The sequence below is a fragment of the Streptomyces sp. CB02959 genome (assembly GCF_002803155.1).
GTDB lineage: Bacteria > Actinomycetota > Actinomycetes > Streptomycetales > Streptomycetaceae > Streptomyces.
On record NZ_NNBP01000034.1, the window covers coordinates 57,672 to 100,340 of the forward strand.

Genomic DNA, 42,669 nt, shown 5'->3' on the forward strand with positions numbered 1-42,669 from the left:
CGTGACGCCCGCTGGCGCCCGTTCCTCACCGCCATCCGTTCTGTCCTCGCCCCCGACGCGGTTATCACCTCAGACAGCGCGCAGTGCTGCTATTACGGCGCGCTGCCTCACCTGCCCGTCGATCCGCCCGGCCGATACCTCCACCCCACCGGCTTCGGCACCCTCGGCTATGCGCTCCCAGCCGCCGTCGGCGCCAAGGCCGCCTTCCCCGACCGGCAGGTTGTCGCTCTCAGCGGCGACGGCGGATTTCAGTTCAGCGTCCAAGAGCTTGCCACGGCTGCCCAGCTCCGGCTCCCGCTGCCCGTCATCGTGTTCGACAACGGCGGTTACGGCGAGATCCGCGACGAGATGGCTGCACGCGGCGACGAACCGACTGGCGTCGACCTGTCCTCCGTGAATCTCGCTGCTCTTGCTCGCGCCTACGGCGGCCACGGCACTCAGGTCACCACCCCGGACCAGCTCGGCAGTGCGCTGCGCGAGGCGCTCGCTGCCCCCGGCCCCACTGTCATCACCGTTCCCGAGGAGGCAGACCATTGACCGGAACACCCTTGATGTCCATCACGTGGACCGACCACGTCACCGGCCGCCGCGGCTATCTCGTCATTGACCGCCTGGTGCGCGGGGTGTCCAGCGGCGGGCTGCGCATGCGCGCGGGCTGCACGCTGGAGGAGGTCACCGGGCTCGCCCGGGGAATGACGATGAAGGAGGCACTTCACTACGACCCGCAGGCGCGCTATATCCCGCTCGGCGGCGCCAAGGGCGGCATCGACTGCGACCCGCAGGACCCCGAGGCGTACGGCGTCCTGGTCCGCTATCTGCGTGCCATGCGTCCGTACATCGAGAACTTCTGGACCACGGGCGAGGATCTCGGTCTGAGCCAGGACATCGTCGACCGGGCCGCCGCCGAGGCGGGCCTGGTGTCGTCCATCCAGGCCGTCTACCCGCTGCTTGACGACGAGGGGGCCGCCCGGCAGCGGCTGGCCGACGCCTTCGCCGTCGACGTGGATGGCATCGGACTGGACGAACTGGTCGGCGGCTACGGTGTCGCCGAAGCCGCACTGGCGGCACTCGACCGGGCGGGCGTTCCGTACGCCGGTTCGCGGGTGTCCGTGCAGGGCCTGGGAACCATGGGCGGGGCCACCGCGCGCTTCCTCGCCCAGGCGGGACTGCGGATCGTCGCCGTCGCCGACGTCAAGGGCACCATCGCCAACCCCGACGGTCTCGACATCGAGGCGCTGCTCGCCGCCCGCGACGCGTTCGGCGCGGTGGACCGTACGGCCCTGCGCCCCGGTGACGCCGAACTGCCGGGCGAGGCGTGGTTGGAGGCCGACGCCGAGGTGCTCGTGCCGGCCGCCGTCTCGTACTGCGTGAACACCGTCAACCAGCGGCGCATAACCGCCCGCTGGATCGTAGAAGCGGCCAACATGCCGGTGCTGCCCGAGGCCGAGGAACTGCTGGCGGCGCGCGGTGTCACCGTGCTGCCCGACGTGGTCGTCAACTCCGGTACGAATGCCTGGTGGTGGTGGACACTCTTCGGTGACATCGACCCGGATGCCGACGAAGCGTTCACCCATATCCGCCGCTCGATGCGCTCTCTCATCGGCCAGATGCTCGCCCGCGCCGAGGCCGACGGCAGCACTCCGCGCGCCGCCGCGCACGCCATCGTCGCCGACCGGCTGCCGGAGATCACCGACCGCTTCGGATGGCACCGATGACGCAGACCCCGTCGACACCGACAGCAACGAGGGCCGCGGCATCGGCCGCTGCTCCGGGCGGGCCCGCCGCCCTCGACGTGCTGTTCGATCCACGCTCGGTCGCTGTCGTCGGCGCCTCCGAGAATCCGCAGAAGTGGGGTTATTGGCTGGCCACGGGCGCTCTGACCGGTCGTGGCCGCCGGTCCGTCCACTTGGTCAACCGGCGTGGCGGCCGCCTGCGCGGCGTCCCCTTCCTGCCGAGTCTCGGTGCGCTACCCGGCCCGACCGAGCATGTGGTGGTGGCCGTCCCGCCCGGGCAGGTTCATGGCACCGTCGTCGAAGGGCTGACGGCCGGTGCCCGCTGCTTCACGGTCATCACCTCCGGCGGCGCCACCGCGGACGAGGAACGCGAGCTCGCCGCACTGATCACCGGCCACGGCGCCCGGCTGCTCGGCCCGAACTGCATGGGCGTGGTGGACACCTGCAGTGAACTGCGGCTTTCCTGGGGGGACTTCCCCACCGGTGACGTCGGGCTGGTCTCACAGAGCGGCAACCTCGCTCTGGAGATCGGACGGCTGCTGGCCCGCTCGGGCCAGGGCTTCTCGCGCTTCGTCTCGCTCGGCAACCAGCGCGACATCGACGCCGCCGACGCGATCGAGGCGCTGATCGCCCACGAGCCGACCCGGGTCATCGCCGCCTACGTGGAGGACTTCCGGGACGGCCGGCGCCTCGTCGGCGTCCTCACCGCCGCCCGGCAGGCGGGCAAACCGGTGCTGCTGATGGCCGTCGGCCGCAGCGAAGCGTCCGGACGCGCCGCCGCGTCCCACACCGGCGCCCTGGTCACCGCCCGCGCGACTGTCGCCGCAGCCTGCCGGGAGGCAGGCGCCCTGCTCCTGGACAGTGCGGGCGAACTCGTCGACACCGCCGTCGCCCTGCTCTCCCCGGCCCTGCCCGCGGGCCCCAAGGTGGCCGTCGCGGGCGACAGCGGCGGCCAGGGTGCACTCGCGGCCGACGCGCTCGCCGTACACGGCCTCACCGTCCCGCCCCTGCCTCCGGCGGTCTCCGACATCCTGGCCGCGTGTCTCCCGCCAGGATCCGTACCCGGCAACCCAGTGGATCTGGCCGGTGCGGGCGAGGCCGACCTCGCGAACTACGCCCGCGTCGCCGACGCCCTGCTCTTCGGCAGCGGCGCCGACGCCGTGCTCCTGACCGGCTACTTCGGGGACTATGCCACCGCCAATCCGGCGCAAGTGGAACACGAATGCGCCGTGGCCCGCCGGATGGCCGAGTCGGCCCGTGCTTCTGGCGCGACGCTTGTCGTGCACACCATGGCCCGCGACACCCCCGCCCTGGCAGTCCTGCGCGAGCAGGGAATCCCCGTCCTCGAACGCATCGAGCACGCCTCTGCCGCCCTGGCCAACGCCCTGCGGTGGACGACACTGGTGCCACGCCCCGCCATCGAACTCCCCAACCCGGCCGGGGACGCCATCCCAGATGGCGGTTACGAGACGATGCGGGCGCTGCTGCGCTCGTACGGCCTGACCTTCCCCAAGGCGGCCTTCGTCACCACCGCCGACGAGGCCGCCCGGTCCGCCCGGCGAATCGGATATCCCCTCGTCCTCAAAGCGATGGGCCTCGCCCACAAGACCGAGGCAGGCGGTGTCGCCCTGGACCTGCGGGACGAGGGCGCGCTACGGACAGCGTTCGCCCGGATGCGGTCGGCAACCGGCGCGGCCGGATACGCCGTCGAGGCCATGACCCGGCCGCCCCATGCGGTGGAGCTCATCGCAGGGGTACGGCGCGACCCGGCGTTCGGACTCGTCGCCATGGCCGGCATCGGCGGCACCACCGCCGAACTTCTCGGCGACACCGCCCTCGCCCTGGCCCCCCTCACCGACGACGGGGCCCGCGGACTCCTGCTGTCGCTGCGCCACGCCCCGCTGCTGACCGGCTGGCGCGGTGCTCCTGCCGTCGACCTCGACGCGGCTGCCGCGGCAATAACCGCGCTGGCCCGCTCCGCGGTCGAGCACCCCGAACTGTCCGAGATCGAGATCAATCCGCTGCTCGTACACCCCGGCGGAGCCGTCGCGCTCGACGCCCACGGCGTCCTTGCCGGCTGAAGCACCTCGCCTCACCCTCCACCCACCTCCAGCCCAGCCCAGGCCGGTTCCAGGCCCTCCGAAGGGACATCGCTGTGTTCACCGATCGCACGTTCATCGTCACCGGTGGTGGTAGTGGCATCGGCCGCGCCATCGCCCTCGCGCTGGGCGCCGCCGGCGCCTGCGTAGTCGTCACCGGCCGCACTCCGGAAAAGCTGGACGAGACCGTCGCACTCCTCGGCGAGCAGGGCGCCGACGGCATCGCCGTCCCCACCGACGTCCGCGACCCGGGGGCCGTCGACGCGCTCGTAGACGCCGCAGTCCGCCACTACGGCGCCGTTCACGGCCTCGTCAACAACGCGGCCGGAAACTTCGTCGCCCCCGGTATCGACCTCAGCCCAAACGGCTGGAAGGCCGTCGTCGACATCGTCCTCAACGGTTCCTTCTACTGCACCCGGGCCGTCGCCCGGCAGATGCGCAACCAGGGCACCGGCGGTTCGATCCTCTCCGTCATCGCCAGCTATGCCTGGCACGGCCACCCCGGCACGGTGCACTCCGCCGCCGCGAAGGCGGGCGTGCTGGCCATGACCCGCACTCTGGCCGTCGAACTCGCCCCGCTCGGCATCCGGCTGAACTGCATCGCACCCGGTCCGACGGAGACCAAGGGCGCCGGTGCCGCCTTGTGGGCCGACGACACGGCCCGCGCCCACGTCCTCTCATCTGTCCCGGCAGGCCGCTTCGCCGACCCGACCGAGGTGGCCGACGCCTCGCTCTTCGTACTGGGTGACCGCGCCTCGTACATGACTGGTGAATGCCTCACCCTCGACGGCGGCCAATGGCTGGGCAAGCAGGTCTACGGTCAATAGCGATCGGCCGCCCCGTGCCTGGGCATGGATCCACGTCCAGGCACGGGCGCAGCCACCCGCGCCCCTGGACTCAGCCGGACAGCGCGCCACGCTCCAGTCCGAGTTCGCGGGCGAGGGCATCGTCGACCCACTCCATCATCGACGTGCGCGACAGCGACCCCGGGTAGGCGGTCATCTGCACGGCCAGCCCGTCCAGCAGGGCGGTCAGCCGCCAGGCGGCGCCCTGCGGATCCTCACACGTGTACTCGCCCGCGTCCGCGCCCTGCCGGATCATGTTGGTGAGTGCCGCCTTCCACTGCCGATCCAGGCCCTGGACGACGTCTCGTAGTGCGGGCTCCCGCAGGGACGCCGCCCAGCCCTCGATCCACAGCCTCCAGCCCTTGGCCTGTCCGGTGGGTGCGTACCAGCGCACGGCGGCGTGCAGGCGCTTCACCGCGCTGCCGCCCCGGCCGAGCAGCCGCCGCAGACGGGCGAGATCCGCTTCCGCGGCGTACGTGAAGGCCGCTGCGACAAGCTTCTCTTTCGTCTCGAAATGGTAAATGATCAACGCATTGCTGATGCCGAGGGCTGAGGCGACATCAGCAACCCGGAGCGCCGCAACACCGCGCCGCTCGATCTGATCGACCGCAGCGCGCAGCAGTTCCTCGCGCCGCTCCTCCACGCTCAAACGCACTCTCGCCATGGCGTCACATTATCGGTGCCCCGCACACCTCTTGACACCGCCGTATGGCAGCCCCACAGTGCCTCTACTAACTGCACGTTCAGTCAGTTAAGAGGAGTCAACCGTGACCCAAGCGCCTCCGTCCCCTGGCCCCGACACTCCGGATCTTTCCGAAGGGTGGGGCGAGCAACGCTCCCGGCTTCACAAGGACCTCCGCCGGCGGGATGTGCTCTTCTTCCTCATCTGCACCCTCGTCGGTCTCGACACCATCGGCTCGGTCGCCGCCCAGGGCCCACAGGGCCTGACCTGGATGGCCATCCTGGCCCTCGCCTTCTTTCTCCCCTACGGCCTGCTGGTCGCCGAGCTCGGCTCGGCGTTCCCCGTGCAGGGCGGCCCCTACGTCTGGACCCGGCTCGCCTTCGGCCGGCTGACCGCCGGCCTCAACCAGGTGTTGTACTGGATCTCCAACCCTGTCTGGCTCGGCGGCAGTCTGTGCATCATCGCCCTGACGGCCTGGGAGGAGTTCTTCACCCCGCTGCCTGGCGTGTGGAAGTACGCGGCTGGGCTCGCTTTCATCTGGATCGGCGCACTGGCGGTCGTGCAGTCCGTGCGGATTGGCAAGTGGGTTCCCATCGCGGGCGCTGTCGCCCGTATCGTGCTGCTGAGCTTCTTCCTGATCTCGGTGGTCGTCTTCGCCGTGAAGAACGGCGTGCACGCCCTGCCCGCCGGCCAGTTCACCCCGACCTACGCCGGCTTCGTCGCCCTCGTCCCCGTCCTGATCTTCAACTACGTCGGCTTCGAACTGCCCAGCTCCGCCGCCGAGGAGATACGCAACCCGCAGCGGGACATCCCCCTGTCCATCCTCCGCTCCGGCCTCGCCTCGCTCGTGCTCTACGGAGGGCCCATCCTGGGCATCCTCTTCGTCCTGCCGGGCAAGGAAATCGGCACCCTCGGCGGCTTCATCGACGCCTGCAAGGCCGTCTTCACCGTCTACGGAGGCCACATCGCCGCCGACGGCACGGTAACCCTCAGCGGAGCCGGTTCCGTCCTCGGCGGCGTGGCCGCAGCCGGACTCATCATCGGCCTCCTCACCAGCGGCGTCACCTGGGCCATGGGCGCCCACCGCGCCCAGGCCGTCGCCTGCGCCGACGGCGCCGGACCCGCCTGGATGGGCAAGATCTCCGAACGCTACGGAACCCCCGTCCGGGTCAGTCTGCTGTCCGCCGTCCTCGCCTCCGTCCTCCTCGTGGTCACGCTCAACCTCACCGGTGGCAACGGCGAGAAGTACTTCGCCGCCGGCCTCGGCCTCGCCATCTCCACCACTTTCATCTCCTATGTGATCACCTTCCCGACGCTGGTCGTCCTCCGCCGCAAGTACCCGCAGGCCCCGCGCCCGTATCAAGTACCGGGGGGCAGGGCCGGTGCCTGGGTGGTGACCGTGCTCGCCACCGGCCTGGTCGCCTTCACCGTGGTCGACCTGATCTGGCCCGGCTTCGGCGTCGGCTGGTTCGGCACGGAGGGCTCCGCGGCAGACTCTCTGCCGAAGAGCTTTGCGGGCCAGCGCCTGCAGTACACGCTGAGCCAGGTCGTACCGCTGCTCCTCTTCCTTGGCGTCGGAGCGGTCTTCTACGCACTCGGTGCCCCAGCCCGCCGCCGCTCTGCGGCCTTCGAGGTGCGAGCGGAGTCCTCCCGTGTGCCGGACACCCGTACGCCTCTGATCTCCGACCTCTGACGACGCCCCCGGTGTGATCGACGAACAACGCCCTGGTCCCGGTATCTGCGCACCGAGCATGAGGCCGGGCGAGGGTGAAGCGCACTGCTGTGGCGATGCCGCTGTATCGAGAGGAATCAGACGCACTCCACCGACAGGGCCAAGCTGGTGGCAGACGCACACGGTTACCCGCGTACGGCGACACCAGGCGTCCCGCAGGAAGACCGAGGGGACCCCGTCTCAAAATTCGTGGTTCGACGGTTCAGACCTCATGCCAGGGCTTCAGACGTGTCGGAAACGGCAGCACTGGAGCGTCACGCCATCGGACACAGCACAAGGAGAGGTTTGCAGTGAGCGAGCTGCGTCGTTTCCGCAACCACATCAATGGAGAGTTCCGTGACGCCGCCGACGGGCGTACCACCGAGGTGATCAACCCGGCTACCGGCATGCCATACGCCACCGCTCCGCTGTCCGCCGCCGCGGACGTGGACGCGGCCATGGCCGCAGCCGAGGCCGCCTTCCCCGCATGGCGTGACCTGGTACCGGGCGAACACCAGAAGTACCTGCTGAAGATCGCGGACGCGATCGAGGCGCGCGCCGAGGAACTAGCTTGACTCTGTCGGGGATCTTGGATGGTCGGGCTCAGCTGCCGAGGGTTCGCCAGGACTTGGGCCGGGGGATGTCGTTCTGGTCCAGGAAGGTCTGGAAGGCGGTCGGCGGTCTTGATGAAGGAGTTTCCTCGGTCACTGACTGGCCGCTGAGGCGTTCGATGTTCACGGCGATGGCCGTGAGTACGTGTTGCAGGTGAGTTTTCGGCTGTCCTCGGTAGCGGCAGTGGCGCATGCCGTGTCCGTGGGCGAACTCGTTGATGGTGCCCTCCACTCCGGAGCGGACCGCATAGCGGGCCTTCCACTCGGGTGTCTGTTGCTCGGTGCGGACGCGGACTTGCAGGTCGCGGAGTTCTCGTGGAGGGAAGCCCACGTTCCGGGCGCCCTGGTGGGAGTTGGTGCACCGGGGTCGGTCCGGACACGGCTGACACTGGCTCTTGGTGAAACGTGCCACGATCAGGGGTGCCGCGGTGGGCGAGAAGGTCGGGTAGGGGCCGTGCCAGCCCTGGCTGACCTGGCCCTGGGGACAGGTGACTTGTCGGCGGTCGAAGTCGATGTGGAAGTCGTCCCGGTCGAAACCTTCGTTCCTGCGGTGCTGGCGGGTGGGGTTGCCCGGCAGCGGCCCGCTGACAGTGACCTGATGTTCGCGCTCGGCTCGTTCCAGATGGACCAGAGAGGTGTAGCCGCCGTCGACCAGGTGCTCGGCAGGCAGCAGGCTGCGACGCGCCAGACGGGTGTGGATGCCAGGCAGGGCCTGGGCGTCGTTGGTGGCGGCCGAGGTGGTGGCCACATCCGTGATCACGTTGACGCTGTCGGAGGCGCACGTCTCGGTGACATGCGCGGCGAACCCCTTCCAGCTGATGATGTGCCCATGGCGGACGTAACGCGCCGTGGTGTCGTAGGGCGAGACGATTGCCGAGGAGGAGGGCGGCAGCCCGCCGTCCTCGGAGGTGCGCCAGCGCAGGCGGCCCGCCTCGTCGCGGTAGTAGTTCTGCACGACGATCTGCCGCAGGGCCTCGGCCTGCGGGCCGGGCCGGTATCCCGCCCCGTGCCGGTGGAGGCGTTCCAACAGCCGGCAGGCGTCGTCGCCGGCGGCGAGGATCCTGGTCTTGGGCCGGGTGGGGTTCTTGCCCAGACGGACCGGACGGCCGTAGCGACGCCCCCAGTCCTCATCGACCAGGCCGACCAGCAGATGCCCGGCCGTGCGGGCCACTTCTTCCAGCACGGCACGGACGGCCTCGGTGACCAGTTCCAGCCGGGTCAGGTCGCGCACCGCGGCCAGGACGTGGGTGGAGTCGGTGCGCTGCGTGGTGCGCTCGCGTACGAGTCCGGCCTCCTTCAGGCGCGCGAGCGACAGATCGAGAAGACGGTCGGCGCGGTCGTCCTGGGTGAGACGCTCGCGGAAGTCGGCCAGCACGCTGTGGTGGAAGCCGGGATCGTCTAACTCCATGGCCAGGGCGTATTTGAAATCGATGCGGCAGCGGACCGCTTCTGCTGCCTGACGGTCCGACAGGCCGAGCAGGAACTGCAGCACGCAGACGGTGGCCAATTGGGCGGGCGAGATGCCGGGGCATCCGTCGCGCGGGTACCAGTCGGCGAAGTCCTCGTCGCACCACAGCCCGTCCAGCCGGTCTCTCACCCATATCGCCGTCGTACCGCCCGGGTTGCTCGCCCGCGCGATCTGCGGGGTCAGAGATGGGACTTGCTCACCGGAACGGGGACGGAGCGACAACTGACACCTCGACAACTGCATCGGTCTTCGAAACAGCCCGAGCATGCCCGCTGATCACGCTGGCGCACCGGGAAACTCCAAGATCCCCGACAGAGTCAAGCTAGTCCACAGGATTGGTGGCGTGCTGCTGGAGATACGGCGACTGGGCATGGACCAGTCGATTCACCATGACGGTAGTATCCCAGCCGCACAGCCCGTTGCGGGGAGGGTCCAGCCAACACGCCGAGTCGCCGGACTCCGCCCGCAGCTCTTCCACGAGCACCGGTGTTGACTGAGGCGCACTCTCGTCGCCCTCGCCAACGAGTACGCATCGGTTGGCCAACGCGCGATCTTGTGCCGCTGCCGCCAGCAACACGCACATGCGGTCGACTGCGGTTGCCCGACACCGCCGCCGTACCGCCCGCCGGCCTCCTGGCCCAGCCCGGGTCAGCCGCCTGACCCCGCCCCGGAAACGATGTGAGCCGACTCCAAGTCCTCGGAGCCGATCCACAACCCGTACGTCCAGGCGAAGCGGGTGAAGCGGACCTGGCGGCCCCCGCGCTCGGGCGAGCAGCAGAACGGCCCGGCCGTCGCCGCTGCCCCGGGGACGAGCGGCGCCAGCCGGGCCGTGCGCCACGGCTCGTCCGCGCAGATGGTGACCGCGTCCCGGGTGTGGCTCGCACGGATGGCGACCGTCCACCCCTGCCCGTCCGGGACCGGGGTGAGCGACCAGTCGAAGACGTCCGGGTGACGACCGCGCCCATGTGCGGGACCCGTCGTTCATCTCGACGCCGGCCTTGATCCACGTCTCGGCATCGACCCGGACCATCGGGCTGGCCTGGTCGTGGCGGCGCTCGGGACGCACTGGCACAGCTGCCATACGAGCATGTGTGATGTACTTGTATAACAACCTTGTACAACAACCCGCACGCCCTCCGGAGCACGCCCTCATGCCCCAGCACCCCGCCCTCGCCAACGACGTCCTGCGCAGCCTGCCGAAGGTCTCCCTGCACGACCACCTCGACGGCAGCCTGCGCGCCGAGACCGTCATCGAGCTGTCCCAGGCCCTCGGCCTGCCCCTGCCCACCACCGACCCCGACGCCCTGCGAGCCTGGTTCCTCGGGCAGTCCAACTCCGGCTCCCTCGTCGCCTACCTGGAGTCCTTCGCGCTGACCGGCGCCGTCCTCCAGCACGCCGAGCACCTGCACCGCGTCGCCCGGGAATACGTCCTCGACCTTGCCGCCGACGGCGTCGTGTGCGCCGAGGTCCGCTGGGCGCCGGAGAAGCACACCGAAGCCGGGCTGACCATGGACGAGGCCGTCGACGCCGTCCGCGCGGGCCTGCGCGACGGCATGGCCGAGGCCGCCGCGGCCGGGACGGCCATCGAGGTCCAGCAGCTCATCGCCGGCATGCGCGGCGCCGACCGTACCCCCGAGGTCGCTGAACTCGCCCTGCGCCACCACGGCGACGGCGTCGTGGGCTTCGACCTCGCCGGCCCCGAGGCCGGCTTCCCCACCAGCCGCTACCGCGAGGCCGTCGAGCTGATCGCCCGCCACCACATGCCCGCGACCATCCACGCCGGCGAGGCCGACGGCCTGGGCAGCATCACCTCCGCCCTCCTCGACGGCCGCGCTCTGCGCCTGGGCCACGGCGTCCGGATCATCGAGGACATCGACGAGCAGGGCACGCTCGGCCCGCTGGCCCGCTGGGTCCGCGACCGCGGCATCGTCCTGGAGACCAGCCCCACCTCCAACCTGCACACCGGCGCGTTCACCGCCTGGGGCGAGTCGATGAGCGACCACCCCATCGACACCCTCCACCGCCACAACTTCCGGGTCACCGTCAACACCGACAACCGGCTCATGAGCGGCACCACCCTCACGGATGAACTCGCCCTGCTGCAGCGGACGTTCGACTTCGGCCTCGACGACCTGGAGACCTTCCAGCTCAACGCCGCCCACGGCGCCTTCGTCGACCCCTCCCGCCGCGCCGAGCTCACCAACACCATCCGCGAGGGCTTCGCCCGCGCCCGCGGTTGATCCACGCCCGCACCCGCAGCTGATCTTCGACCGCGTAGCATGCGGCGAGACAGCTGCGGGCGGGCAAGACGGACGCGGCGACCGCAAACACCGTCGGAGAGCACTGTGGACGACCGCCTGACCTTCCTGTCCCGGCCCCTGCCGCGCGACAGCGGAGTCCCGCTGCGCGTACAGGCGCACAGCCGCATCCTCGACGGTATCCGCTCCGGCACGCTGCGTCCCGGCACCATGATCCCGACCGAGACCGAGCTCGGCCGCCTGCTCGGAGTCAGCCGCACCGTCGTCCGCGAAGCCCTCATGCTCCTGGAAGAGGACGGCTTCCTCACCGCCCGGCGAGGTGTCGGCCGCTTCGTCGCCGACACCCCGCCCCAGGCCGGCCTGCACCGACTCGTTCCGATCGAGGAACTCCTCGCCGCCCCTTCCACCCCCCTGCGGCTGCGGCGCAGCGAGGTGACCCGGCAGACCCCGGCCCCCACCTTCGTCACCGAGGAACTCGGCCTCGACGCGGGGAAGTCCACCTGGTTCATCGAGACCGTCCTCCTCCGTGACGACGAACCGATCGCCTTGTGCCAGGAGCACCTAGCAGCCCCCGCGTCGGGCGACCTCGACTGGGGCGATGCGATGCGCCCCGAGGACGCCCCGGCCGACCACACCCTGCTCGCCCTGCTGATCCGCCACCACGGCCCGGCACTCGGCCCGGCCACCGTCCGGATCACCCTCGGCACCCCCGGCCCCACCCGCGCCACCGAGCTGCGCACCGGCCCGGCCGAGCCCGCGATCGTCCTCACCCACACGGCGGCGCTGGATGGCCGGCCGTTCTACCTCGCCAAGCACATCGTCCTCGCCGCCGCCGGGCCGCTCACCCTCACGCAGAACACGCTGTAATCACCCCGCGAGGTAGTCCAGGACCGGCGCAGTGGGGGGCAAGCGTCAGGTCCGTGACGATGTGGCTCGCCAAGATGGCCTCCGACAACGGCGCGGCAAGCTCGCCGACCTGTGATGGGAGGTGCACCAAGCCTGTGTGACAAGCCACAAGCTCACAGCATCGCCTCCTCCCCCACTCCCACCAGTCCCGATTGGTGGCGTGCTGCTGGAGATACGGCGACTGGGCGTGGACCAACCGCGGCCCTACTCGCCCGGCTCAGGGCGAAGTACCCGGGTGCTCGGGAACCCCCGACGTCGCGGTCGGCGCTCTCGGGCAGCCTCTCCATATGGGCCGTGGGGCTACCCAGGGGTCGGCCAAGGGCGAGCCCAAAGGGGGCAGTGGAATGATCTTGACCGGACCCTACTGGGCTTCTTCGTGGCGCAGGCGGCAGGTCACAGCGGCCCACCAGGGGATGAGGAAGAGCGCGATCAGGACGAGGCCGAGCAGGGGCGGCGCCGGTCGTGCCGCGCCCAGCGCGAGGCAGCCGACGGCGGCCGCCGCGCACGTCCGTGACAGCACGCGGTACAGGTCACGCTTGGCGCGCCAGGCTGGGAGGGTAGCGGCCACCAGCATCGTGCTCGTGATGACGACGGCTGCGCCGCCGCACAGGACCCAGGCCGTGGCGCTGGGAGTGCGTGCCGCGTGGCTGTGCTCGACGAGGTCGACCATCGCGGCGCCCATGGCGGCCACCGCGGCCGTGAGCGGCAGATGCGCCAGCTCCCACCGTGCGGTGCCCGTCGCCGTCGGCTACGGCGACCCCAAGTCGGTCGTCCCGCGTGACATGACGGTCGCGATGACGGTGAAGAAGGGGACGGGCAAGAAGGACATCAAGCTGACTATCCCCAACCAGGACATCACACCGCAGAAGGAAGCCGCCCTGAAGAAGCAGCTCAACACCGGCCTCAAAGCCGCTGGCTGCCCGACAGCCTGACGCGCCCCCCACTGGGCGTTGGCCGGTGACGAACACCAGGCCATGGGACTTGCTGCTTCCGGCGGGTCGGCCGGAAGCAGACCGGGTGCCAGGCGGGGGCCGGGCCTACGCCTCCGATGCCGATCCAGGACTCCTTGGCGGAAGGGTGAGGGTGACTTCACCAGCGGAGGTCTTGAGGATCAGCGTCTTGTCCCCGCGGCCGATAGCCCTGTCTGAGCTCGGGCATGGAGGAGGCGGTGGTGTCTGGCCACATCACCGCGTCGGGTACCCGGGCGTGGCCGGCGTGGCCGTGTTCTGCCCGGTGGGCTGCGCGGACACGCTCCAGGAGCGCTCAGAGCAGGGGGCTCGAACGTCGCCCGCGGGCCTTCGGTGAGCTCGTGGATCAGGGTGCTGAGCCCGGCGCACCCCAGGGTGCGGTGGGCGTAGTCGATCGCAGCGAGAACCAGGCGCTGGCAGGCGGCCATGCTGTCAGCCGCCACGGCGCCAAGGGCGCTGCGGGTGAGGTCGTCGTCGAGGCACAGGCGGCCGCAGCCGCAGAACCCCATGCGCTTGACCAGAGCGAGGGACTGTTCCTGGGGAAGGCGGTCGGCGATCGCGTCGATCGCCACGAAACCGAAGTCGATAGCGATCTGGTACCCGTGATGGCACACCTTCGGGTCGACGGCGAATTCGCCGCTCAGTGGGGCGTGGAAGCGAGTGACAGCCGGCGGCCGCGAGGCGCGGCGGCGAGGGCGAGAAGACGGCATGCCGGGCTCAACAGGCCCAGGGCGCGCGTGGTGCCGCAGCGCCCCCACCTGGCGCAGCGGAGCCGGGGTTCGAGGACATCGACGACGACCAAGAACTGGTCCTTGAGGACCTAACCCGAGAGCAGGTCCAGGACGGCCGTGTCCGGTGAATCGTCATTCGTGGAGCCAGAGTCGGACGGCGGCGGCTGCGACCGTGCCGTGGAAGACGTAGGCGCGCTTGTCGTCGCGCGTAGCCACGGCTCGGAAGCCCTTCAGCCTGTTGATCAGTCGCTCGACTTCGTTCAAGTATCTTGCATAGGTGAGGCCGGGTCAGGGTCGGCAGACTCCGTGCTCCCAGGCCCAGGCAGCGATGCCGACCCGGTTGCGCACCCCCAGCTTGCGCTGGACGCTCGCGACGTGGTTCTTCACCGTCCCGGTGGCGATGAAGAGCTGCGCCGCGATCTCGGCGTTGGTGCAGCCGCCGGCCAGCAGTGTCACGATCTCCCGCTCACGGTCGGTCAGCGGTTCCGCTCCTTCGTCCGGGTCCATCGCGGTCGGACCGGCGGTGAGTTCGCGCAGCAGCCGGACCGTGACCTGCGGACTGATCAGGGTGTCCCCGACCGCAGCCGCGCGGACCGCCTCGATCAGCAGGGTCGGACCCGATCGTTTGAGAAGGAAGCCGGCAGCGCCGTTTCGGAGCGCGGCGTGCACGTACTCGTCCAGGTCGAACGTGGTCACCACGACCACCCGGAGGGGGACGGCCACGTCGGGGCCGGCCAGCAGGCGGGTGAGTTCGAGCCCGTCGACGCGTGGCATGCGGATGTCCGCGAGGACCACGTCCGGCCGCAACCGCCGGGCCAGCTCGACCGCTGCGCCGCCATCCGCGGCCTCACCGACGACCTGGATGTCCGGCTGGGCGTCGAGGACCATCCGGAAGGCACTGCGGATGCTCTCCTGGTCGTCGGCGAGCAGGACGCGGATCGGGCCGGTGCCGGTCGGCGCCGTGGTCGTCGGGGCGTTGCTCATCGGGGCTGGGCCTTTCCGGGGCGGAAGGGGATGGGGAAGGAGGGTCGGCGGGCGCCTCGGTCACCTGCGAGCGGCAGCTCGGCCGCCAGGTGCCAGCCGCCGCCGGGGCGGGGCCCGGCGGTCAGCGATCCGCCGAGCGAGGCCACCCGCTCGGCCAGGCCGGGCAGCCCCAGCCCACCGGCCCGGTCGCCGCGCTGCTGCGGCCGTCCGGCCGGGGCGCCGTTGCTGACGTCGACGCTGAGCGCGGACGCCGACCGGTCCAGCGTCACGGTCACGTCCGCGTCCGGCGCGTGGCGACGCACGTTGGTCAGCGCCTCCACCACGATCCGGTACGCCGTGCCGGAGACCTCGCGGGCGACGTGGTCGAGCAGGCCCGGGGCGAGAGCGAGTTCGGTCCGACCCGCGCTCGACTCACGGAAGCGCCGGACCAGTTCGGGCACCTCGTCCAGGCCCTTGACCGACTGCCGGGGGTCGCCGTCCTGCTGGTCGTGGAGCATGTGCACGGTGCGGTCCATCGCGGCCAGAGCCCGGAGCCCAGCCTCTTCGACCCGCCGCAGGGCGTCGAGCGCGACACCCGGATCGTCCGACCCGAGGAACCGCCCGGTCTGCGCCTGCGCGACCATCTCGCTGACGTCATGGGCGACGAAGTCGTGCAGGTCCCGGGCCAGGTCCAGGCGCTGCCGTCGCCGGGCCTCGGCCACCGAGCTGACCCGCCGGGCGTCCAGCACCCGCAGGTACACCCCGCCCGCCGCCGCGCCGGTCGCCAGCAGCGACCAGAAGACGCAGGCGCCGACGATGCCGCGGACCGAGTCGGTGCTCCAGGCGCGCAGCACCCACAGGGTCACCGCGAGGTGGGCCAGCGTTCCGGTCGCGATCGCCTGCGGTGGCGGGGCGTGGCGCGCGGTCGGCACCAGCACGGCGAGCAGGGCGACGGCTTCCAGCGTGCCGATCGTGCCCGGCCCGGGGCCGGCCGCTCCGGACGGATGAGCGACCGTCACGACGAGCGAGGCCGCGGCGGCGGCTCCGGTCGCCCAGGCGATCAGCGGACGCGACCGCGACCGGCCCGCGAAGACGAGCAGCGCCGCCGCGCCGGACAGGACGGCCGGGATCATGATGATCAACACAACCCCGACGGTACGCGTGCGGGCACCGTGCGCGCCTGTGCCTTTCGGCATATCCGCGACCGGCCCGTCCGCGATCTCGATGCCCAACGGCATATGTCCGCGCGGGTGGTGGCCTGACCAGGCTTGAGGCATGACCGCGACCCAGTCGGCCCGACCGACCACCGCCCCGACACCCGAGCGCACGAAGCGGGGCTCCGCGAAGCCGAAGCCCAAGTACGTGCCCGGCACCCCCCGTTGGGCCCAGCTCGCCGCCCATGCAGTCCCGCTGGTGGTGCTGCCCTCCAGCATCTGGCGGCTGCTCATGACCGCCGGAGCAGCCGGGGTCGACCACTCCACGAACCCGGGCTACCGCTCCCAGCTCAGCGACTACCTCTACGTCCTCCTCCTGTCCGCGGTCTGCGAGGGGCTCGCGCTGCTGACCCTCGGTCTCGTCAAGCCCTGGGGCGAGGTCTTCCCGCGCTGGATACCCCTCCTGGGCGGACGCCGCGTGCCGATCAAAGCGGCGGTGATCCCGGCGACCGTCGGCGCGACCCTGCTGGTGCTGCTCGCCGCGTACTTCTTCCTGAACCCCATCCTCTTCCACATCCACTTCACGCCGTCGATCGGCGACAAGGGGACGGCCACCTCGCACCTGGAGGTCAGCGGGTGGTCGCAGGTGCTGTTCGTGGCCTGCTACCTGCCGCTGATGGCCTGGCCGGTGCTGGTCGGCGCCGTCACCCACGCCTACTACCGCCGCCGCGCCACCACGGAAGGACGATGAGATGAGCGAGCTGACACCGAGCGGGCGGCTCCGCGCCGCCTGGACCGCCATCCACACCCCCGCGGCGGGAGTCCCGCGCGGTGCCCGCCTCGCGGCCGCCGTCATCCCGTTCACCGTGCTACCCGCGAGCATCTGGCGGATCGCCGGGATCACCTTCCACCTGCCGCTCGACGGCGGTCTGCACCCGGGACACGGGCAGGTTCCGGTCTGGCTTCCGATGGAGGTCTACGTCCTCCTGATCTCGGTCCTGTCCGAAGTGCTGGCGCTGCTGGCCTTCGGCCTGACCGCGGTCTGGGGCGAGGTCTGGCCGCACTGGATCCCTCGCCTGCGGGGCCGACCGGTCCCGGTGCTCGCGGCCGTGATTCCCGCCGGGCTCGGCGCCACGATCCTGACCACGATGTGGAGCTGGGCCGCCGTCACCGCGGCGTTCGGCAGGACCGCCGAGTGGCGGCCGCTGCCGCCCGACAACCCGATGACCCTGCACGACTGGCACTCGGCACTGCTGGCCGTCGCCTACGCGCCGCTCGTACTGTGGGGCCCGCTGCTCGGCTGGCTGACCGTCGCCTACTGGCGCCGCCGCGCGGGGCACGCCCCCCGGCCCGCCGTGGCGGTGGCCGGCGTGACGCCCCGATGAGACGGCGCCTGATGCTGGTTCCGCCTCCGGCGAATCGCCATGCGTGGAGCCAGAGTCGGACGGCGACGGCTGTGACCGTTCCGTGGAAGACGTAGGCGCGCTTGTCGTAGCGCGTCGCCACGGCTCGGAAGCCCTTCAGCTGTTGATCAGTCGCTCGACTTCGTTGCGGTGCCCGGGGAGTGCTCGGCGCACAACCGGCAACGTCCCCAAGGCCACGGCGGGCTCTCGGAGCCGGTGGCCGCGCCGGCGAGAAGTCGCACCACCTCGCTGACTGGCGCCCCATCAGTTGCCGTCGAGTTTGGCGTCACCCCAGTGCAGCGGCGCCGTTGTCCCGGGCGTGGAATGGACGCAGTTGCTCAAGGACCTCGCCGACACAGTGGCGGTACGAAACGATCAAGTGAACGCTGTGCGCAACACCAGCACGCACGTGGCCGAGCTGACCGCGCGGGCCATCGCCGCCGGCGCTCCGAGCGCGCCCCTCACCCGCATCTTGGCGAAACTGGAACCAGTCGTCGCACCTGACCGGCCGCACACAGGGATGTCCCTCGCCGTCCCGCCGCCGCGCGCAGATATCCTGCCCCCGCCATCCGACCCGCCGCTGACTCCCGAGGACTACCCGGCGATCGTTCGCCAACTCCTGGACGCCTTCGCCGCCCGCGACAACCCCCGGCGGCTGACCATCACACAAATCGCCCACCACCTTGTCGGTGCCGATCAGGCTACCTGGGGCCGGGGGAAAGGGCGACGAGACCGGCTGGCCATGATCGGCCGCACCATCGGGACCGAACTGCGACGAGCCGGCATGAAGGTCCCTCATAGGCGCCTCGACAGTGCAGTTGACCCCCAGCGGCCGACCGTCTACAGACTCGCCGGCATCGAGCGCGCTCTGCAGATGGGCGGCTGGCAGTGCCCAGAAGCAGAGGACGGGCGCCCGCATCGGGTGCGGTTCGCCACCGATGAGGAACATCGGAACGGAAAGCACCGGTAGCGACAGTTCACCTGGCCCGGACCGGCTCACCGCGCAGCCCCCGACACCTCGTCGACCTACCGCCAGTTGTGGCGGCCGTGCCGCCATCCGCGGAAGCCGTCGTGGTCGTGCCGCCATCCCTCGCCCCGGAAACCCTCACCGCCCCGCCGACCCCGCTCGGCCGAGCCGGTCGTCCCGACGAGGTCGCCGCCACCGCCCTCTACCTCGCTGGGGGCCACAGCTCCTTCACCACCGGCGCGGAACTGTTCGTCGACGGCGGCGTCACCCAGCTCTAGGACGAAACCGCCTCTCGCCAGGTGCATTGGATGATCCGACGCGGCGCCGAGCTGTGGCCGCTCGATGAAGTGCACAGTGGTCCAAGGTGACCGTCCGGGGCCGCCTTTCCTTCGGCTGGGCTGGACAGCAGGCCGGCGGCGCGGCGGAATCGATGCGATGCGACAGGCCGTCCCTTCTTCCGACCGTCCTGGCAGCGTTCCGGAGAGGGTTCCATTGTGGGCACCGCAATCATGGTGACTGTCACCGCTGTGCTGTGGGGCTTCGCACTATGGGCTCCCGTCAGGGCATGGTGGCTGAAGTGGAGCGGCCTGCGCGCCGAAGGTCGCGTGGTCGGCCGCGAGGTGGTGGACAGGGACGAAAACCACCACACCAACGTGACCATCTCGTTCACCGACAACAGTGGCCGGCAGCGGGAGATCAACGCCCGTCTCATGGTGACGAAGTCTGCCCCGGACATCGGGACCGGAGTTCCCGTCGCCTACCGTCCCGGACGCCCGGACAAGGCCCGGATGCTGGCATACACCTGGAAGACCAACGTCCGATCGGGTCTGCTCCTTCTGTCTTTGGCGGTGTTCTGACTGGTGGGCCTCATCCCCTATTTCGCAAGGTGACGCGGCAGACACCACCCGGGCGTTGATGATGGCCCCGCTGGTGCGCATCCTGCCCCGGTCACTGCACGGCCGACTCAGGAGTGAGGGCGTTGTCGATGTTGTCCTCGACCCACGAGCGGAGGGCGTTGAGCGGGATCGCGGCGCTCTGTCCGAGGGGGGTGAGCGCGTATTCGACGTGCAGGGGGACGGCGGGATAGATCGTGCGGTCGAGGATGCCGAAGTCCTCCAGGCGGCGGAGCGTCTGGGTGAGCACCTTGGGGCTGACGCCCTGGAGCCTGCGCTGGAGTTCTCCGAAGCGCAGGGGCCCGTCCTCGAGGGCGCCGATGGCCAGCGCGGACCACTTGTTGGCGAGCAGGTCGAGCAGGGCTCGGCAGGGGCACTGGGCGGCGTAGACGTCGTGGTGCGCGTGCTGGCCGCTGGGGCAGGTGGTCGTCATGCTCGCATTCCTCACCAGGACACTTCCCATTGGGAAGTACTAGACCTTGAAGGTAACTATACCCCTGGGGATAGCGTCGCCGACGTCAATAGGAGGACCCGCCGAGGTCCTTCTACACAGTGGCTTTTCAGGAGATGACGCATGTCCGCAGACACGATGCGCGCGGTGGTCCAGGACGGCTTCGGAGGACCGGAGGTGCTGCGGATCCAGCAGGTACCGCGCCCGGCGCCGCTCCCCACCGAGGTGCTGGTTCGGGTGCACGCGGCCGGGATCAACCCAGTGGACTGGAAGACCCGCGGCGGCGCCGGTATGGCCGGCCTGCTGGGTGAGCCGCCGTTCACCCTGGGCTGGGACGTGTCGGGGGTGGTGGAGGAGGTCGGCTTCGGTGTCACCACACTGAAGGCCGGCGACGAGGTGTACGGCATGCCGTGGTTCCCGCGCGTCGCGAACGCCTACGCCGAGTACGTGACCGCCCCGGCCCGGCAGTTCGCCCGCAGGCCCGCCACCCTCGACCACGTGCACGCCGCCGCCGTGCCACTGGCGGCGCTGACCGCCTGGCAGGCCGTGGTCGACACCGCTCACCTGCAGGCCGGCCAGCGCGTCCTGGTCACCGCCGCCGCCGGCGGGGTCGGCCACTTCGCGGTCCAGTTCGCCCGGCACCTGGGCGCCCACGTGATCGCCACCGCCAGCACCGCCCGCCACCCCTGGCTCAAGGAGCTCGGCGCCAACGAGACCATCGACTACACCACCACCCGTTTCGAGGACGCCGTCGTCGACGTCGATGTCGTCATCGACCTGGTGGGCGATGCCCACGACCGGACCAGCACCCGCTCGCTGAAGGTCCTGCGCCCCGGTGGCCTGCTGGTCGCGATCCCCGCCGGTGTCTCCCCGGAGCTGGCCCAGGCCGCCGAGGCGGCCGACGTGCGGGTCACCCCGTTCCTGGTCGAGCCGGACGGTGCCGGGCTGACGATGATCGCGGACCTGATCGATGCGGGCCGTGTCGCCGTGGAGGTGGAGGAGACCTTCCCACTGGAGCAGGCGGGCGTGGCCCACGCTCGCGGCGAGGCCGGCCGCACCCGCGGCAAGCTCGTCCTCACCGTCGTCAACTGACCACCCCGACGCGAACTTTGGAGTCGCACATGTACTACGAGATCCGTCGTTACCAGGCGCAGCCCGGACGCCGCAAGGAGTGGGTGCGCTACATGGAAGACGTGGTCATCCCGTTCCAGGCCACGCTGGGCATGGATGTGACCGGCTCCTTCGTCGATGACGAGGACGAGGACGGCTACGTGTGGATCCGCCGGTTCGAGGACGAGGCCCAGAGCGAGGCCCTGTACGCGGCCGTCTACGACCACGACCGCTGGAAGAACGAGATCGGCCCGGCTGTCTACAGCCTGCTGATCCCTGAGAAGACCGTCGTCACCCGCGTGATCCCCACCCCCGCCTCACCACTGCGGTGACCCGGCCACACCGCTTGCGCCCGGAACGGCGCCACCCGCACAGCACAGCCACAAAGGGACCACCCATGAGCACCGACACACCCGCAATGACCTCCCCCGCCTCCTCGATCACCCAGGCCGCAGCAGGTGCACTGATCGCAGCGGTGCACACGGCCGCCGCCCGGATCGGCTTCACGGCGGCTGTCGCCGTCACCGACCCGGGCGGGCACCTCAAGGCGTTCGACCGCGCCGATGACGCACCCTTCCTCACCACCGAGGTCGCCGTCGACAAAGCCTGGACCGCAGCCTCCTTCCACACCCCCACCCACGCGTGGAACGACTACCTCGCCAATCCGCGCATAGCGCCGCTGGGCGGCCACCCGCGTCTGATGGCGGTTGGCGGCGGCTACCCGATCACCATCAACGGCCAGTGCGTCGGAGGTCTCGGAATCTCCGGCGGCAGCTACGAGCAGGACCAACAGGCCGCCGAAGAGGCCCTGGTCGCCCTCGGGTTCGAGGTTCCCGCCCGCTGACCGCCCGGCCCGCACAACCCGCCACCGCAGCCGTCGAAGGCGGACCGTACGGCTTTCAGCACTCAGAGATCACCCCGCTGCCCCTCGCTTACCTCGACCGGACCTCGTGTGGCCCCCGTCCGCAGATCAGCGTGGTCTACCCGGGGGCGTCAGCGAGGAAGGACATCAGGTCGCGGGGGCGCTCGAAGGTCGCTGCGGCGGCGGGCTGAAGGGCAGCTTCGAGCCCAGCACCGGCGGGTACCGGCGACGGCGACAGCCGGTCAGCGATGGAGATCCGGTCGGCCTCGTGCAAGTACCGGGACGGACCTGAAGGCGGCCTGCTCCCTCCCGACATGCGGGAGTGGCTGCCGCAGGAGCATCTGGCCTGGTTCGTCCTGGATGCTGTGGCCGCGCTCTCGGATGGTTGCCGGGAGAGGTTGCGCTCGTCGTACAGGTTGGGCGGTTCTGGACGGCAGGCGTACGACCCGGAGATGCTGCTGGCCTTGCTGATCTACGCCTATGCAAACGGAGTGCGCTCGTCGCGAAAGATGGAGCGGCTGTGCGCCACCGATGTCGCCTTCAAGGTGATCTGTGGGCTGCACGGGCCGGATCACACCACCATCGCCCGGTTCCGCGCCGATCGGCTTGGACTGGTGGAAGAGCTATCTGGTGAAGTACTGCAGCTGTGCGCACGGGCCGGGCTCGGACGGCTGGGCGAAGTGGCGCTGGACGGCACGAAGATCGCGGCCAACGCTTCACTGCAGGCCACCCACGGGCGCGAGTGGTTCGCTAAGCAGGCACGGGAGTTGCTGGAGCAGGCCGAACGAGCCGATGCCGAGGAAGACGCGCAGTTCGGGTCGGCCAGGGGCGATGAACTGCCCGCCGGGCTGGGACGGCGGGTCGAACGGCTGGCCCGGCTCCGACGTGGGATCGCGGAGATCGAGGCGGAGGAAGCCACTCGCGCCGAGGCTACGCGGCAGGTCGGCGAACGCACCGAGGAACTTTTGCGTGGCGGCCGGTTGGCGGGGCGGGCGGCGCTTCGGGTACGCCGGAACATGGACCGCCGGGTCTGGCTTGAGGTGCGGCTGGAGGCGATCGGAGCACAGATCGAGCGGGCCGGACAACGACTGGATGGCGAACGCCAGGCGTGGGAGCAATCTCGGGCCGAGGGTAGGCCGCTGACTCCGCAAGCGTTCAGGATCGCCGATGCCCGCAAGTACCTGCGTCGCAGACTGGCTGCGTTCGCCGCGGTGTGGCAGGAGCTGGAGGAGCACGCACCCGGTTGCGGGACGGCGCAGACGCTTCCCGAAGTGCCGGACGGCGCGAGCGGGCAGCACCGGCAGGAGACGCAGACGGCAAAGGTAAAGCGCAATGCCACCGACCCCGACAGCCGGGTCATGCCAGTGCGGCACGGCGGCTGGGTGCAGGGATACAACGTGCTGGTGGTCACGCTGGGGGACGGGGTAATCGCCGGAATCGAGGCGACCAACGACCTCCTTGACATTCACCAGTTGGCGCCGATGCTCGCCCGCCTGCGACACATCGCACCACTCATCGTGACAACCGTCCCGCCGCCCCGACGAACCAACCCGTGCGCTGGCCTGCCAGTTCAACACACGGCTTTCTGGTGAACCCCATGCAGTCCTGGCCGGACGATGCCATGTCGATCGTGAAGCCGGACAAGTTCGTCACGCAATGCGCGTCGGGTATGATCAACTCCTGCTCCGTGCTGGCACTGTGGGTTTCGGTGATGCTGATGGAAGCTGGCTACCTCAGCTCGGAGAACCTCACTCTGCCCGGGCCGAACCGGCTTATCGCCACAGGCAAACACCGCTCACTCCAGCAACGCGCCGCCGCCGAGCCAGCCCAAGGTCCGCCCCCGCCCAACGCCGACCCGATCCGCGCCATGGACCACCGGCTGCGTACCCCACAAGGCGCGGCCGCCTACCGTCGCCGCGGCCCGATCGCAGAGACCCCCAACGCCTGGCTCAAGGACATCACCGGGTTGCGACGCTTCGCACGACGAGGCTTGAAGGCCGTCCAGGATGAGTCACTGCTGGCAGCCATGACGCTCAACCTACTGACCATGTTCCGCACCGCACCCGACTCCCTGCAGCACAGGGCCTGGATCGCAGCCGGGTAGCAGGCAGGGCGGGCCACCCTGCCCAGGGGGCCCGGACTCTTCCATGCCCCGCAGGAGCAGGCGAATTCGCAACAGGCCCAGTTGGCCGTTTTATGAACCCAGCACCTTTGGTGGCGAGTTTCCGGGAAGACCTCGTTGATCGCGTTCCAGAACCCGAGGGCTCCGTCACCGACGGCGAGGACGGGAGTGCGCATGCCCCGCCGTCGGCAGTCCCGCAGCAGTCCGGCCCAGGACTCCGACGACTCCCGGTAGCTGTCGGCCATCGCGACGAGCTCTTTGGTGCCGTCCGCACGGACACCCATCACAACCAGGACCGCAGCCTTCGCCTCCTCCAGACGTATGCGCAGGTGAATGCCATCGGCCCACACATAGACGTAGTCCGCGGCAGACAGGTCGCGCTCGCCGAACGCCTTGTGGTCGGCCTGCCACTGGGCGGTCAGCCGGGTCACGGTGGCCGGGGACAGCCCGGCCGAGGAGCCGAGGAACTGTTCAAGCGTGGGCACGAAGTCGCCGGACGACAGGCCATGCAGGTAGAGCAGCGGCAGCACCTCGCTGATCTTCGGGGACTTCCGGGCCCAGGGCGGCAGGATCGCCGAACTGAACCGCTTGCGCTCACCAGTTGCCTCATCGACGCGCTTGTCGTTGACGCGCGGGGCCCTCACCTCGACCGTCCCGGCCGCGGTGGTCACCTTCCCTCGGCTGGTGATAGCCGTTGCGGACTACCAGACGACGCCCGCTCTCGCCTCGCTGGTCGGCCAACTCGAATATGTAGGAGTTGACTTCGACCTCCAGCGCGGCGGCCAGCACCCGCCTCGCACCTTCCCGGACGATCTCGTCGATGAGGGAGGAGCCGTCGGTGGTGGTGCCGTCGGAGTTGACTACGCTGAGCGCACAGGCGTGCCTTCCCGACCCGCGCGCCAACGCGGGCCTCACTCGATACCAGTCGATCGATCACTCGGGAAGGTACGCCCTTCCGAGCCGATCCACAGGATCTGAGCATTGCTCTTCTCATCCCATCCCAACGCGATCCCAGCACGGTAGGGATGAGCAGGGGTGATGACAGGTGGTGAGGGGTCAGCTATCCCAGCACGGGAAAAAAACAAAGGACCCGACTCCGAAGAGCCGGGCCCCTTCTGACCCGCATGTTTGCCAGATCCGCGACGTGGTGATAGGTCAGCCGCTACACATCGAAGCGGAACTCCACCACGTCTGCGTCCTGCATAACGTAGCCCTTACTCTCCATACGGGTCTCGCCCTTGGCTCGGCATCGGCGACCGAGTCGGCCTCGACCAGGCGCCAGCGAAGGAGACTTAATGGAGCCCTTCTGGACATCGGTGCGGATCACGCCAGCCGCCTCGGAGCCGTGGCCACAGGAGACGGCCAAGTTGCACGCGTAAAGGGTCTGCTTCACACCGTTCCGATGCACAAGCGAGCCATACGTCTGCTCCGGGGAACTGCCGACGACCTCCAAGAAGGAGACCGCTGCTCGAACTCTCCTCGGGCTCACGCCTCGGCCGTGAAACCGCCGAAACCCGCCCAACCAGAGGCACACCGTACGGTCTGCAGACCGCCAGCCTTGGCGACATCCGCGACCAATACGCAGAGGCGCACCGGAGCAAGTAATCCGCTACCGGAATCACGGAGGCGAGCTGCCTGCCAACCCGTCCGAGGATGGGTCGGCAGGCAGCTTTTCCGTACCTGACCACTCGTCAGAACGTGCGTCGAACACGCGCCGCGTGCGTCAAACGTGCGTCAAGATATCGCCCGTAACGCCCACAGCGTGCATAACGCACATCACCTAAAACAGCAGGTCAGGAGCCCTTCCCGGCAGACTCAAGGATCGCCACGCACTCCACATGATGCGTCATCGGGGAGGTGTGCAGTTTGACCCTGTCCAGGAAACATGCAGGTCAGACGCGGTTTCGAGGGCGGAATCCAGCTCCTTGGAGAGCCTCGTGCGTCAGACGTGCGTCACCAGGCCGTTGCCGCTGGGAGGAGTCGCGACAGCCGCGCTGCGCCTCGCGCCCGGCTGACCGACACCCCGGCTCGCCCGACACCCGCGCCGCGAATCCCGTGGGTGGCGAGGCCCTGCAGCCAGGGCGGCAGGGCGCCGCGGTCCCCCTGCTCGCGGGCGCGAGTACGCCACGCAGTCAGGAACGTATCGGACGTGATCATGTTCCACGTACTTCACGCCCGCTTCTGGCGCGCGGCGAAAACGGCCGAGAGGAGGTGTCGCGCGGCGGTTCAGTCCGCCTGCAGCGCGAGCATGGGTGACGTCTTCGCCGTGCGGGAGGCCGGCAGGACGGACGCTGCCAGTGCGAGGATCAGCGCGACCGCGACCACGAGGGTGAGCTGGCCGTAGGGGATCGTGGGAATGCTGAGGTCGGGCAGCGCACCGAGGAGCAGGGTGCCGTAGAGCGCGCCCAGGGCGGTGCCCGGGACAGCCGCGTACAGGCCCAGCAGTCCGGCCTCCCAGGCCAGTACGGAGCGCAGCCGCGAACCGCGCATGCCCACAGCGCGCAGTACGCCGTTCTCACGGGTGCGTTCCATAACGGACAGGGTCAGTGTGACCGCGACGCCGACGAGCGAGACCAGAACGGTGATGCCGACCAGGCCCAGGGCCATGATCTGTAGGTCGCCGATCGACTGCCGGGTGGTGATGCGGTCCTCGCCTGTGTAGGTGAGGTGCAGCGCGGGGTCGAGCGGCAGGACACGGTCCAGGGGGCCGCGCAGGGACGCCGGGGCGGCCCGGTCGGTGGCGTTGGCGTACAGGGATCGTACGGGTGCGTGGGGAGCCAGCTTCGCGAAGTCCTGTGGGAGGAGGGCGATATCACCGAGGGCGGGGTTGTTCGCGGGATGGATCCGGGCCGCCTGGGCGCTGATCGTCTTGCCGTCGGCCGTGCGCACGGAGATCCTCTCGCCGGTCTGGACGCCGAGAGCCGCCGCCGTGGTCGTGGACAGGCTGGCCTGTCCGGGCCGCAGCGTTCCCCGGTCAGGGCCGGGGACGGTGCCGGTGAGCAGTTCGGGCACCGCGCTCGGGTCGATGCCGTGGATCTCGTAGTCGCGGTAGTGGCCCCTGGGCCCGGCGGCCGAGCCGTCGGCAACGGTGACGGGTACCACGGCGCCGGTCTCGGGCAGCGCCCGGACGTCTCTCACCACGTCCGCGGTGAGAGCCGACTTCCCCGTCCGCGGAACGTCGATCACCACGTCGGCCGGGTCACGCGCCGCCAGCCGCCGGTCCATGCCGTTCTGCACGGAGGTCAGCGTCACGAGCACCGCGGCGACCATGCTGATGCCCAGCATCAGGACCGCCGCACAGGCCGCGCTGCGGCGTCCGGCGCGGCCGAGGTTGCGCAGCGCCAGCGCGCCGTCCAGCCCGGCCACCGCCCGTACGGGCCGGTGCGCGGCGCGCACCGTGGCGCGCAGCAGCGTGGGCCCGAGGGCGAGGAAGCACCCGAACAGGGCGATTCCCGAGGCGACGGAGCCGATGGCCGCCGCGCCGGAGTCCGCGCCGCCGCCGAACTCGGCCGCCGTGCCGAGCAGCAGCGCAGCGGCCAGGCAGAGCATCCCGGTCAGCGTGCGCACCCGGCCGGTCCGGTCCGGAGCGTTGCGGGTCGCCGCGCTGGACAGCGCGGTCACCGGCGGAATGCGTGCCGCCGCCCAGGCCGCCGGTGTGGCTGCGCCGACGGCGGCCAGCACCGAGACGAGCAAACAGCCGATCAGGGTCGGCACCGGCAGCTGCGGGCCCGGCAGACCGCTGAGTGCGGTGACAGCGGCGGCGCAGCCGACGGCCGCACCGACCCCGAGCACTCCGGCGACCAGCCCGGCGAGCGCCGCCTCCGTCAGCACGGAACACATCACCTGCGCCGGGCGAGCGCCGATGCAGCGCAGGAGGGCCAGCCGCTTCTGGTCTCGGGCGAGCAGCACCCGGAACGTCGTGGAGACGATCACGGTTCCGGCCAGCAGCGCCACCACGACGAAGGCGGTGAGCAGCGTGGACAGTGCGCCGAGGGAGCCCCTCTCACTCCCCTTCGCGCGTATCTCGGCACCGGTCCAGGGGGTGAAGCCCGCGCCCAACTCCTTGCCTGCCATGGCCTTCACCTCGGCGGCGGGGCGGTCGTCGGCGCGCAGCAGCGCCTGCTGCCAGCCTTTGGTGCCCAGCCATGTGCGGGCGTTCGAGGGGGTGGTGAACACCCCGGTCGCCAGGTCCTGGGGCGCCTGCACGACGGCTGTGATCGTCACGGTTCGCGGTGCGCGGTGCCGGGTCACGGAGGTGAGCCAGGATTCCTGCGGCACCAGGGTGATCCGGCTGCCGACGCCCAGCCCCCGGCGCTCGCCCATCGCCTTGGTCACCGCTACTTCTCCGGGCCGCTCGGGCAGGGCGCCGCGCACTGGGCGGACGATGGCCTGCGCCCCTGTCAGCGCCGTACCGATCAGCGGGTACGGGTCACGGCCGGCGCCTTCGACGAGTGCCTCGCCCCTGGCGACCGGCTGGGCCTCGGTCACCCCCGGAAGGCTGGTCAGCCGCGCCAGCCGTGCGTCGTCCAGCAGGTGCTCGCCGTCAGTACCGACGACCACGCTCGTGCCCGCCGCCACGGTCGACAGGGTGTCCCCCAACTGCCGCTCCAGCGTGGCGGTGAAGACTGTGGAAGCGGCGAGGAAGAAGGCCGTCACGATCAGTGTGCAGCCGGTGAGAAGCAGCCTGGACGGCCGCTGCCCGATCCTGCGCACGGTCGCCGAGACCAGTCCCGATGCCGGTGTCGTCATCGTCATCAACCCCTCAGCTTCTGCAGGGCATTGAGGACGGTCTCGGGCGTGGGCGCGTCGAGGCTGCCGCCGACCCGGCCGTCGAGCAGCAGCACGACCCGGTCGGCGTACGCGGCGGCGGTCGGGTCATGGGTCACCATGACGACGGTCTGGCCGAACTCGCGTGTGGAGTAACGCAGGAACTCCAGTACGTCGCGGCCCGACGCGGCGTCCAGATTGCCGGTGGGCTCGTCGGCGAAGACTACGGCCGGCCGGGCCGCCAACGCCCTTGCGATTCCGATGCGCTGCTGCTGGCCACCCGACAACTCCGAGGGCTTACGGTCCAGTTGGTCGCCGATCTGCAGTGCACCCACGACCGTGTCCAGCCAGTCGCGGTCGGGACGGCGACCCGCGATCTCCAACGGCAGCAGGATGTTCTCCGAGCCGTTCAGCTCCGGCAGCAGGTGGTACTGCTGGAAGACGAAGCCGATACGATCGCGCCGCAGGTCCGTACGTTGCCGTTCGGACAGTGCGGTGATCTCGGTGTCCTCGATGGTGATCGTCCCGGAGGTCGGCCGGTCAAGGCCGGCCAGGCAGTGCATCAGGGTGGACTTCCCGGAGCCGGAGGGTCCCATGATCGCCATGAATCGGCCCTGGGCGATCCCCAGATCGATCCCCCGCAGAGCATGCACCGTCGCTGTCGCGCCGCTGCCGGCCGCCCCGGGTCCGTACACCTTGGTGACGCCGGCGGCGCGGATCGTCGTAGGAGTAAGCAGGTTCGCGGTCATCGGATCAGTTCTGAACGCTGACGTTGCACGACAGGTTGCCCTTGGCGTCGGGCTTCTTCTCTTCCTTCAGTTTGCCGTCGACATAGATGCGGCAGACCGTGCCGGGGGCCGCGTGGTTGACCGAGACGCTGTTGAAGCCGTAGCCGACGTTCTGTGTCTTGGTCCAGGGCAGTTGCGCCCCGGTGTCGTGCTTCGGCTCGGTCTCACCGGAGAAGTTGTAGTCGACGCCGGCACTCCCCTTTCCGGTCACCTCCAGCTTGACGTCCCAGCTGTCGCCGAACAGGCCGCACCCGGCGAGCGACAGGGCTGCCACAGCCGAGGCGCCCGCCAGCAGCACGGACTTGACGTAGGCACGAGACGTGCGGGATTTCATGGCATTGGCCTGCACTACAACTCCTTGTGATGGGCCGTCGTTGGGTGTGCCCCAGTCTGGACCGCGGCCCACGGGTCCCGGTGCGGTCGAAAGACGGTATTCGGCAAAGCCGCATCGGCCGAAAGTACGTATGCGGCCGGCTCATATCCGGTCGGGGGCGCTCCGCAGAAGGCGAGGCTAGGTCCATGTGCGGCTCCCTCCAACTGAGGGGTACCGCCTCCGGGCCGAACGGCCGTCTATCCTTCGCGCCATGTTCCCACTGCGCCCGCGCTCCGCCCCGGGGTCCCTCGCCATGGCTGGTCCCTGCGCTCTGCTCCTGCTCCTGGACGGGGCAGTGGTCAGCCGCAGTGGCCTCGGCGCGGCGTTCCTCGCGAGCGGCGCCGTGGTGTCGGGCCTGGCCGCCGGGACGCTGTACGCGTACCGGGCCGGACGGGAATGGCCGGCCGCGGCACTGGCCGCCACCGCCGCGACTGTCTCGCTGCTGATGACCTCGCTGGTGGAACGTACGGTGCTGCAGCGCACCCCCGGTTGGGCCGAACTCCTCGGACTGCTGGTGCTGTTGTGTCTGACCTGCCGGTATGGACGGCGGTTGCCGCTCATCCTGACGGCGGTGGGGCTGTTCGTGGCGGTGGTGCGCATGCAGGGCCGGGCTCCGGCGCTGACGGACCTGCCCGTGCTCGACCGGATCGACGGGCTGTTCACGCTGCTGCCGATCGGCTTCGCGCTGCTGGGCGGCTATCTGCGGGCAGAGGACGGCAGACGCCGGGCCGCCACCGAGCGGGTGCGCCAGTCCGAACGCCTCGATCTCGCTCGCGACCTGCACGACCACGTGGCCCACTACGTCACGGCCATGGTCGTCCAGGCCCAGGCCGGAGAGCACACCGTGGAGCGCGATCCGGGTACGGCGCGGGAGCTGTTCGCGAACATCGAGAGGACTGGCCAGGACGGGCTGGTGGCGATGAGCCGTATGGTCCGGCTGCTGCGGGACACCGGCGACGCGGGGGCGGCACCGGTCGCACCCGCCATGACGACGGTCGAGGCGCTGGTGCACCGCTTCTCCAGCCCCGGGCAGCACGCCTGGCTGAACGTGGCCGACGGGGTGGACAGCTCCACCTGGTCGCCGCAACTCGCCAAATCCGTCGAGCGATTGGTGCAGGAAGGTCTTACCAACATCCGCAAACACGCCCGCACGGCCACCACCGTGCATGTCCTGCTGGCCACCGAGGGGGACCGGCTCGTCGTCCGCGTGCGCGACGACGCGGCCCGGTCACAGCGCGGCCGGATGCGGTTCGGTCCGAGCGGCTTCGGCCTGGTCGGCCTCACCGAGCGGGTGGCCGAACTGGGCGGTGAGCTCACCAGCGGGCCGATGCCCGAGGGCGGCTGGGAACTGGCGGCCTCCATTCCCATGAGGTGACATACTCCGCCACCAGGACCCTTTCGCGTCCAGCATTCCATGGACACCGGCTACCGCACCAGCGGTCCGTTCATCCTTCATGGCGTGGTCGCGCCCTGCCCGGTCGGCGGTCAGGGCGGTCAGGCCCAGGATCGCCGGCCCACAGCCGGCGAGGCGGTGGCCGCACGGCCCGGCATCCGGTTCGGGGCCGATCGACCACACGCTCCTCCCTCCGCGGGATAGCCTGGGGGGGGACGGAGCCGGAGGCGTTCGCCCAGCTCAAGCGGGACCTTGCGGTGGTCGTGAGCGCCGAGGCCCTCTTCACCCTCACCGACCTGTGCGGGCTCGGTCCCGACGACGCCGTCGCCAGCGCCGTGCGGACCGCGAGGACACTGACCGGGGCCGCCCTGCGCTGATCTCAACTCAACAGGCAGAATTCGGCAGAGACCTGCCCCGTGAAGCGACGGAGTGAAGAAAGCGCCGTGAGTGTCTCAGTGGTGATCGCCGACGACCAGGAGATGGTGCGGACGGGCTTCCGTCTCATCCTGGAGAGCCAGCCCGACATCCGAGTGGTCGGGGAAGCCGCCGACGGCGTGGAGGCCGTCGAAGCCGTACGCCGACTGCGGCCGGACGTGTGCCTGATGGACATACGTATGCCGAAGCTCGACGGCCTGGAGGCGACGAAACTGGTGCGCCAGGACGCCGGAGGCGCGACATCCGGGACGAAGATCGTCGTCGTCACCACCTTCGACCTCGACGAGTACGTCTACGGCGCACTGCGGGCCGGCGCCAGCGGCTTCGTGGTCAAGAACTCCGGCCCCCGGCTGCTGACCGAGGCCGTGTACGCCGCTGTCAACGGCGACTCCCTCATCTCTCCCTCCGTCACGGTGCGGTTGCTCGAACACCTCGGCAGTTCATCCCCCGCCGACACCAGGGCCGCGGCCGCGAGGCGGCTGACCGCCCAGGAGCTGAAGGTGGTGACACTTGTCGCCCGTGGCCGCACCAACAACGAGATAGCCGAACAATTGACGCTCGCCCTCAGCACCGTCAAGAGCCACCTCAGCCGCATCCAGGACAAACTCCAGGCCCGCAATCGCGTGGAGATCGCGGCGTGGGCCTGGGAACACGGGATCGTGGGCTGAGACCGGGTCGGCGGCCGCACTACAAGGCCGAGCAGGGCAGGCGCGATCTGCTGCACCGGGAAGCCGGAAGCGGTATGTGGCTCAAGCCGCTTCTCCAGCACATCGTGGTCGACGAGGCACAGGATCTGTCTGCCTCACCCTGGCGGATGCTGCGCGCCATGGTGCCCGAGGGACCCGACGACATCTCCCTCGTCGGCGACGCCCACCAGCGGATCTACTCGCACCAGGTGGTCCTGGGACGCCTCGGAACCCGCACCCCGGGCCGCGCCTCCCGGCGTCTCACGCTCAACTACCGCACCACGCGGCAGATCCTGGGCAGCGCGCACGGCCTGGTGGACGGTGAGTCCTTCGACGACCTGGACGACGAACCCGACACCCTCGACGGATACCCATCGGTGCTGACGGGCCTCACCTCGCAGTTCTGGCGGCCCCCCCGACCGGGAAACCGAGATGCGGGCGCTCGCCACCCTGATCCAGGAGTTCCACGACCGGTACGGCACGCCGTACGCGGCGATGGCGGTGTGCGTCCCGGACGGCGCGTCCGCGACCCAGATGGCCGCCGTACTGGGTTCAGCACCGTTCGGCATCCCCGCCGTGGAGATCGGCCGTGACGGGCCCGGCAAGGGCGAGGGAGTACGGATCGGCACCATGTACCGCTTCAAGGGGCTGGAGTTCCAGCGAGTGTTCCTGGCCTCCGTGGGCGAGGGCCAGGTCCCGCACCAGCGTATCGAGACCTTCCGGCTCACCGATCCTCCGCGTTGCCAGCGGGAGCAGAAGCGCTCACGGCCGCGGACCTTGCAGGTCAGCTCCGACAGCGCGTCGAACCCTTCACCTTGCTGGAAGAAGTGGAACGCCGACTCCGACGCATGACCCACCCCTTCACCGCGGACGAACTTCCCCAGGAAATCCGGTCCACGCGGACGAAGGGCCACCAGTTCCCCCTGGGCCAGTACCGGTTCCTTCTCGCGGATGCGCACTGCTGGGCAAAACTCGACTGGCCCTATGGGCAGCAGGACATGCCCGGCCCCCTCAAAACCGTCGCGGACTACCGCAACGCTCTCGCCCATTGGGCTGTCGACGCACCGGCGGAGGACGCAACCTCGCTCGCCGCGACGCGGCAGTTGTTGAAGCTCCTCAAGGTCATCGATCACGATCCGGGGCCTGGAAACACCAGAGCGTAATGAGCAGGGGCTGACGGCGTTCCGGGTCCTCCGGGACTTCACCCGCCGGAACACCCCCGCAATGTCCGAGCCGACAAGTGGGGCGACGCGCTCCCCGAGAGCACCCTGACGGGTGGAACGGCCGGCGAAGCCGGAGACGGCCCCGCACGAGAGTGGGCGCCTCAGCGCCCACGTGCACTTCTGAAGTCATGGTCATCAGCCATGGAGCCGTTTCCAAGCTGGCGTTGCTGACCGCGAGTTGGACAGTCCTGCGCAAGGGTGAAGCTCCTGGTAGACGGGTTCTCGACCAAGATCACCCGTGTCCGCCAGGAGCTTCGTGTGCTTGCCTATCCGTCCTCGATCGATCTGTCCAGCCGCACTCTGCGGTTCCTGACGGGGCAACCGGCCGTGAGGAGGCAGGAGATCGGGACGCGGTGGCGACGTGTCTCCGCTGCACGCCAGGCCCTGCTCGCCCTGGCTCATCTGCGGTGCGGTGACACCTATGCCCAGCTCGCCGCCGGGTTCGGCATCGGAATCGCAACCGTCTTCCGCTACATACGGGAAACCGTCGAGGTCCTGTCCGCCCCCGCCCCGTCCCTGGCCGAGGCGATGAGGACGATCCGGGCGAAGACGTTCGTCATCCTCGACGGCACCCTGCTGCCGATCGACCGCATCGCCGCCGACACCCCGTACTACTCGGGAAAACACAAACGCCACAGAGTGAACGCCCAGGTCCTCACCGATCCGTTCGGCCGTCCGCTGTGGGCCTCGCCCGCACTGCCCGGCTCGACCCACGACCTCACCGCCGCCAGGCGGCACGGGATCACCGAAGCCCTTGCCGACGCAGGACTCAAATGCTGGGCCGACAAGGCGTATCAAGGCGCCGGCGCGCCCGTCCGGGTTCCGTTCCGAGGCCGCCGTCTCAAGCGATGGAAGCGCCGCCACAACACCACCCACACCAAGAACCGCTGCGTCGGTGAGCAGACCATGGCCACCCTCAAGGACTGACGTCTCCTTCGGAAGCTTCGCTGCAGCACGAACCGCATCACCGACGTCATGAAAGCCGTCCTGGTCCTTCACCACGCATCAGCCTGAGGTTGGAAAACGCTCACTGATCAGCCTGATCGTCGCGGTGGTCATGATGGTCTTGATGGAAAAGCACGCGGGTCCCTTCGCTCCGCCTCCTGAACCCACACCGTGGAACCCACAGTCGCCCGAAGAGCAGCCGTGGCCGTTTCCATCCGCCTCTCCGACGTACGCTCCCAGCTCCTGGGACACAGCGCCATCGGGGCCCTCGCCAACGCACTGAGCCCTTGGTGCCACCGGCAGGAGCATGGGTGAGCAACTGACGAATTCCGCCCTACCGTGCCACGCCGAGGACCACTTCAGCCCAAGAACCGGGCAGCTGACGGATGCTGCGGACCGTGCCTGGCCGACGGACTGCCCGCGGCCAAGCCGGCTCGGGCCGCCAAGGCGGACTACCGGAGGCGCGGATGCGAGAAGGCCGCGGCGGAGGCTTTCAACCGGCGGGGCCGGGAGGTGCGCTGGAGTGCCCAGGTACAGGCCCGCCTGGCGGGCGATGGTCGTGCTGGAGCAGTCCCTGGCCGCATGCTTCCGCAGCGCAGACAGCCGACAGTCCGCGGTTCAGCAGGTGGCGGTTGTGGGCGGGCAGGTACGGTGCCGGACCCAAGCGGCACCGGCAGCGACGGCGCCGATCATTCCGACCAGCGCGACCGGGATGGTGAAGAGGAGCTGGAAGTATCCCACCACGTATGCCCCGAAGATCCCGATCCCGCCGCCCAGCAGGGCCGCCGCCACGAGGATGACCGGGAGGGCCTTGGTGAGGGCCCGCATGGTCGCCTCGCGTGCGGGGTCGCGGGGAAGCCGCAGGCTCTCGTCCACGGCGCGCCGGATGAAGAAGAACGCGGTGAGCAGGCATGCGACCCAGCCCACCCACATCAACGGAACGCCGGCATTGGGGAACTTGCGCACCTCCCGCAGCACATGCCCGTCGAGCGTGGTGACCGCTGATTCGCTGCTGGGGTCGAGGAAGTGGGACCAGGACACCCACCAGAAGAGGAGCGCGGCAAGGGCGGGTATCGCGGCGCCCGTGGCCGCCGCGAGGGCTGTCTCCTTCAGGCGTCGGCGGGTGGGCAGCAGACCGCGTTCGGATGCCCAGGAGGTGGCCAGCGCCTCGATGTCGCCGCCGATGTAGTCGGTGGCCGACCGGCCGTCGAGGGCGGCGGCGGTCAGGTCGGCGGCCAGTTCTTCGGCCATCTCATCGGCCTCGTCCTGTTCGATCCCGAGGCGGTGCCATGTCTCCATGGCCTGGTGTATCGCATCCTCGACCGTCGGCGTCATGATTCCTCCCGTGCAGGCTGGGTGACTATGGAGTCGATGCTCGTAGCGAATTCACTCCAGTCGCGACTCCAAGACCGGAGAAGCCGCATGCCTGCTTCGCTGGGCCTGTAGTAGGTCCGGGCAGGGCCCCCGCCTCCACTGCGGCGTTCGACCTCGACCAGCTCGCGCTTGCGCAGGCGCGCCAGCGCCGGGTAGATCGATCCGTCCGCGACGTCGAGCCCGGCCTCGGCGAGCCGGACCGTCAACTCGTACCCGTAGACCGGGGATTCCGCCATCAGGGCCAGCAGGCACATGTCCAGGACCCCTCGCAGCCACTGGGCACGTGGGGTGGATGTCTCCTCCATGAGCCAGTACCTTACACAGCAAGACTCATGCACTACAAGCTAGTGCAGCGCAAGGTAGTGCAGGCTTCCGCGGGGCCGGTTCCGCGCCGGAGGCGGAGAGTGCGGAGTACGCGGTTCACGGCTCACGGCTCACGGCTTCCTCCCTTGAGCCTCCCTACCCCCAAGGCACCTGACCTGGGCCTTTGCCCGTCAGGCGCCCATGGCTCGGCCATGCCCCGCGGAAGCCGCCCGCCGGCGGCCACGGCACGCCGGGCAGGGCCGACCGCCCCGGCCCTTATCGGCGGGCGGGGTCCGGCTGCGGCGCGCGCCGCTTGGTGGCCTGGTAGCCGATCGTGAGGATCGTGCACCACACGGCCCATACGTACAGTCCGAGGCGGGTGTCGCTGGAGGCGGCCATCAGCACGATCACGAAGGCGAGCGCGGCGAGGGCGATCCAGTTGGTGACCGGGGCGCCGGGCATCCGGAAGTCGACGGCGGGCAGGAGCCCGGCGCGCGCCCTGGACCGGTAGCGCAGGTGCGCGACGAGGATCACGGCCCAGGTCCACAGGCCGGCGCAGGCGCTGACCGAGGTGACGTAGACGAACGCCTTGTCCGGGGAGACGACGTTGACGACGACGCCGATGGCCATGACGAGGGTGGACAGCACCAGTGCGGGCAGCGGGAGGTGGCGGTTGCTGAGGTTCCGCATGACTTTCGGGGCCTCGCCGTTGACGGCCAGTCCGCGGACCATCCTGCTGGCGGAGTACATGCCGGAGTTGCAGGAGGACAGGGCGGCGGTGAGGACGACGAAGTTCATGATGCCGGCGGCTCCGGGGATGCCGACCTGGGCCAGGACCTGGACGAAGGGGCTGACTCCGGGGGTGTACTTGGTCCAGCTGAGGACGGAGAGCAGGATGACCAGCGCACCGATGTAGAAGACGGCGATACGGACCGGAAGGGTGTTGATCGCCTTGCGGAGCGTCTGCTTGGGGTTCTCCGCCTCGCCTGCGGTGAGGCCGATGAGCTCGATGCCCAGGTAGGCGAAGACGACGCCCTGCATGGCAGCCATCGTCTGCCAGGCGCCGTGTGGCGCGAAGCCGCCGTCGGCCCACAGATGCCGGATCGAGGCGCCCTGTCCGAGGGCAGAGAAGCCGAAGGTCAGTACGCCGACGCCGATCACGATCAGGGCGGTGATCGCCACGACCTTGACGGTCGCGAACCAGAACTCCAGCTCGCCGAAGAGCGCGACGGAGACCAGGTTCGCGACGAAGAGCACGATCAGGGCTCCTGCGGCGGTGGCCCAGACCGGGACGGCGGGCCACCAGTAGGCGATGTAGTGGCCGGCCGCGGTCACCTCGGCCATGCACGCGGCGACCCATGCGGCCCAGTACGACCAGCCGGTGACGAAGCCCGCGAACGGGCCGCAGAACTCGCGTGCGTAGTCGGCGAAACTGCCGGACGTGGGACGGTAGGTGAGGAGTTCCCCCAGCGCGCGCATGACGAAGAAGATGACGATGCCGGCAGCGGCGTAGCACGCCAGCAGGCTCGGCCCGACCTTGGCGATGCCGGTGCTGGAACCGTAGAAGAGCCCGGTGCCGATGGCGCCTCCGATGGCCATCATCTGGATCTGGCGGGCGCTGAGTCCACGCCGGTAGCCCTCATCGGGCGTTACCGTGCCGGCGTCCTCGTCGGCACGGGGTTGCGCAGTCTTCGCTGAGGTCATGGTGGTGCCCTTTCGCTCCACGGCTCGATGCTCCACGAGCCGGTCCTGCCGGGTGGGGCCGACTCCGTCGGCCCCTCTCGTGGCCACCGTCCCGCCCGAGGGAGGTGGCCCAACCCCCGCTCGGGGCGGGCGGCTTGTGTGTCCTATGCGGTGCCGACGGTGCGCAGTACCGCGAGGACGAGGGTGCGGGTCACCGCGACGATCTCGGGGAGGGAGACCTGCTCCCGGGGGCTGTGCGCCAGGCGGACGTCGCCGGGGCCGAACTGGAGGGTGGGAATGTCCGCGGCGGCGTACAGGCGCAGGTCGCTTCCGTAGGGCGCGCCGCGCTCGCGCAGCCGGGGCCCGCCGACCGCGTCGGCGTGCGCGTCCCGGACCAGAGCCCCGAGCGGATGGCCGCTCGGCAACCGGCCGCTCGCGAACCAGCCGCCGGGCCAGCTCACGGTCGCCGGGTGGGCGCGCAGCCACGGGTCGTCCGCGCACGCCTCGGCCACGCAGCTCTCGAAGTCGGCCACCGCGGCGGCCGGTTCCTCGCCGAGCCGGATGCCCAGCCTGCCCTCGGCGACGAGGCGGTCCGGCACACTGCTCGCCCAGTCACCGGCGCGGAGCGTGCCGACGGAGAGCGCGTACGGGATGCGTGACTCCGCCATCAGCGGGTCGACCGCCACGTTGCGCCGGGCTTCCAGCCGGGCGAGCGCCCGATGGAGGGACAGGTATGCGTCGATGGCGCTGACGCCCGCGTCGCGGGTGCTCGCGTGGGTGGCCCGGCCCGGGACCTCGATACGGAAGGTCAGCGCCCCGGCGTTCGCGGTCACCAGCGTGCCGCCGGTCGGTTCGGTGATGAGGCAGGCGTCACCGGTGTGTCCGCGCTGGAGGGTGGCGAAGGCGCCGAGCCCGCCGTCCTCCTCACCGACCACGCAGTGGGCGGCCACCCGGCCGCGCAGCCTGGCCCCGCTCGCGCGGATCGCCGCCAAGGCGGCGAGGTTGGCGACCAGCCCGGCTTTCATGTCGCAGGCGCCACGGGCATGGACGACGTTCCCGGTCACGCGCGGGACGAAGGGGTCGCCGTCCCACTGCCCGGGGTCGCCGGGCGGTACGACGTCGACGTGCCCCTGAAGGATCACGGCCGGTCCGTCATCGCCGCCCGGCGTGGTCGCCACCAGCCCCCACGCCTCGTCGCGCGGTGCTTCGGTCCCGGGGAATCCGGGATGGGCGCGCAGGGCGGGCAGGTCCATGGACCACAGGTCGACGTCGAGACCGAGCCGGTCCAGATGCCCTGCCAGACGGTGCTGCATTTCGGACTCGGCGGCGCTCCCGGTCACGCTGGGGATCACGAGCAGCTCCAGCAGCATCCGGGCGATGGCGTCCTCGTCGATCGCCGCCAGAGCGGCGGACTCCTCGGACTTGAGCAATGCGGTCAATGGTCACTCCCGGCACATCGCGGCTGAGCGGATGGATCCGGATGCTATGTTCGGGCCACTGGCGCAATCAATTGCCATATCTTGCTTACTGGACTCGATTTTTGGCTTAGTACGAGCTGCTGTGGCGTTTTCTTGCGCACACGCAGCGCGTACCCTCCCGCGGAGGTAACGGCGTGGACGCCATAGACGAAGAGATCATCCGTTGCGTTCTGCGGAATGCCCGAAGTACTTATGCCGAGATCGGTGAGGCAGCGGGGCTCTCCGCGCCGGCTGCCAAGCGGCGGCTCGACCGGCTCGTCGCCACGGGGGCGATCCGCGGGTTCACCGCGCTCATCGACACCCAGGCACTGGGCTGGCGGACCGAGGCGTTCGTCGAGGTGTACTGCAAGGGCAACCCCTCGCCCGCCGAACTGCAACGGGACCTGGAGGGGATCCAGGAAGTCGTCGAGGCATGCACGGTCTCCGGCGCGGCGGATGCGATGCTGCACATGCTCGCCCGGGACATCCCGCACCTGGAGCAGGCCATTCAGCGGGTCCGTGAGGCCCCCGTCATCGACCGCACCGAGAGCGTGATCGTGCTGTCCCGTCTGCTCAACAGGCCCCGGTTGTGAGCGGACTTGAGGGACCGCCGCCAGGGGCCTCGTGACGCGCTCAGCGGTCGAAGGTGACCGTCGGCGCGAGTCCCGGCCCACGGTGTTCGGCCTGGATCCGTTCGGCTTCCTGCCGCAGCTCGGCCAGTAGCCGGTCGGCGCTGGCGACCGTGCTGGTGCGCAGCATGGCGACACCGATCTGCCGGGCCAGTGCCCGGCCTTCGATCGGGCGGACAGCAATGTCGTCCCGGGGGCTGCCCAGCCCCAGACGTGGGACGAGGGCGACGCCGATGCCTGCGGCGACGAATCCCTGAAGCACCCCGTAGTCGTCGGTACGCATGACGTGCACGGGCTCGAAGCCCTCCTGGGCGCAGGCCCAGGTGAGCAGGCGGTCGCAGGGGTCCCAGTCGGTGGCGCCCATGATCCAGCCGTCCTCGCGCAGCGCGGTCAGCGGGACGTGTTCCCGTTGGGCCTGCGGGTGGTCGGCAGGCAGCACGAGAAGCAGGGGGTCCTCGAGCAGGGGGTGGACGACGAAGTCCTCCTCCAGGTCGAGGCGGTCACCCGGCTGGGAGAAGACCAGGGCGAGGTGCAGCTCCCGGGAGCGGAGCGCGGCGAGCAGGGTGGGGAGTTCTCCCTCCCGGAGCGTGACATGGACTCCGTGGCCGTGGAGCCTGCGGACCGCCGGCGGGAGAAGCAGCGCGCCGGCCGTGGGGAAGGTGCCGACGCGCAGGGTCGCGGTGCCACGCTGAACCATGCCGCGCACCTCCTGCTGCGCGAGCCGAACGCGTTCCAGCACCGCCTCGGCATGCGGCAACAGCGCCTCCCCGACCTCGGTCAGGGCGGCCCCGCGGGAGCTCCGGTGGAACAGCGGCGCGCCGAAGTGGGATTCGAGGGTGGCGAGATGGTACGTGACCGTCGGCTGGGTGTGGCGAAGCGCGCGTGCGGCGCCGGCGAGGGAACCTTCGCGGGCGATGGCGCGCAGGACCTGGAAATGGCGTAGCTCCAGCATGGGTATTCCGTGGCGGTAGAAGGACTCTGTGGCTACAGAGGCAGGAGAGAGCTATAGAAGAACTCTTGTGCCATCCATAGAAACAGAGTGTTCCTCTCATGGCCGGCTCTTGTGAAGCTGCTCGGCGTGACTCACCGAACCACGCTCGCCGCCCAGCACACCGCCCCCTACGCGGAGGCCGTCCGCACCTACGCCGCACAGGACTGGCTGCGGCTGAACGTCCCCGGCCACTCCGCCGACCTCAGCCGCTTCGGCCCGCTCGCGCAGCTGGTCGGGGCCGCACCGCTGCGTATGGACGTACCGCCGCTCCTGGAGGGCATCGACCTCGGCACCGGCAGCCCGATGACCCAGGCACTCGATCTCGCCGCGCAGGCGTGGGGCGCACGCCGGACGTGGTTCCTCACCAACGGCGCCTCCCAGGGCAACCGGATGGCGACCCTGGTCAGCAGGTCGTTCGGCGAAACGCTGATCGTGCAGCGCAGCGTCCACTCCAGCGTCATCGACGGCCTGGTGCTCTCCGGCCAGAAGGCCGCCTTCGTGCACCCGTCGGTCGACGCCGACCTGGGCATCGCGCACGGGGTGGCCCCGGCCGACCTCACCCGGACCCTCGCCGCGAACCCGACGGCGGCGGCCGCCTATGTGGTGACGCCGAGCTACTTCGGCGCGGTCGCCGACGTACGCGCCCTGGCCGACGTGGCCCACGCCGCCGGCATTCCGCTCATCGTCGACGAGGCATGGGGATCGCACTTCGGCTTCCACCCCGGCCTGCCCGCGAACGCCCTCGCGCAGGGAGCCGACATCGTCATCTCCAGCACGCACAAACTGGCCGGCAGCCTCACCCAGTCCGCGATGCTGCACCTCGGCGAGGGGCCGTTCGCCGACACTCTGGAGCCACTGGTCCAGCGGGTCTTCAACCTGACCCAGTCCACCAGCGCCAGCGCCCTGCTGCTGACCTCCCTCGACATGGCCCGCCAGGCCCTGGTGACCGGCAAGGACCGGATCAGTGCCTCGCTGGACGCGGCGGCCGAGATACGCTCCCAGATCCGCTCCGCCGGCCGGTTCCGCGTGGTCAGCGACGGGTTCGGGCGCTTCCCCGACATCGTGGACGCCGATCCGCTGCGGGTCACGGTCGACACCCGGGCCGGCGGGATCTCCGGCCACGAGGCCCGGCGCCGTCTGATGCACGACCACCGCATCATGGTGGAGGTCGCCACCGACTCGGCGATCGTCGCCGTGGTCGGCGCGGGGTCGGGGCCGGACACCCGGCGCTTCCTCCGCGCCCTGCATGCCCTCCCGGCCCCGCTCGGCGAACGGGCTCCGGCGAGCCGGTTGCGGCTGCCCGCCCCCGGGCCGGTCGCGCTGACCACCCGCACGGCATTCCTCACGCCCAGCCGCAGCGTCCCGGCCCACGAGGCCATCGGGCGGGTGTCCGCCGACACGCTCGCCGCATACCCACCCGGTATCCCCAACGTCCTGCCGGGCGAGGTCGTCACCGCCGAACTCGTCGACTTCTTCCACCGCACCGCGGCCGTGCCCAACGGCCATGTGCGGGGCGCCGCCGACCCGGCCGTGACGACGCTGCGCGTGGTGGACGGCGCTGCCGGTGCGTGAGGCGGGTGTCGCCCTTGCGCCACGCGGGCATCGGGACGCGGAGCGGACCGGTCGCCAGGCGGTGGGCGGCGAGCGCGACCGGGCCCACGGCGGTCAGGGCACGGTGATGACGA

Annotated in this window: 39 protein-coding genes and 8 pseudogenes (1 of these 47 cut by a window edge); 28 read left to right on the forward strand and 19 right to left on the reverse strand. The window is 70.2% G+C overall.

Annotated elements, in window-relative coordinates:
* The 4 genes from CG747_RS38910 to CG747_RS38925 form a co-directional block, all read left to right on the forward strand.
* A protein-coding gene (locus tag CG747_RS38910; protein WP_100606608.1) for a thiamine pyrophosphate-binding protein crosses the window boundary here: on the forward strand, positions 1-537 show its 3' portion. Its footprint begins 1,077 nt before the window's first position; the window shows 537 of its 1,614 coding nt (coding positions 1,078-1,614); its start codon lies off the left edge, out of view; the stop codon is at positions 535-537.
* Between the two features lie 14 nt (positions 538-551).
* Positions 552-1,715 carry a glutamate dehydrogenase gene (locus tag CG747_RS38915; RefSeq protein WP_100606609.1) on the forward strand — a complete coding sequence of 388 codons (1,164 nt, stop codon included), beginning with the start codon at positions 552-554 and terminating at the stop codon, positions 1,713-1,715.
* The gene (locus tag CG747_RS38920; RefSeq protein WP_257981019.1) at positions 1,712-3,814 is read left to right on the forward strand and encodes an acetate--CoA ligase family protein; all 2,103 of its coding nucleotides are present in this window, start codon (positions 1,712-1,714) and stop codon (positions 3,812-3,814) included. The genes CG747_RS38915 and CG747_RS38920 overlap by 4 nt, the downstream gene beginning before the upstream one ends.
* A gap of 74 nt (positions 3,815-3,888) precedes the next feature.
* Positions 3,889-4,659, forward strand: coding sequence for an SDR family oxidoreductase (locus tag CG747_RS38925; RefSeq protein WP_038516825.1), 771 nt, complete (start codon positions 3,889-3,891; stop codon positions 4,657-4,659).
* Between the two features lie 70 nt (positions 4,660-4,729).
* Here the strand turns inward: CG747_RS38925 and CG747_RS38930 are convergent, their stop codons facing one another.
* Complete coding sequence (locus CG747_RS38930) at positions 4,730-5,341, reverse strand: TetR/AcrR family transcriptional regulator (RefSeq protein ID WP_100606611.1); 612 nt, start codon at positions 5,339-5,341, stop codon at positions 4,730-4,732.
* A gap of 103 nt (positions 5,342-5,444) precedes the next feature.
* Here CG747_RS38930 and CG747_RS38935 point away from each other — a divergent pair, with 103 nt between their 5' ends.
* Together CG747_RS38935 and CG747_RS38940 are read left to right on the forward strand one after the other, a co-directional pair.
* Complete coding sequence (locus CG747_RS38935) at positions 5,445-7,052, forward strand: APC family permease (RefSeq protein ID WP_308303836.1); 1,608 nt, start codon at positions 5,445-5,447, stop codon at positions 7,050-7,052.
* 329 nt (positions 7,053-7,381) lie between these two features.
* Positions 7,382-7,639: pseudogene (locus CG747_RS38940) on the forward strand (aldehyde dehydrogenase family protein); the annotation flags it as partial.
* Between the two features lie 34 nt (positions 7,640-7,673).
* Here the strand turns inward: CG747_RS38940 and CG747_RS38945 are convergent.
* Both CG747_RS38945 and CG747_RS50825 read right to left on the reverse strand, forming a co-directional pair.
* The gene (locus CG747_RS38945; protein ID WP_257981020.1) at positions 7,674-9,278 is read right to left on the reverse strand and encodes an IS1182 family transposase; all 1,605 of its coding nucleotides are present in this window, start codon (positions 9,276-9,278) and stop codon (positions 7,674-7,676) included.
* Positions 9,279-9,797: 519 nt separating this feature from the next.
* Positions 9,798-10,037 (reverse strand): DUF1349 domain-containing protein, encoded by a 240-nt coding sequence (locus CG747_RS50825; protein WP_308303839.1) that lies wholly within the window; start codon positions 10,035-10,037, stop codon positions 9,798-9,800.
* A 263-nt stretch (positions 10,038-10,300) separates the two neighbouring features.
* Here CG747_RS50825 and CG747_RS38955 point away from each other — a divergent pair, with 263 nt between their 5' ends.
* Positions 10,301-11,389, forward strand: a complete 1,089-nt coding sequence (locus CG747_RS38955; RefSeq protein ID WP_100606614.1) for an adenosine deaminase — start codon at positions 10,301-10,303, stop codon at positions 11,387-11,389.
* Between the two features lie 105 nt (positions 11,390-11,494).
* On the forward strand, positions 11,495-12,274 hold the full coding sequence (locus tag CG747_RS38960) for a GntR family transcriptional regulator (RefSeq protein WP_180985901.1): 780 nt from the start codon (positions 11,495-11,497) through the stop codon (positions 12,272-12,274).
* A gap of 400 nt (positions 12,275-12,674) precedes the next feature.
* On the opposite strand, the gene CG747_RS38965 is transcribed toward CG747_RS38960, so the two are convergent.
* Positions 12,675-12,995 carry a hypothetical protein gene (locus tag CG747_RS38965; RefSeq protein ID WP_100606616.1) on the reverse strand — a complete coding sequence of 107 codons (321 nt, stop codon included), beginning with the start codon at positions 12,993-12,995 and terminating at the stop codon, positions 12,675-12,677.
* On the opposite strand from CG747_RS38965, the gene CG747_RS38970 reads away from it, so the two are divergent.
* Positions 12,994-13,245, forward strand: a complete 252-nt coding sequence (locus CG747_RS38970; RefSeq protein WP_100606617.1) for a hypothetical protein — start codon at positions 12,994-12,996, stop codon at positions 13,243-13,245. The genes CG747_RS38965 and CG747_RS38970 overlap by 2 nt on opposite strands.
* A gap of 416 nt (positions 13,246-13,661) precedes the next feature.
* Positions 13,662-14,105, forward strand: coding sequence for a hypothetical protein (locus CG747_RS47600; protein WP_146022234.1), 444 nt, complete (start codon positions 13,662-13,664; stop codon positions 14,103-14,105).
* Positions 14,106-14,144: 39 nt separating this feature from the next.
* Here CG747_RS47600 and CG747_RS50190 read toward each other — a convergent pair.
* The 3 genes and pseudogenes from CG747_RS50190 to CG747_RS38990 all read right to left on the reverse strand — a co-directional run.
* Positions 14,145-14,282 (reverse strand): annotated as a pseudogene (locus tag CG747_RS50190) (IS5/IS1182 family transposase); the annotation flags it as partial.
* A gap of 18 nt (positions 14,283-14,300) precedes the next feature.
* Complete coding sequence (locus tag CG747_RS38985) at positions 14,301-14,996, reverse strand: response regulator transcription factor (RefSeq protein WP_100606619.1); 696 nt, start codon at positions 14,994-14,996, stop codon at positions 14,301-14,303.
* A complete protein-coding gene (locus tag CG747_RS38990) occupies positions 14,993-16,120 on the reverse strand; it encodes a sensor histidine kinase (RefSeq protein ID WP_180985902.1) in 1,128 nt (375 codons plus the stop codon). Before CG747_RS38990 ends, CG747_RS38985 begins: the two co-directional genes overlap by 4 nt.
* A 130-nt stretch (positions 16,121-16,250) precedes the next feature.
* On the opposite strand from CG747_RS38990, the gene CG747_RS38995 reads away from it, so the two are divergent.
* Positions 16,251-16,880 (forward strand): hypothetical protein, encoded by a 630-nt coding sequence (locus CG747_RS38995; protein ID WP_257981021.1) that lies wholly within the window; start codon positions 16,251-16,253, stop codon positions 16,878-16,880.
* A 1-nt stretch (position 16,881) separates the two neighbouring features.
* Positions 16,882-17,514: a hypothetical protein gene (locus CG747_RS39000; protein WP_100606621.1), complete on the forward strand. Its 633-nt coding sequence runs from the start codon at positions 16,882-16,884 to the stop codon at positions 17,512-17,514.
* A gap of 46 nt (positions 17,515-17,560) precedes the next feature.
* Here the strand turns inward: CG747_RS39000 and CG747_RS39005 are convergent.
* Positions 17,561-17,682, reverse strand: a pseudogene (locus CG747_RS39005) (IS5/IS1182 family transposase); the annotation flags it as partial.
* Between the two features lie 169 nt (positions 17,683-17,851).
* Here CG747_RS39005 and CG747_RS39010 point away from each other — a divergent pair.
* From CG747_RS39010 to CG747_RS39020, 3 genes and pseudogenes are all read left to right on the forward strand, one after another.
* Complete coding sequence (locus CG747_RS39010) at positions 17,852-18,502, forward strand: hypothetical protein (protein WP_146022235.1); 651 nt, start codon at positions 17,852-17,854, stop codon at positions 18,500-18,502.
* A 140-nt stretch (positions 18,503-18,642) separates the two neighbouring features.
* Positions 18,643-18,777 (forward strand): annotated as a pseudogene (locus CG747_RS39015) (SDR family oxidoreductase); the annotation flags it as partial.
* 216 nt (positions 18,778-18,993) lie between these two features.
* Positions 18,994-19,356 carry a DUF3592 domain-containing protein gene (locus tag CG747_RS39020; protein ID WP_107490338.1) on the forward strand — a complete coding sequence of 121 codons (363 nt, stop codon included), beginning with the start codon at positions 18,994-18,996 and terminating at the stop codon, positions 19,354-19,356.
* Between the two features lie 91 nt (positions 19,357-19,447).
* On the opposite strand, the gene CG747_RS39025 is transcribed toward CG747_RS39020, so the two are convergent.
* Positions 19,448-19,825, reverse strand: a complete 378-nt coding sequence (locus CG747_RS39025; RefSeq protein WP_100606624.1) for a helix-turn-helix domain-containing protein — start codon at positions 19,823-19,825, stop codon at positions 19,448-19,450.
* Positions 19,826-19,966: 141 nt separating this feature from the next.
* Here CG747_RS39025 and CG747_RS39030 point away from each other — a divergent pair, with 141 nt between their 5' ends.
* The 5 genes from CG747_RS39030 (at position 19,967) to CG747_RS51150 (ending at position 23,919) form a co-directional block, all read left to right on the forward strand.
* Positions 19,967-20,935, forward strand: coding sequence for an NADP-dependent oxidoreductase (locus CG747_RS39030; RefSeq protein ID WP_100606625.1), 969 nt, complete (start codon positions 19,967-19,969; stop codon positions 20,933-20,935).
* Positions 20,936-20,964: 29 nt separating this feature from the next.
* Positions 20,965-21,285, forward strand: a complete 321-nt coding sequence (locus CG747_RS39035; RefSeq protein ID WP_100606626.1) for an NIPSNAP family protein — start codon at positions 20,965-20,967, stop codon at positions 21,283-21,285.
* Between the two features lie 65 nt (positions 21,286-21,350).
* Positions 21,351-21,797, forward strand: coding sequence for a heme-binding protein (locus CG747_RS39040; RefSeq protein ID WP_100606627.1), 447 nt, complete (start codon positions 21,351-21,353; stop codon positions 21,795-21,797).
* A gap of 332 nt (positions 21,798-22,129) precedes the next feature.
* Positions 22,130-23,407, forward strand: a complete 1,278-nt coding sequence (locus CG747_RS39045; RefSeq protein WP_180985903.1) for a transposase — start codon at positions 22,130-22,132, stop codon at positions 23,405-23,407.
* 275 nt (positions 23,408-23,682) lie between these two features.
* Positions 23,683-23,919, forward strand: coding sequence for a transposase (locus CG747_RS51150; protein ID WP_374701874.1), 237 nt, complete (start codon positions 23,683-23,685; stop codon positions 23,917-23,919).
* Positions 23,920-23,999: 80 nt separating this feature from the next.
* Here CG747_RS51150 and CG747_RS39055 read toward each other — a convergent pair.
* From CG747_RS39055 to CG747_RS39075, 5 genes and pseudogenes are all read right to left on the reverse strand, one after another.
* A pseudogene (locus CG747_RS39055) lies at positions 24,000-24,759 on the reverse strand (IS256 family transposase); the annotation flags it as partial.
* A 340-nt stretch (positions 24,760-25,099) separates the two neighbouring features.
* A pseudogene (locus tag CG747_RS50195) lies at positions 25,100-25,276 on the reverse strand (DUF933 domain-containing protein); the annotation flags it as partial.
* Positions 25,277-26,163: 887 nt separating this feature from the next.
* A complete protein-coding gene (locus CG747_RS39065; RefSeq protein ID WP_180985904.1) occupies positions 26,164-28,686 on the reverse strand; it encodes an FtsX-like permease family protein in 2,523 nt (840 codons plus the stop codon).
* Positions 28,687-28,691: 5 nt separating this feature from the next.
* Positions 28,692-29,453 carry an ABC transporter ATP-binding protein gene (locus CG747_RS39070; protein WP_100606632.1) on the reverse strand — a complete coding sequence of 254 codons (762 nt, stop codon included), beginning with the start codon at positions 29,451-29,453 and terminating at the stop codon, positions 28,692-28,694.
* 4 nt (positions 29,454-29,457) lie between these two features.
* Positions 29,458-29,841 (reverse strand): MmpS family transport accessory protein, encoded by a 384-nt coding sequence (locus CG747_RS39075; protein WP_100606633.1) that lies wholly within the window; start codon positions 29,839-29,841, stop codon positions 29,458-29,460.
* Positions 29,842-30,076: 235 nt separating this feature from the next.
* Here CG747_RS39075 and CG747_RS39080 point away from each other — a divergent pair, with 235 nt between their 5' ends.
* The 6 genes and pseudogenes from CG747_RS39080 to CG747_RS39110 all read left to right on the forward strand — a co-directional run bounded on the left by CG747_RS39080 (position 30,077) and on the right by CG747_RS39110 (position 34,616).
* Entirely contained in the window at positions 30,077-31,240 is a 1,164-nt protein-coding gene (locus CG747_RS39080; protein ID WP_100606634.1) for a sensor histidine kinase, read from the forward strand.
* Positions 31,241-31,737: 497 nt separating this feature from the next.
* Positions 31,738-32,361, forward strand: a complete 624-nt coding sequence (locus CG747_RS39090; RefSeq protein ID WP_374701875.1) for a response regulator — start codon at positions 31,738-31,740, stop codon at positions 32,359-32,361.
* A 74-nt stretch (positions 32,362-32,435) separates the two neighbouring features.
* A pseudogene (locus CG747_RS51155) lies at positions 32,436-32,573 on the forward strand (UvrD-helicase domain-containing protein); the annotation flags it as partial.
* 238 nt (positions 32,574-32,811) lie between these two features.
* Entirely contained in the window at positions 32,812-33,231 is a 420-nt protein-coding gene (locus CG747_RS39100; protein ID WP_107490339.1) for a 3'-5' exonuclease, read from the forward strand.
* Positions 33,228-33,542, forward strand: a complete 315-nt coding sequence (locus CG747_RS39105; protein WP_100606637.1) for a hypothetical protein — start codon at positions 33,228-33,230, stop codon at positions 33,540-33,542. The genes CG747_RS39100 and CG747_RS39105 overlap by 4 nt, the downstream gene beginning before the upstream one ends.
* Before the next feature lie 318 nt (positions 33,543-33,860).
* Positions 33,861-34,616: pseudogene (locus CG747_RS39110) on the forward strand (transposase family protein).
* Positions 34,617-35,165: 549 nt separating this feature from the next.
* On the opposite strand, the gene CG747_RS39115 reads toward CG747_RS39110, so the two are convergent.
* The 4 genes from CG747_RS39115 to CG747_RS39130 form a co-directional block, all read right to left on the reverse strand.
* Positions 35,166-35,882 (reverse strand): hypothetical protein, encoded by a 717-nt coding sequence (locus CG747_RS39115; RefSeq protein ID WP_100606638.1) that lies wholly within the window; start codon positions 35,880-35,882, stop codon positions 35,166-35,168.
* Positions 35,879-36,226 carry a PadR family transcriptional regulator gene (locus CG747_RS39120; protein WP_100602626.1) on the reverse strand — a complete coding sequence of 116 codons (348 nt, stop codon included), beginning with the start codon at positions 36,224-36,226 and terminating at the stop codon, positions 35,879-35,881. The genes CG747_RS39115 and CG747_RS39120 overlap by 4 nt, the downstream gene beginning before the upstream one ends.
* Before the next feature lie 274 nt (positions 36,227-36,500).
* Entirely contained in the window at positions 36,501-37,928 is a 1,428-nt protein-coding gene (locus CG747_RS39125) for an amino acid permease (RefSeq protein ID WP_100606646.1), read from the reverse strand.
* A 143-nt stretch (positions 37,929-38,071) separates the two neighbouring features.
* On the reverse strand, positions 38,072-39,277 hold the full coding sequence (locus CG747_RS39130; RefSeq protein ID WP_100606647.1) for an ArgE/DapE family deacylase: 1,206 nt from the start codon (positions 39,275-39,277) through the stop codon (positions 38,072-38,074).
* Between the two features lie 242 nt (positions 39,278-39,519).
* Here CG747_RS39130 and CG747_RS39135 point away from each other — a divergent pair, with 242 nt between their 5' ends.
* Positions 39,520-39,957, forward strand: coding sequence for an Lrp/AsnC family transcriptional regulator (locus tag CG747_RS39135; protein WP_083102753.1), 438 nt, complete (start codon positions 39,520-39,522; stop codon positions 39,955-39,957).
* 40 nt (positions 39,958-39,997) lie between these two features.
* On the opposite strand, the gene CG747_RS39140 is transcribed toward CG747_RS39135, so the two are convergent.
* The gene (locus CG747_RS39140; RefSeq protein WP_100606639.1) at positions 39,998-40,945 is read right to left on the reverse strand and encodes a LysR family transcriptional regulator; all 948 of its coding nucleotides are present in this window, start codon (positions 40,943-40,945) and stop codon (positions 39,998-40,000) included.
* Positions 40,946-41,071: 126 nt separating this feature from the next.
* Here CG747_RS39140 and CG747_RS39145 point away from each other — a divergent pair, with 126 nt between their 5' ends.
* A complete protein-coding gene (locus CG747_RS39145) occupies positions 41,072-42,556 on the forward strand; it encodes an aminotransferase class I/II-fold pyridoxal phosphate-dependent enzyme (RefSeq protein ID WP_257981022.1) in 1,485 nt (494 codons plus the stop codon).
* The last annotated feature ends 113 nt before the right edge of the window (positions 42,557-42,669 follow it).

Bases quoted from the DNA above. Each gene is read 5' to 3' on its own strand.
- CG747_RS39140 (WP_100606639.1), bottom strand. From the start codon at position 40,945: ATGCTGGAGCTACGCCATTTCCAGGTCCTGCGCGCCATCGCCCGCGAA.
- CG747_RS39030 (WP_100606625.1), top strand. From the start codon at position 19,967: ATGTCCGCAGACACGATGCGCGCGGTGGTCCAGGACGGCTTCGGAGGA.
- CG747_RS39065 (WP_180985904.1), bottom strand. From the start codon at position 28,686: ATGACGACACCGGCATCGGGACTGGTCTCGGCGACCGTGCGCAGGATC.
- CG747_RS38970 (WP_100606617.1), top strand. From the start codon at position 12,994: ATGGCGGCCACCGCGGCCGTGAGCGGCAGATGCGCCAGCTCCCACCGT.
- CG747_RS39070 (WP_100606632.1), bottom strand. From the start codon at position 29,453: ATGACCGCGAACCTGCTTACTCCTACGACGATCCGCGCCGCCGGCGTC.
- CG747_RS51150 (WP_374701874.1), top strand. From the start codon at position 23,683: ATGGACCACCGGCTGCGTACCCCACAAGGCGCGGCCGCCTACCGTCGC.
- CG747_RS38955 (WP_100606614.1), top strand. From the start codon at position 10,301: ATGCCCCAGCACCCCGCCCTCGCCAACGACGTCCTGCGCAGCCTGCCG.
- CG747_RS38930 (WP_100606611.1), bottom strand. From the start codon at position 5,341: ATGGCGAGAGTGCGTTTGAGCGTGGAGGAGCGGCGCGAGGAACTGCTG.
- CG747_RS39040 (WP_100606627.1), top strand. From the start codon at position 21,351: ATGAGCACCGACACACCCGCAATGACCTCCCCCGCCTCCTCGATCACC.
- CG747_RS39000 (WP_100606621.1), top strand. From the start codon at position 16,882: ATGAGCGAGCTGACACCGAGCGGGCGGCTCCGCGCCGCCTGGACCGCC.
- CG747_RS39100 (WP_107490339.1), top strand. From the start codon at position 32,812: ATGCGGGCGCTCGCCACCCTGATCCAGGAGTTCCACGACCGGTACGGC.
- CG747_RS39045 (WP_180985903.1), top strand. From the start codon at position 22,130: ATGCGGGAGTGGCTGCCGCAGGAGCATCTGGCCTGGTTCGTCCTGGAT.
- CG747_RS39080 (WP_100606634.1), top strand. From the start codon at position 30,077: ATGTTCCCACTGCGCCCGCGCTCCGCCCCGGGGTCCCTCGCCATGGCT.
- CG747_RS39115 (WP_100606638.1), bottom strand. From the start codon at position 35,882: ATGACGCCGACGGTCGAGGATGCGATACACCAGGCCATGGAGACATGG.
- CG747_RS39090 (WP_374701875.1), top strand. From the start codon at position 31,738: ATGGTGCGGACGGGCTTCCGTCTCATCCTGGAGAGCCAGCCCGACATC.
- CG747_RS39125 (WP_100606646.1), bottom strand. From the start codon at position 37,928: ATGACCTCAGCGAAGACTGCGCAACCCCGTGCCGACGAGGACGCCGGC.
- CG747_RS38965 (WP_100606616.1), bottom strand. From the start codon at position 12,995: ATGGGCGCCGCGATGGTCGACCTCGTCGAGCACAGCCACGCGGCACGC.
- CG747_RS38915 (WP_100606609.1), top strand. From the start codon at position 552: ATGTCCATCACGTGGACCGACCACGTCACCGGCCGCCGCGGCTATCTC.
- CG747_RS39105 (WP_100606637.1), top strand. From the start codon at position 33,228: ATGACCCACCCCTTCACCGCGGACGAACTTCCCCAGGAAATCCGGTCC.
- CG747_RS39130 (WP_100606647.1), bottom strand. From the start codon at position 39,277: ATGCTGCTGGAGCTGCTCGTGATCCCCAGCGTGACCGGGAGCGCCGCC.
- CG747_RS38920 (WP_257981019.1), top strand. From the start codon at position 1,712: ATGACGCAGACCCCGTCGACACCGACAGCAACGAGGGCCGCGGCATCG.
- CG747_RS39035 (WP_100606626.1), top strand. From the start codon at position 20,965: ATGTACTACGAGATCCGTCGTTACCAGGCGCAGCCCGGACGCCGCAAG.
- CG747_RS38995 (WP_257981021.1), top strand. From the start codon at position 16,251: ATGACCGCGACCCAGTCGGCCCGACCGACCACCGCCCCGACACCCGAG.
- CG747_RS39025 (WP_100606624.1), bottom strand. From the start codon at position 19,825: ATGACGACCACCTGCCCCAGCGGCCAGCACGCGCACCACGACGTCTAC.
- CG747_RS39120 (WP_100602626.1), bottom strand. From the start codon at position 36,226: ATGGAGGAGACATCCACCCCACGTGCCCAGTGGCTGCGAGGGGTCCTG.
- CG747_RS38985 (WP_100606619.1), bottom strand. From the start codon at position 14,996: ATGAGCAACGCCCCGACGACCACGGCGCCGACCGGCACCGGCCCGATC.